Annotated in this window: 48 protein-coding genes and 11 pseudogenes (2 of these 59 running past the window's edge); 26 read left to right on the top strand and 33 right to left on the bottom strand. The window is 56.4% G+C overall.

What is annotated here, in order from left to right; translation table 11 throughout:
• A protein-coding gene (locus ACZ5A6_RS24410) for a helix-turn-helix domain-containing protein (protein WP_162714280.1) crosses the window boundary here: on the top strand, positions 1-195 show its 3' end. Its footprint begins 195 nt before the window's first position; 195 of the gene's 390 nt are visible here — the last part of the coding sequence; its start codon lies beyond the left edge, outside the window; the stop codon is at positions 193-195.
• Here ACZ5A6_RS24410 and ACZ5A6_RS24405 read toward each other — a convergent pair.
• Positions 183-428: pseudogene (locus tag ACZ5A6_RS24405) on the bottom strand (transposase domain-containing protein); the annotation flags it as partial. The gene ACZ5A6_RS24410 and the pseudogene ACZ5A6_RS24405 overlap by 13 nt on opposite strands.
• Before the next feature lie 44 nt (positions 429-472).
• Between ACZ5A6_RS24405 and ACZ5A6_RS24400 the strand changes: the two are divergent.
• The gene (locus tag ACZ5A6_RS24400; protein WP_065659364.1) at positions 473-1,600 is read left to right on the top strand and encodes an IS110 family RNA-guided transposase; all 1,128 of its coding nucleotides are present in this window, start codon (positions 473-475) and stop codon (positions 1,598-1,600) included.
• A gap of 288 nt (positions 1,601-1,888) precedes the next feature.
• Here the strand turns inward: ACZ5A6_RS24400 and ACZ5A6_RS24395 are convergent.
• From ACZ5A6_RS24395 to tnpA (ACZ5A6_RS24385), 3 genes and pseudogenes are all read right to left on the bottom strand, one after another.
• Positions 1,889-3,340 (bottom strand): annotated as a pseudogene (locus ACZ5A6_RS24395) (IS66-like element IS66 family transposase); the annotation flags it as partial.
• 45 nt (positions 3,341-3,385) lie between these two features.
• Complete coding sequence (gene tnpB, locus ACZ5A6_RS24390; RefSeq protein WP_080855903.1) at positions 3,386-3,733, bottom strand: IS66 family insertion sequence element accessory protein TnpB; 348 nt, start codon at positions 3,731-3,733, stop codon at positions 3,386-3,388.
• A complete protein-coding gene (tnpA, locus tag ACZ5A6_RS24385; protein WP_080855904.1) occupies positions 3,730-4,137 on the bottom strand; it encodes an IS66-like element accessory protein TnpA in 408 nt (135 codons plus the stop codon). Before tnpA (ACZ5A6_RS24385) ends, tnpB (ACZ5A6_RS24390) begins: the two co-directional genes overlap by 4 nt.
• 91 nt (positions 4,138-4,228) lie before the next feature.
• Here tnpA (ACZ5A6_RS24385) and ACZ5A6_RS24380 point away from each other — a divergent pair, with 91 nt between their 5' ends.
• Positions 4,229-4,474 carry a helix-turn-helix domain-containing protein gene (locus tag ACZ5A6_RS24380; RefSeq protein WP_112402804.1) on the top strand — a complete coding sequence of 82 codons (246 nt, stop codon included), beginning with the start codon at positions 4,229-4,231 and terminating at the stop codon, positions 4,472-4,474.
• Between the two features lie 258 nt (positions 4,475-4,732).
• Positions 4,733-5,871 (top strand): IS3 family transposase gene (locus ACZ5A6_RS24375; RefSeq protein WP_464111598.1). Its coding sequence is split into 2 segments (ribosomal slippage): positions 4,733-4,991 and positions 4,991-5,871, totalling 1,140 coding nucleotides; the frame shifts between segments, so codons are not numbered across the junction.
• A 145-nt stretch (positions 5,872-6,016) separates the two neighbouring features.
• On the opposite strand, the gene ACZ5A6_RS24370 is transcribed toward ACZ5A6_RS24375, so the two are convergent.
• Entirely contained in the window at positions 6,017-6,403 is a 387-nt protein-coding gene (locus tag ACZ5A6_RS24370; RefSeq protein ID WP_112402813.1) for a winged helix-turn-helix transcriptional regulator, read from the bottom strand.
• 87 nt (positions 6,404-6,490) lie between these two features.
• Between ACZ5A6_RS24370 and ACZ5A6_RS24365 the strand changes: the two genes are divergently transcribed.
• From ACZ5A6_RS24365 to ACZ5A6_RS24355, 3 genes are all read left to right on the top strand, one after another.
• Positions 6,491-7,348, top strand: coding sequence for an NmrA family NAD(P)-binding protein (locus ACZ5A6_RS24365; protein WP_112402802.1), 858 nt, complete (start codon positions 6,491-6,493; stop codon positions 7,346-7,348).
• 629 nt (positions 7,349-7,977) lie between these two features.
• A complete protein-coding gene (locus ACZ5A6_RS24360; RefSeq protein WP_112402801.1) occupies positions 7,978-8,466 on the top strand; it encodes an L-2-amino-thiazoline-4-carboxylic acid hydrolase in 489 nt (162 codons plus the stop codon).
• Positions 8,463-9,719, top strand: coding sequence for a M20 family metallo-hydrolase (locus ACZ5A6_RS24355; RefSeq protein WP_112402800.1), 1,257 nt, complete (start codon positions 8,463-8,465; stop codon positions 9,717-9,719). The genes ACZ5A6_RS24360 and ACZ5A6_RS24355 overlap by 4 nt, the downstream gene beginning before the upstream one ends.
• A 292-nt stretch (positions 9,720-10,011) precedes the next feature.
• Here ACZ5A6_RS24355 and ACZ5A6_RS24350 read toward each other — a convergent pair whose 3' ends face one another.
• From ACZ5A6_RS24350 to ACZ5A6_RS24340, 3 genes are all read right to left on the bottom strand, one after another.
• Positions 10,012-10,659, bottom strand: a complete 648-nt coding sequence (locus ACZ5A6_RS24350; protein WP_112402799.1) for a L,D-transpeptidase — start codon at positions 10,657-10,659, stop codon at positions 10,012-10,014.
• A 95-nt stretch (positions 10,660-10,754) separates the two neighbouring features.
• Positions 10,755-12,602, bottom strand: a complete 1,848-nt coding sequence (dsbD, locus tag ACZ5A6_RS24345; protein ID WP_112402798.1) for a protein-disulfide reductase DsbD — start codon at positions 12,600-12,602, stop codon at positions 10,755-10,757.
• Between the two features lie 147 nt (positions 12,603-12,749).
• Complete coding sequence (locus ACZ5A6_RS24340; RefSeq protein WP_112402797.1) at positions 12,750-13,385, bottom strand: DsbA family protein; 636 nt, start codon at positions 13,383-13,385, stop codon at positions 12,750-12,752.
• A 133-nt stretch (positions 13,386-13,518) separates the two neighbouring features.
• On the opposite strand from ACZ5A6_RS24340, the gene ACZ5A6_RS24335 reads away from it, so the two are divergent.
• Both ACZ5A6_RS24335 and ACZ5A6_RS24330 read left to right on the top strand, forming a co-directional pair.
• Complete coding sequence (locus ACZ5A6_RS24335) at positions 13,519-14,184, top strand: response regulator (RefSeq protein ID WP_112402796.1); 666 nt, start codon at positions 13,519-13,521, stop codon at positions 14,182-14,184.
• A complete protein-coding gene (locus ACZ5A6_RS24330) occupies positions 14,181-15,536 on the top strand; it encodes an ATP-binding protein (protein ID WP_112402795.1) in 1,356 nt (451 codons plus the stop codon). Before ACZ5A6_RS24335 ends, ACZ5A6_RS24330 begins: the two co-directional genes overlap by 4 nt.
• A 189-nt stretch (positions 15,537-15,725) precedes the next feature.
• Here the strand turns inward: ACZ5A6_RS24330 and ACZ5A6_RS24325 are convergent, their stop codons facing one another.
• Both ACZ5A6_RS24325 and ACZ5A6_RS24320 read right to left on the bottom strand, forming a co-directional pair.
• Entirely contained in the window at positions 15,726-16,466 is a 741-nt protein-coding gene (locus ACZ5A6_RS24325) for an anti-sigma factor family protein (protein WP_464111563.1), read from the bottom strand.
• Positions 16,463-17,005 carry an RNA polymerase sigma factor gene (locus ACZ5A6_RS24320; protein ID WP_112402812.1) on the bottom strand — a complete coding sequence of 181 codons (543 nt, stop codon included), beginning with the start codon at positions 17,003-17,005 and terminating at the stop codon, positions 16,463-16,465. Before ACZ5A6_RS24320 ends, ACZ5A6_RS24325 begins: the two co-directional genes overlap by 4 nt.
• 112 nt (positions 17,006-17,117) lie before the next feature.
• Between ACZ5A6_RS24320 and ACZ5A6_RS24315 the strand changes: the two genes are divergently transcribed.
• Positions 17,118-18,515, top strand: a complete 1,398-nt coding sequence (locus ACZ5A6_RS24315) for a S8 family serine peptidase (RefSeq protein ID WP_464111562.1) — start codon at positions 17,118-17,120, stop codon at positions 18,513-18,515.
• A gap of 63 nt (positions 18,516-18,578) precedes the next feature.
• On the opposite strand, the gene ACZ5A6_RS24310 is transcribed toward ACZ5A6_RS24315, so the two are convergent.
• Positions 18,579-18,836 carry a hypothetical protein gene (locus ACZ5A6_RS24310; protein WP_464111561.1) on the bottom strand — a complete coding sequence of 86 codons (258 nt, stop codon included), beginning with the start codon at positions 18,834-18,836 and terminating at the stop codon, positions 18,579-18,581.
• Between the two features lie 227 nt (positions 18,837-19,063).
• Here ACZ5A6_RS24310 and ACZ5A6_RS24305 point away from each other — a divergent pair, with 227 nt between their 5' ends.
• The 6 genes and pseudogenes from ACZ5A6_RS24305 to ACZ5A6_RS24280 all read left to right on the top strand — a co-directional run bounded on the left by ACZ5A6_RS24305 (position 19,064) and on the right by ACZ5A6_RS24280 (position 26,070).
• Complete coding sequence (locus ACZ5A6_RS24305) at positions 19,064-20,539, top strand: SLC13 family permease (RefSeq protein ID WP_464111560.1); 1,476 nt, start codon at positions 19,064-19,066, stop codon at positions 20,537-20,539.
• Between the two features lie 146 nt (positions 20,540-20,685).
• Positions 20,686-21,861: a glycerate kinase family protein gene (locus ACZ5A6_RS24300; RefSeq protein WP_112402792.1), complete on the top strand. Its 1,176-nt coding sequence runs from the start codon at positions 20,686-20,688 to the stop codon at positions 21,859-21,861.
• Between the two features lie 904 nt (positions 21,862-22,765).
• The gene (locus tag ACZ5A6_RS24295) at positions 22,766-23,116 is read left to right on the top strand and encodes a transposase (protein ID WP_464111559.1); all 351 of its coding nucleotides are present in this window, start codon (positions 22,766-22,768) and stop codon (positions 23,114-23,116) included.
• Positions 23,113-23,457: an IS66 family insertion sequence element accessory protein TnpB gene (gene tnpB, locus ACZ5A6_RS24290; RefSeq protein ID WP_464111558.1), complete on the top strand. Its 345-nt coding sequence runs from the start codon at positions 23,113-23,115 to the stop codon at positions 23,455-23,457. The genes ACZ5A6_RS24295 and tnpB (ACZ5A6_RS24290) overlap by 4 nt, the downstream gene beginning before the upstream one ends.
• 74 nt (positions 23,458-23,531) lie before the next feature.
• Positions 23,532-25,120 (top strand): annotated as a pseudogene (gene tnpC / locus ACZ5A6_RS24285) (IS66 family transposase).
• Positions 25,121-25,506: 386 nt separating this feature from the next.
• Positions 25,507-26,070, top strand: a complete 564-nt coding sequence (locus ACZ5A6_RS24280; RefSeq protein ID WP_112402788.1) for a hypothetical protein — start codon at positions 25,507-25,509, stop codon at positions 26,068-26,070.
• A 23-nt stretch (positions 26,071-26,093) separates the two neighbouring features.
• Here ACZ5A6_RS24280 and ACZ5A6_RS24275 read toward each other — a convergent pair whose 3' ends face one another.
• From ACZ5A6_RS24275 to ACZ5A6_RS24265, 3 genes and pseudogenes are all read right to left on the bottom strand, one after another.
• Positions 26,094-26,804 (bottom strand): response regulator transcription factor, encoded by a 711-nt coding sequence (locus ACZ5A6_RS24275; protein ID WP_112402787.1) that lies wholly within the window; start codon positions 26,802-26,804, stop codon positions 26,094-26,096.
• Positions 26,801-28,429 carry a sensor histidine kinase gene (locus ACZ5A6_RS24270; protein WP_112402786.1) on the bottom strand — a complete coding sequence of 543 codons (1,629 nt, stop codon included), beginning with the start codon at positions 28,427-28,429 and terminating at the stop codon, positions 26,801-26,803. The genes ACZ5A6_RS24275 and ACZ5A6_RS24270 overlap by 4 nt, the downstream gene beginning before the upstream one ends.
• A gap of 443 nt (positions 28,430-28,872) precedes the next feature.
• Positions 28,873-29,046, bottom strand: a pseudogene (locus ACZ5A6_RS24265) (PIN domain-containing protein); the annotation flags it as partial.
• 3 nt (positions 29,047-29,049) lie between these two features.
• Here ACZ5A6_RS24265 and ACZ5A6_RS24260 point away from each other — a divergent pair.
• Positions 29,050-29,425 (top strand): annotated as a pseudogene (locus ACZ5A6_RS24260) (DDE-type integrase/transposase/recombinase); the annotation flags it as partial.
• A 60-nt stretch (positions 29,426-29,485) separates the two neighbouring features.
• Here ACZ5A6_RS24260 and ACZ5A6_RS24255 read toward each other — a convergent pair.
• The 3 genes from ACZ5A6_RS24255 to ACZ5A6_RS24245 form a co-directional block, all read right to left on the bottom strand.
• Positions 29,486-30,985, bottom strand: a complete 1,500-nt coding sequence (locus tag ACZ5A6_RS24255) for a tripartite tricarboxylate transporter permease (protein ID WP_162714155.1) — start codon at positions 30,983-30,985, stop codon at positions 29,486-29,488.
• 38 nt (positions 30,986-31,023) lie between these two features.
• Positions 31,024-31,503, bottom strand: coding sequence for a tripartite tricarboxylate transporter TctB family protein (locus ACZ5A6_RS24250; RefSeq protein WP_112402784.1), 480 nt, complete (start codon positions 31,501-31,503; stop codon positions 31,024-31,026).
• A gap of 63 nt (positions 31,504-31,566) precedes the next feature.
• Complete coding sequence (locus ACZ5A6_RS24245; protein WP_042615818.1) at positions 31,567-32,547, bottom strand: Bug family tripartite tricarboxylate transporter substrate binding protein; 981 nt, start codon at positions 32,545-32,547, stop codon at positions 31,567-31,569.
• 239 nt (positions 32,548-32,786) lie between these two features.
• Here ACZ5A6_RS24245 and ACZ5A6_RS24240 point away from each other — a divergent pair, with 239 nt between their 5' ends.
• Entirely contained in the window at positions 32,787-33,812 is a 1,026-nt protein-coding gene (locus ACZ5A6_RS24240; RefSeq protein WP_112402809.1) for a LacI family DNA-binding transcriptional regulator, read from the top strand.
• Positions 33,813-33,824: 12 nt separating this feature from the next.
• Here ACZ5A6_RS24240 and ACZ5A6_RS24235 read toward each other — a convergent pair whose 3' ends face one another.
• On the bottom strand, positions 33,825-34,997 hold the full coding sequence (locus ACZ5A6_RS24235; protein WP_464111557.1) for an L-talarate/galactarate dehydratase: 1,173 nt from the start codon (positions 34,995-34,997) through the stop codon (positions 33,825-33,827).
• Positions 34,998-35,043: 46 nt separating this feature from the next.
• Here ACZ5A6_RS24235 and ACZ5A6_RS24230 point away from each other — a divergent pair, with 46 nt between their 5' ends.
• Positions 35,044-36,015 (top strand): LysR family transcriptional regulator, encoded by a 972-nt coding sequence (locus ACZ5A6_RS24230; RefSeq protein WP_464111556.1) that lies wholly within the window; start codon positions 35,044-35,046, stop codon positions 36,013-36,015.
• A 661-nt stretch (positions 36,016-36,676) separates the two neighbouring features.
• Here the strand turns inward: ACZ5A6_RS24230 and ACZ5A6_RS24225 are convergent.
• Both ACZ5A6_RS24225 and ACZ5A6_RS24220 read right to left on the bottom strand, forming a co-directional pair.
• Entirely contained in the window at positions 36,677-37,192 is a 516-nt protein-coding gene (locus ACZ5A6_RS24225) for a hypothetical protein (protein WP_464111555.1), read from the bottom strand.
• An 11-nt stretch (positions 37,193-37,203) separates the two neighbouring features.
• Positions 37,204-37,671: a hypothetical protein gene (locus ACZ5A6_RS24220; protein WP_464111554.1), complete on the bottom strand. Its 468-nt coding sequence runs from the start codon at positions 37,669-37,671 to the stop codon at positions 37,204-37,206.
• A gap of 276 nt (positions 37,672-37,947) precedes the next feature.
• On the opposite strand from ACZ5A6_RS24220, the pseudogene ACZ5A6_RS24215 reads away from it, so the two are divergent.
• Positions 37,948-38,355 (top strand): annotated as a pseudogene (locus ACZ5A6_RS24215) (helix-turn-helix domain-containing protein); the annotation flags it as partial.
• Between the two features lie 224 nt (positions 38,356-38,579).
• On the opposite strand, the gene ACZ5A6_RS24210 reads toward ACZ5A6_RS24215, so the two are convergent.
• Entirely contained in the window at positions 38,580-39,104 is a 525-nt protein-coding gene (locus ACZ5A6_RS24210; RefSeq protein ID WP_112402782.1) for a response regulator transcription factor, read from the bottom strand.
• Positions 39,101-40,351 carry an ATP-binding protein gene (locus tag ACZ5A6_RS24205; protein ID WP_162714153.1) on the bottom strand — a complete coding sequence of 417 codons (1,251 nt, stop codon included), beginning with the start codon at positions 40,349-40,351 and terminating at the stop codon, positions 39,101-39,103. The genes ACZ5A6_RS24210 and ACZ5A6_RS24205 overlap by 4 nt, the downstream gene beginning before the upstream one ends.
• A gap of 727 nt (positions 40,352-41,078) precedes the next feature.
• Between ACZ5A6_RS24205 and ACZ5A6_RS24200 the strand changes: the two genes are divergently transcribed.
• The 3 genes and pseudogenes from ACZ5A6_RS24200 to ACZ5A6_RS24190 form a co-directional block, all read left to right on the top strand.
• Positions 41,079-42,473, top strand: a complete 1,395-nt coding sequence (locus ACZ5A6_RS24200; protein WP_112402780.1) for a cytochrome ubiquinol oxidase subunit I — start codon at positions 41,079-41,081, stop codon at positions 42,471-42,473.
• A 1-nt stretch (position 42,474) separates the two neighbouring features.
• The gene (gene cydB, locus ACZ5A6_RS24195) at positions 42,475-43,482 is read left to right on the top strand and encodes a cytochrome d ubiquinol oxidase subunit II (RefSeq protein ID WP_112402779.1); all 1,008 of its coding nucleotides are present in this window, start codon (positions 42,475-42,477) and stop codon (positions 43,480-43,482) included.
• Positions 43,483-44,080: 598 nt separating this feature from the next.
• Positions 44,081-44,506, top strand: a pseudogene (locus ACZ5A6_RS24190) (tyrosine-type recombinase/integrase); the annotation flags it as partial.
• Between the two features lie 111 nt (positions 44,507-44,617).
• On the opposite strand, the pseudogene ACZ5A6_RS24185 reads toward ACZ5A6_RS24190, so the two are convergent.
• The 11 genes and pseudogenes from ACZ5A6_RS24185 to ACZ5A6_RS24135 all read right to left on the bottom strand — a co-directional run.
• A pseudogene (locus ACZ5A6_RS24185) lies at positions 44,618-44,869 on the bottom strand (IS110 family RNA-guided transposase); the annotation flags it as partial.
• A gap of 126 nt (positions 44,870-44,995) precedes the next feature.
• A complete protein-coding gene (locus tag ACZ5A6_RS24180; RefSeq protein ID WP_464111597.1) occupies positions 44,996-45,187 on the bottom strand; it encodes a hypothetical protein in 192 nt (63 codons plus the stop codon).
• Positions 45,174-45,266 (bottom strand): annotated as a pseudogene (locus ACZ5A6_RS24175) (hypothetical protein); the annotation flags it as partial. The pseudogene ACZ5A6_RS24175 and the gene ACZ5A6_RS24180, both read right to left, overlap by 14 nt.
• Positions 45,247-45,678 carry an IS66-like element accessory protein TnpA gene (gene tnpA, locus ACZ5A6_RS24170; RefSeq protein ID WP_104827070.1) on the bottom strand — a complete coding sequence of 144 codons (432 nt, stop codon included), beginning with the start codon at positions 45,676-45,678 and terminating at the stop codon, positions 45,247-45,249. The gene tnpA (ACZ5A6_RS24170) and the pseudogene ACZ5A6_RS24175, both read right to left, overlap by 20 nt.
• 40 nt (positions 45,679-45,718) lie before the next feature.
• A pseudogene (locus tag ACZ5A6_RS24165) lies at positions 45,719-47,365 on the bottom strand (GMC family oxidoreductase).
• A gap of 36 nt (positions 47,366-47,401) precedes the next feature.
• Positions 47,402-48,874: an alpha-L-arabinofuranosidase C-terminal domain-containing protein gene (locus ACZ5A6_RS24160; RefSeq protein WP_464111553.1), complete on the bottom strand. Its 1,473-nt coding sequence runs from the start codon at positions 48,872-48,874 to the stop codon at positions 47,402-47,404.
• Between the two features lie 254 nt (positions 48,875-49,128).
• Complete coding sequence (locus tag ACZ5A6_RS24155) at positions 49,129-49,713, bottom strand: plasmid pRiA4b ORF-3 family protein (RefSeq protein WP_464111552.1); 585 nt, start codon at positions 49,711-49,713, stop codon at positions 49,129-49,131.
• Positions 49,713-51,369, bottom strand: a pseudogene (gene tnpC / locus ACZ5A6_RS24150) (IS66 family transposase). Before tnpC (ACZ5A6_RS24150) ends, ACZ5A6_RS24155 begins: the two are co-directional and overlap by 1 nt.
• A gap of 79 nt (positions 51,370-51,448) precedes the next feature.
• A complete protein-coding gene (tnpB, locus tag ACZ5A6_RS24145) occupies positions 51,449-51,796 on the bottom strand; it encodes an IS66 family insertion sequence element accessory protein TnpB (RefSeq protein ID WP_046119556.1) in 348 nt (115 codons plus the stop codon).
• Positions 51,793-52,134 (bottom strand): IS66-like element accessory protein TnpA, encoded by a 342-nt coding sequence (tnpA, locus tag ACZ5A6_RS24140; protein WP_112402774.1) that lies wholly within the window; start codon positions 52,132-52,134, stop codon positions 51,793-51,795. The genes tnpB (ACZ5A6_RS24145) and tnpA (ACZ5A6_RS24140) overlap by 4 nt, the downstream gene beginning before the upstream one ends.
• Before the next feature lie 187 nt (positions 52,135-52,321).
• Positions 52,322-53,347 carry a LacI family DNA-binding transcriptional regulator gene (locus tag ACZ5A6_RS24135; RefSeq protein ID WP_112402773.1) on the bottom strand — a complete coding sequence of 342 codons (1,026 nt, stop codon included), beginning with the start codon at positions 53,345-53,347 and terminating at the stop codon, positions 52,322-52,324.
• 124 nt (positions 53,348-53,471) lie between these two features.
• On the opposite strand from ACZ5A6_RS24135, the gene ACZ5A6_RS24130 reads away from it, so the two are divergent.
• The 3 genes from ACZ5A6_RS24130 to ACZ5A6_RS24120 form a co-directional block, all read left to right on the top strand.
• Complete coding sequence (locus ACZ5A6_RS24130; protein ID WP_162714151.1) at positions 53,472-54,749, top strand: ABC transporter substrate-binding protein; 1,278 nt, start codon at positions 53,472-53,474, stop codon at positions 54,747-54,749.
• A gap of 95 nt (positions 54,750-54,844) precedes the next feature.
• On the top strand, positions 54,845-55,723 hold the full coding sequence (locus ACZ5A6_RS24125) for a carbohydrate ABC transporter permease (RefSeq protein ID WP_464111551.1): 879 nt from the start codon (positions 54,845-54,847) through the stop codon (positions 55,721-55,723).
• On the top strand, positions 55,723-56,570 hold the 5' portion of the coding sequence (locus ACZ5A6_RS24120; protein WP_112402770.1) for a carbohydrate ABC transporter permease. 7 nt of this gene lie beyond the right edge of the window; only the first 848 of its 855 coding nucleotides appear in the window; its start codon is at positions 55,723-55,725; its stop codon lies beyond the right edge, outside the window. Before ACZ5A6_RS24125 ends, ACZ5A6_RS24120 begins: the two co-directional genes overlap by 1 nt.

The following is a 56,570-nucleotide window of genomic DNA, read 5'->3' as shown; positions in this document are numbered from 1 at the left end:
CGCCAGCTCGTCATGTTTCTCAGGCGTCCAGGTGATCAGGCACAATTTAGTGAGCCTTTGAAACTTCAGTCAAAAAGCGGCCGCTTCTCCGATCTGCATGCTTGGATAAGTGATAACCTGGCTCACGATCTGTCGGTGCCAGTCCTTGCGAGAAAGGGTAAGCCTCCGGTGAAGGCCACAGGTCAGGCAGCTTGAGCGTTGACGGTCGGCGGCGTCCAATTCCACGGAAGCAACTGCTCCAGCCTGATAATCGGCGTGTCGGCGATGCGGGCAAGAACGTCGGCCAGCCACGCCTGCGGATCGATGTCGTTGAGCTTTGCCGTCATGATCAACGTGGCCATGAAGGCTGCACGATCCGCGCCGCGGTCTGATCCGGCGAAGAGCCAGATGATATGACCGTCCTTGGCGGGGGCAGCGATCCCTCGCAAGATGTTTTAGCGCCAGAGGGGCGCTAAAACGGAAGGGAACGATCATGGAAAAGATGACAGCATATGTCGGCCTTGACGTCCATAAGGATACCATCGCCGTTGCGGTAGCCGAGGCCGAACGAAATGGCGAAGTCCGATCGTGGGGCACGATTGCGAATACACCAACTTCAGTCGACAAGTTGCTCAACAAGCTTCGTGGCAAATATGCCGAGCTGGAGTTCGCTCATGAAGCCGGCCCGACCGGTTATGGGCTCTACAGAACGCTGCATGCCAAGGGTGCGAAATGTATCGTTGTCGCTCCATCGATGACTCCCAAGAAGCCCAGCGACCGGATAAAGAATGACACCCGCGATGCATCTATGTTGGCGCGATTGCTTCGTGCAGGTGAGCTGACTGCGGTGTGGGTACCGGACGAGGTGCATGAAGCGATGCGAGATCTTGCGAGGGCACGACAGACTGCCTCCTACGATGTTCGAAAAGCGCGACAGCGAATCCAGAGCTTTCTGCTACGTCAGGGAAGACAGTTCGGCGCGAAAAGCTGGACCTATCGGCACAGGGTCTGGCTATCCGACCAAAGCTTTGATCACATCGCTCAACAGATTGCCTTCCAGAGTTATCTCAATGCACATGAGCAAGCTGAAAGCCGCCGGAAAGAACTCGACGAACAGATCGTCGAACTGATACCGCATTGGTCATTGGCCCCTATTGTCGAGGCGCTTCAGGCGCTGAAGGGTATTGGGGTCGTAGTGGCAGTGGCGTTAGTCGCGGAGATAGGCGACTTCATGCGCTTCGCTAATCCTCGTCAGCTGATGGCATATCTCGGCCTGGTGCCAGGAGAACGGTCAAGTGGTAAATCGCTTCGGCCGCGCGGAATTACCAAGAGCGGAAACATAACGTTACGCTCACTTCTGTTCGAAGCAGCTTGGTGTTACCGCAACAGGCCGAAAGTCGGGCAGTGGTGCTGGACGCGAATGCCCGAGACCCAACAGGTCATCAAAGATATAGCCTGGAAGGCTCAGGTCCGATTACATGGCAGGTATCGCAAACTAATCTCCAACGGGAAGCGAAGCCAAGTTGCGGTGACGGCAGTCGCGCGTGAACTACTCGGGTTCATTTGGGCAGTATGCCAACATGTTCAGCCTAGCGAGCTGAAACCAGACCTGGAAAAATGAAGCGACGAACATAGAGATATAAATCTGCCCGGCATGGTCAGGGCATCGGGTGCGGTATGGAGAATCCTCAGGCAAGTTGGAGGGGCGATCATCGATCCCCGCAGCCAGAACGAGGCAGCCCACGACGCATGGTCACAACTGGGATAACCAAACCCCAGAATGAGAGTTTGAGCGACCGTCGATAATTCTTACCCGGTGCTCTGTCCCTGCTGGGCTCCATACATTTTGGCTACGCGCAAGCGGGCGGCGATTTCGCATACCCTTTATTGTTGACGGACGGTCATGAGAGGACTTCCTACCGAGTGCGAAGCCTCGCAGGGCTCGCTCCGCGGCGTTGTTCGTGAGGCAAATCCGGCCATCCTCCAGGAATGACGTGAAGCCATCCCAACGCTTGAGCATGTAATCGATCGCCTCGGCGACCGGAGAACTGCGCGACAGTTTTGCACGCTCGGTTTGAAGCCAGGCCTGCAGATTGTCGACGAGCGGCAGGCTTTCCTTGCGGCGACGTTCCAGGCGTTGATCGGCCGTAAGCCCGTTGATCTCCCGCTCGATATCGAACAGGCCGTCGATCCGTTTGACGGCTTCGAGCGCCATAGGCGAGATCGGCGCGGCGTTCTTTCCACGCTTGGCGTTCGCATTAATGTCTGCGAGCACGAAGAACTTGCGACGCGCGTGTGCCCAACAAAACGCCTGTCTTAGCGGATTTGGATCGCGATCACCCTTGAACAGCGGATTGTAGCCGCCATAGGCGTCCGCCTGCAGAATACCGGTGAAGGTCTTCAGGTGGCGTTCCGGATGCTCCTGCCGTCGATCGCGCGAGGCATAGTAAAGGGCTGCCGGCGGTGAGAGGCCTCCGAACGGCCGATCATCCCGGACATAGGTCCAAATGCGGCCCGTATCTGTCTTTCCCTTGGCCAGGATTGGCACGGTCGTGTCGTCGCCGTGCAGACGTTCGGCGGCAAGGACATGCGCTTCGATCAGAGAATGAAGTGGCTTCAACGCCGCGGCGCAAGCTCCGACCTGATCTGCAAGCGTCGATAAACTAAGGTCGACGCCCTCGCGAGCATAGCGTTCGCTTTGACGATTGAGCGGCTGGTGCTGGGCAAACTTCTCGAACAGGATCATCGCCAGCAGGTTTGGCCCGGCAAAGCCGCGTGGCGTTACATGGAAGGGTGCTGGTGGCTGCGTGATCTTCTCGCACTCGCGACAGGTAAACTTCTCCCGCACCGTCTGGATGACCTTCCACTGGCGCGGGATGACCTCCAGGGTCTCGGTGATGTCCTCGCCAAGCTTCGACAATTTGGCCGATCCGCAGCAGGCGCAATTGGCGGGAGCGGCGATGACGATGCGCTCGCGTGGCAGATGTTCGGGAAAGGGCTTGCGTGACGGACGCCTGCGCTCGAAGGCTTTGACGGTTGAAGCTTTGGCTGCGATCTCCGCCACCAGTTCATCTTCACCGGCGTCCGTTTCCAACTCCTCGAGCTGCAGTTCCAACTGCTCCAGGAGCCGCGCCTTGCGCTCGGACCGGCTGCCGTAGAGTTCACGGCGAACCTTGTCGATCTCCAGCTTCAGCCGTGCGATCAGCGCCTCGGAATGCGATACGAGTGCCTTTGCACTGGCGGCTTCTGCCTTGGCGGTTGCCGCTTCTGCTTCGGCTGCAACACGTCGAGCGCGTTCCTGGGCCAGCAATGCGAGGGCACTGGCAAGGTCGTCCGGAAGCTCTTCGGTCGCGTCGCTCATGACAGGATGGAATCATATTTGACCCCATCATTCCAGTGTTTTTGCTCATCCGACCGACGTCGGCCGCCAGGTCTTTTGCGGCATACGCCAGTCGATGCCCTCCAGCAGATAACCGAGCTGCGCAGGTGTGATCACCACCGTGCCATCGGCCGCCGATGGCCAGATGAAGCGTCCTCGCTCAAGCTTCTTCGTGAACAGGCAAGCTCCCTGGCCGTCATGCCAGATCACCTTGATCAGGCCACCGCCGCGGCCGCGGAATACGAACAAGTGCCCACACATCGGGTCACGCTTCAGCGCCTCCTGCACCATCAACGACAGACCGGGGAAGCCCTTGCGCATGTCCGTATAGCCCGTGGCCAGCCAGACCTTCACACCACTCGGAACCGGGATCATCGCAGACCCAATACGCAATCGAGAATCCGGCCAAGCGCGTCCGTGTCGATGTCGCTTTCCACGCGGACGCGTCGGCCCCGACCTAGTTCGATTGTTACATCACTGCGCTTCCGACGAGGATGGAATTTGGTGGGTGGTTCCGGCTGAGCGGGGGAGACTGTCGAAGCGGCCTCGGACACGATCACCGGCACCAAAGCCGCAGTGTCAGATCTTGGCTCCTCGATCCGACAAAGCTCTTTGCGCCAACGGAACAACTGGCTGACATGGATCCCGGCCGCGCGGGCAATCTCCGAGATGACCGCGTCTGGCTCAAAGCACGCAGCGACGAGCCGCTCTTTATCTTCGCGTGACCAGCGCCGACGGCGCTCTACGGAGGTGATCACCTCAATTGCATGCTTCGTCATATGACTACTCCTAGTGTTACCACTAGGACTGGCAGTCAGAAGGCCGTCATCGCAAGACGGCCTTCACCGTGGGCTTACGAGAAAGGTTGGGATGAGTGAAAGGACGTTCATGAGGCAGTACCGTGCGCAATTGGATCATACACCCAGCAAAGCTGTTGAAAAGCTTCGACTTGAGGCGTCGCGCGAACTTATAATAGACACCCGTCGCTCCATCAAGGAAGTAGCTCGGCAATGCGGTTATACCACCGAAGAAACCTTTATTCGGCGGTTCTCCAACACCTTCGGAACGAGCCCCGGTCAATATCGGATGCATTTCGGGATGCGCCAGGACAAATAACACCGCAAACGTAACAAACTGAAATTGGAGCTGTTGCTCGTGCAATCCCCGTATGATCATAATTTTTGAATACCATGAGACGAGTCTTTGCTCTGGCAAGGAATTACCAAATCCTTGTGAGGGTTACCACGCAAAGATGATGCCCTTGTTCAACGGTTTTCCACATTGCGACACAGAGCTGGCTCGGGAAATCTGCACAGCGAGGATAAGTGGAATTTCTGCCTGACTTCGGCTTAGATGCCGGGAACAGGAGATACCATGACGAGACGACCGCGCCGGAACCACAGCCCGGCTTTCAAGGCAAAAGTGGCGCTCGCCGCCATCCGGGGCGAGCAGACGCTGGTGGAATTGTCCCAGCAGTTCGACGTGCATGCCAACCAGATCAAACAGTGGAAAGGTCAGCTCCTTGAGGGGGCGACAGGCGTTTTCGGCGATGAAGCGAAGACGGAACCGGCGGGTCCAACCGTCGATGTCAAAACGCTGCACGCCAAGATCGGCGAACTGACACTGGAGAACGATTTTTTATCCGGTGCGCTCGGCAAGGCGGGATTGCTGGGCGGAAAGAAATGATCGACCGCCAGCATAAACTATCCGTCGTACGCCAGGCCAAGCTTCTCGGCTTCAGCCGTGGCAGTGTCTATTATCTGCCTCGTCCAGTGCCTGACGGCGATCTTGCCCTGATGCGCCGGATCGACCAATTGCATCTCGACTACCCGTTTGCCGGAAGTCGAATGTTGCAAGGGCTCTTGAGGGGAGAAGGGCTGGAAGCTGGGCGGTTGCACATCGCCACACTGATGAAGAAGATGGGCATCGAAGCTATCTACCGCCGCCCGAACACATCCAAACCGGCGCAAGGTCACAAAATCTATCCCTATCTTCTGCGCAAGCTGGCGGTCACCCGGCCCAACCAAGTCTGGGCGATGGACCTGACATGTATTCCGATGGCTCGCGGCTTTGTCTATCTCTGCGCCGTCGTGGACTGGTTCAGCCGGAGGGTTCTGTCGTGGCGGTTGTCGATCACGATGGAGGCAGCCTTCTGCATCGAAGCAGTCGAGGAAGCGCTGGCCCGTTATGGCAAACCGGACATATTCAATACCGACCAGGGCTCGCAATTTACCTCGGTGGACTTCACGGCGGTGCTGAAGAAAGCAGAGATTGCCATCTCGATGGATGGCAAGGGTGCGTGGCGAGACAACGTGTTCGTCGAACGGCTCTGGCGTTCAATCAAATACGAGGAAGTCTACCCCCATGCCCACAAGACCGTATCTGAGGCCCGCGTCGGCATCGGTCGATATCTAGCCTTTTACAATAGCCGACGCCCACATTCTTCCCTTGACCGGCAGACACCGGATCAGGCCTACTTCAACGCGCTGGCACCAATGATGGTGGCGGCATAACCGAGGCGGAAATCCACTTAACGAAACGCCCGAAACTGTTCAGATAAACCGAGCCACCTCTCCGCCAGCAATCTGGGCCGCAACTACAGCTATGCAGATGAAGAATGGCTCCTTCGCCAATCGATCCGCAACCACATGCCGGGTTTCACTCTTCAGCTTCGTGGCTAAGCTCTCCACGCTGCTGCTTTGTGGGTGAAATTTTGGCGCGATCGAAAATCTTGTCCGGAAGCGCATCACCCCAGTCCTTCATGGCATAGAGGATATCGTGCAACGACGTCCCGAGTTCGGTCAGCTCGTAGACCACGCGCGGCGGAGTTTCGGCGTACGCCATCCGCGTCACCAGACCATGTTCTTCAAATCGCCGGAGGCGATGGGTCAGCGTGTGCGCGCTGATCCCGGGGAGCATGCCGCGCAATTCGGTAAAGCGGCGAGGACCACTCAATAGCTCACGGATTATTAAGGTAGCCCAGGGACCATCTAGAAGAAGCAGAAATCGCTCAACGCCACAGCACGGCATTTTTTTTGCACCCATCGACTTTTCTTTCATTAGTGCATTTGACGTAACTGATGCACATAATGCACCAATAAACTCCAGTCAGCAACGATAACGGAGTAAGCGATGTCTTTCATCATTCACGGCGCGACAGGAGCCCAAGGCGGTCCCCTTTTTGACCTCCTCCTCTCTAAAGGCGAACCCGTATTTGCCGCGGTTCGCGATCCAGCTAATTCACAGGGGACGCCGTGTGTCACTGTCGACTACAGTTCCGTGGAGTCACTTGTGTCTGCATATATGGATGCGAATGGAATCTTCTTCCATCTGCCCCAGGCTCCTGAACCTTTGCGCATCGAATATGCGCGAAACTTCCTGGAAGCGATTAAGATAGCAAAGCCCAAACGTGTGGTGATTTCGACCAGCGGGGCCGTGATTGATCGGCCCGGATCAACTGTTCAGGTTCCTGAAGACAGTGCCATGGGAATGCTCATTCGCGGCATCGGCAGCACCAACATATCTCATGCTATCGTGGCGCCCCGCCTTTACCTAGAAAATCTGCTTTTGCCCATGGTGGTCGACGGGGTGAAACAAGACGGCGTTCTACTATATCCGATCCGCGCGGATCTCCCTGTTTCCTGGAGCTCCCATCTCGATATCGCCGAGGTCGCCGAAAGGTTGTTAATGGACCATACGGTAACGGGTATCGTCGGGGTGGGACACATGCCCGGAATGAAAGGTCCTGCACTGGCCGATGGCTTCTCGGAGCGGTTCAACAAGCAAGTCCAGTTCGAAGCACAATCGCCGGAAGAATTCCGAAAATTGCTGGAGCCGATGTTAGGTCCTGCGGCTGCCAATGTTGCGGCTTTCTATCAAGCGCTCTCAACGCTGGATGAAAATGTGATTGCTGAAGACACGAGCGCGCAACAACTCCTCGGCCTCACACCTCGAAGTGTTGGAGAATGGCTGGACGACGTTTCCGCTTGACTGCTTTCGGCGTCACAACTCAAAGGGTCGTCTCGGCAAAGGCCGGGACGACGTAAATCGCGCCTGCGTCGGTCGAAGACCTTTCGGCGAGTTGCGGAGACCGACGCTGGTTCTTCCGGCGTGGCGTTATGGTTCTCATTTCCCTTTGCTAGCAAAATCTTAGCTTAGCTCAGTACCGTATGGGTCGCTAGACAACCATTCTCGAGTGTGGCGAACTGCGAGAAACCGAAATTCTGGCATGGTCCTCCCCTCTGAACGAGAGAAAGTTCTTGCACTCTGATGTGGTGACCAATGTTAAAGATTGGAGCCGAAATATCTGATTGGACTATTGTGCACGCTGATTATATCGTATTGGCGCAAGACCCGCGATATTGCCCGCATCACGCAAACAAATTTAAGGGTTGAGGCTGGCGAAAAGGCCACTGGTAAGCCACCAGCAAAGCCGAAATTGCGGCTATTGGCAAAGCCGGCTCGACCAAGTAGCCAAGGCATTTGTTCGCGGTCGGCGTCGCAAGGTATGAATCAATTCGCGCTCTACACAAGGCGCGTTCTTAAGTCGTAGCGGAGGTTTCCGCCCGTTCAGGAGAGCAATCGTGACGAGTAGAGAAGGCCAACCATCCCTGTCTGCGATGCATGGCGAAATCGGCATCCTCGCCCGTCGCAGGATCGAGGCCGGGATCATCGCACCGATCTATGAAGAGATGCGCAATCAGATCGGTGAGAAGAAGGCGCAATCCATTCTCGACACCGCCATCCGAAAGGCGGCAATAAAAGCGGGCGCGGATTTTGCCGAAAAGACGCCCGGAGGCACGACGTTGCGCACCTTCCAGGAGTTGCAGGACCTCTGGACGCAAGACGATGCGCTCGTGATCGAGGTGACAAAAGCGACCGAACAGGAATTTCATTACAATGTAAAACGCTGTCGCTATGCAGAGACCTACCAGGAGATGGGCATTGGCCATATCGGCCACCTCCTTTCGTGCAACCGCGACGGTGTTTTCTGTGTCGGCTACGATCCGCGTATCACGCTGGAGCGCACGCAGACAGTCATGGAAGGTGCCTCACATTGCGATTTTAGGTATCGTTTCCACGACACCGCGCAGGAGACCGTCGAATGACGAATGCCGGGAGACCATCCGACATGCCGTCTCACCTTTCGCTCGATGTTGACAGACTATGGTCCGATCTTCTCTCGACCGCCCGCATCGGTGCGCATGGCAAGACCGGCATGAACCGACTAGCGCTGAGCGCGTCTGACGGAGAAGTTCGTGACTGGTTCAAAGCTGAATGCCAGTCGCTTGGTTGCACTGTTGAGGTCGACAGCATCGGCAACATGTTCGCGATCTTGCCTGGCTCAGAAACGGGCCTGGCCACCATTGCCGTTGGCAGTCATCTCGACACCCAGCCCGCGGGCGGGCGCTTTGACGGCATTCTCGGTGTGCTGGCCGGAGTGGAGGTTCTGCGGGCGCTTTATGTCTCGGGTCGAAAGTTGAGGCATCCTTTCACCGTCGTCAACTGGACCAACGAGGAGGGGTCCAGGTTCTCACCAGCAATGATGGGGTCAGGCGTCTTCTGTGGAGTACACGATATCGGGACCATTCATGCCCTAGTCGATAAAGAGGGCGTGACAGTGGGCGAGGCGCTGGACAAGACCGGTTATCGCGGCGAGCATGTTCCGGGCCACCTTCCAATGGCGGCTTATTTGGAATTGCATATCGAGCAAGGGCCGGTACTGGAGGCCGATGGAAGCGCGGTTGGTATTGTCAGCGGCGTGCAAGGGCTTCGTTGGTTGGATGTCCGCGTTCGTGGCACGGAGGCACATGCCGGCGCATTCCCGATGACGTTGCGCGAGGATGCACTGGTTTCAGCAGCGAAGGTCGTGCTTGCCACGGAGGCTGTCGCGCTCAGAAATCCTCCTGGCGTCGCCACGGTGGGCTACATCGCTGCGGTGCCGAACTCACGCAACGTGGTGCCTGGGGAAGTTTGTCTCGAAATAGACCTGCGGCATCCCGAGGAAACCGGCCTTGCCGCAATGGGGGACGAGTTGTTAGCCGATATCGCGCGACTTGTGCCGCAAGCGGAAGTCTCGGTAGTTTGGCGTAAGTCTCCTGTCCGGTTTGACGCGCGGTTAAGCGAGATAATCCGGGAGGAGGCGGAGAGCCTCGGACTTTCGGCGCTGCATATGGTTTCGGGTGCCGGTCACGATGCGGCTCATCTGGCAGGCAAGGTGCCCACGGCAATGATTTTCATTCCTTCGCGAGATGGCTTGTCACATAACGAACGCGAATACTCCTCGCCACTGCAATGCAGAGACGGCGCGAACCTCTTGTTACGGAGCGTCCTTCGGATCGACGAAATCCCAGATAGCTGATCAAGATCAGACCTGCATGATGCGTTGCATAACCAATTCCGATAGCAATTGGCCTCTGCATAGATGGAGCCGTCGCGATCGGGATATGTCCGCAGACGATTGCCTTATAAAATCTGTTCTCCCTGGAAGAACCTGTTAAATTCCGTAATCGGGGCTTTTAGCTTCGATTCTCCAGTCGAGAATACGCGCTATTGTCTGCACGACCGGCCGGTGGCCACCGTAACCACTCACACGCATCCAGTCCGCCGACAAAGTTCATTCTAGTCGTCAACGATGAAGCAGCTTCGTCTTGTTATATCACGACGACCTTGCTTCCCGCCGGAACGCGGTGATAGAGATCGATTACGTCCTGATTTATCATCCGGATGCATCCTGACGAAACCGCTTGACCTATGCTGTCCGGCTGGTTGGTGCCATGAATGCGGTACAACGTGTCTTTCCCATCCTTAACAAGATAGAGTGCGCGCGCACCAAGTGGATTGGCGGGACCACCTTCCATACCACCGCTCCACTGCGCATATCTGTCAGGTTGACGCTCAATCATATTGGGTGTTGGCGTCCAGCGAGGCCATTCACGCTTAAAACCGATCGTGGCACTGCCGTTGAATTCCAGTCCCTCCCGGCCGACGCCGACACCATAACGCATCGCCTTGCCGCCCTCCTGAACGAGGTATACGAAGCGCTGCCCGGTATCGACAACAATCGTTCCCGGCTTTTCGCCAGTCTGATAATCGACCTGTTGGCGAATATTCCTGGGGTTGATCTTCGACGTGTCGATTGCTGCAACAGGGAACAGGCCATCCGTTTGCGCCGCATAACTGGCCCTCACCATCGGCTTTTGATGGTGCGCAGGCCGGACGGTTGGTCTCGGAGCCGTAGTGGCGCAGCCTGCCACGGCAACGCCTAGAAGTACGACAGAAAAAACTGTGCTTTTATTCATGGAGAACTCTCGAACGGTTGCTGCACATCCGGAGCGGTGTGCCAATTGAGCGGGGATTGAGGAAAACGGCGGTATTTCGCGCGCGTCGAAGGTATTTATCGGGGGTTTCCGGTCGCAATTGCAGAAGCTTGCAGTGTGGCGCTGGTGACCTCGCCGATCAGACGTGTTCCAATTTTTTCCCGTCCTTGCGGATCGACGAAGATCATGGTTGGCGGCCCAAAAACCTGCAGGTCCTTCATCACCTGACGTTGCCCGGTGGTATTGTCACTGACATCGAGCTTGATCAGATTAAAGCGGGTAAGATGAGCCTCAACAGCCGGATCAGACAAAACGCTCCGCTCGATTATCGAGCATGTAACGCACCAGTCGGCGGTCACATAAATAAGAACCGGCTTGCCCTGCCCGGCAGCGACCGCTGCATCAAGTTCAGCCAGCGTGTCTGCTGTCCGAAAAGCCAGCGTTCGGGTGTCGTCTTGCTTGACCGCACGCTGCGCCACCAGATTGCCAAGCGGACGGAAGGGATCGGTGCCCCCACTGGCTGCGCCAACGGCAAGGAAAATACCGTAGAGTGCGGCCGAAATACCCGCAGCTTTGGCCACGCGCTGCCTTGCGGTCGCATCGGGGCCAAGCACATCGAAAGCGCCGAGCCACGCCCCCAGACCGATAGCCAATACAGCCCAAAGCGCCAGCGCCGCCTCTGCCACAATCAAACGCGAAACCATCAGGATAGCGGTGGCCAGAAAGACAAAGCCGAATGCCTGCCGAACGGCAGTCATCCATGGACCGGCTTTTGGCAAGGCCCGCGGGCCAAGCGTGCCGAACGCAATCAGTGGGATGCCTTTTCCAAGACCAAGGGCGAAAAGCGACGCCGCCCCAAGCCTGACATCACCTGTCTGGGCGATGTAGAGCAACGCACCCGCCAGCGGTGCAGTAACGCACGGGCCGACAATGAGCGCGGAGGTAAATCCCATCAATCCTGCGGAGGCCACCGAACCACGACGTCTATTGCCGGGTCTGCCGATCAGGTTGACCAGGGCAGACGGCAATTGAAGCTCGAACACGCCGAACATGGAAACCGCCAGCAAGACGAAAAGGAGTGAAACGGTACCGACCACAAACGGCGATTGAAGCGCCATTTGCAGGTTTTGGCCCGACCAGGCTGCGACGACGCCAAGCAGACCGAAAGCCGTTGCCATGGCAGCGACATAAGCAAGCGAAAGAGTGAAGCCCCGCAAGGGCGTAACAGATTCTCCCTGCCGCGCGATTGTCCCCGCAAGGATCGGATACATTGGAAACACGCAAGGTGTGAAGGCCAGCAGGAAACCGAATAGCAAAAAGCTGCCAAGCACTATCGGCACGCCGCCGTCTTTGAGGAGCAAACTGACTATCGTGCCATTATCCGTTGCAACGGCGATCACACTTTCCGAAGCAACGGTGCCCGGAGTGGACCATTCATTGGCAAGGGACGCAGCGGCACGGTCTTGCGGATCAGCGATGGCAAGCGTCTTCATATCGACGTAACGGGTCAGTGGCGGATAGCAGATCCTGTCTTCCTGACAACCCTGATACTGAACCTCGACAGGGTCAGAGGATCCTACAAGGGGCAATACTGCGGCAACCTTCCCGTAAAAAACAGCAGTTACACCGAAGGTCGGGTCGTTTTTGGTCTGGCCATCACCCTCAAGCAAGGGGGCCGGAAGATCCATCCCCGCCTGCGTAAAGCCGAATTTGTCCTGATAGAGATAATGACCCGGTGCTATTATCCATTCGAGCATGATGCGGCCGTCGCCCCGCGCGGTGGCCGAGAGTTCGAACGCCTTGTCGGGCGAAAGCGGGGCGGCAATCGTTGTCGGTGCTTGTGCTAAAGCAGACGGGACGAGAATAATGCTCAATATTGCCAGGGTAATGGCGATGAAGGCAGACCAGACGGCTTTTCCAGGCAAAGACAGGCACTCCAGGCTTCATGCAATCGTTGCGTCAGCTGTTATGCCGCAACTTGAGGCAGGCTTGACCAGCCGCGTTCAATGACCGTAATATTGATTGTTCCGGTAAAGGATACGGCGGTCATAGCGGGTGAAGGCGTAATCGCCCTACCGCGCCGCGGTCTGCTTGGCCCGTGCGTCGGCGATAACTTGCTTGAAACCAGCATAATCCAGCGTTGACGTGCGAAACGAGCCGATCAGAAAAGACGGGGTTCCCGTAAGCCCGATCGCATCCGCCTGGGCCATGTTGCGTTTGATGAGCGCATCGATGTCTGCCCGGTGCGATGTCAAATCCGCATCGAGACGCTTCATGTCGATCCCGGCGGACTGAAGCTTCTTGCGCATCTGGTCTCTGGTCAGGCCGGAGCCGGGAATAGTCATCAGCGCATCATGGGCGACTTCATATTTCTTTTGATATTTCGCGGCAATCGCCAGCTCCGCCCCGTCGATGGAGGTTGGGCGGATCACTGGCCAGTCCTTGTAGACGTGACGAATATTGCCGTCTTCCTTGATGATCTGTTGCAGGACAGGCGCTATCTTTTTGCAGTAGGGGCAATTGTAGTCCGTGAAATTCACGATCGTCAGATCACCTTTTGGATTGCCGCCGACGGGTGCCGCCGGATCGTTGAGTATCATCTCCTTGGAGACAGCCTCCTGACCGAAAGCGACGCGACCTGCAACCAAGTTTGCGAAAACAGCACCGCCTATGGAAAGGATTGCGTTTCGGCGAGACAAGAGCGACATGGAGAGTTCCTTTCATGGGCAAAGCGCCTGGCAACTGAGCGTTAGCTGCATGGCAATTCCTCCCGCCACCTTAAGGCTGGCTTAAGGTCGGCACTGACACATAGCACTTTGTTTGCAGATCGGACGTAACAGAATGAGGATCCTTGTGGTCGAGGACGACGCGGTGTTGATGAACGGCCTGCAAGTCGGGCTTGGCCTTGCGGGCTTTACCGTCGATGCGGTTTCGCGTTGTGGGGATGCAATATTGGCACTGCGTATGTCGACCTTTGATGCAGTCGTTCTGGACTTGATGCTGCCGGACGGATCAGGTCTTGATGTGCTGGCTGATTTGCGTGACCGTCAGGCCAAGGTGCCGGTGCTGTTGCTGACGGCGCGCGATGCTATAGCCGATCGTATTGCAGGCCTTGACGCGGGCGCCGACGATTATCTCGGAAAACCATTCGATCTGGACGAAGTTGCGGCGCGACTGCGAGCCCTGATCAGACGGACTACCGGACATGCAAGCGCCCACCTTCAATGGCGCAAACTTGTTCTCGATCCCTCCAGCATGGCTGTGACGCGCGATGGAGAGCCATTGCGCCTTTCGCGCCGGGAGTTCTCCATCCTGCACGCTCTCATCGAACGGCAGGGTCAGATTCACTCCAGATCGCAGCTTGAGGATCGGCTATATGGCTGGCAGGAGGATGTCGAAAGCAACACCATTGAGGTTCATATCCACAATCTGCGGGCCAAACTTGGCCAGGGCGTTATCGAGACCGTACGCGGGGTCGGCTATCGTCTGCAGGACATTCGCACATGACCTCAATCCGCACCCGTCTGTTTTTCATCCTGCTGATCACCACCGGCATTGTCTGGTTGTCAGCGATTGCCTGGATCTATTACAGCACCCGTTCAGAAGTGGAACGCGTGCTGGATGCGAGGCTGACAGAAGCGGCGCGCATGGTCAGTTCGCTCATCACAAGCCAAGAGATAAACCCCGCAAAAAAGACCGATATTCCATCGAAAATTGCGATCATGCACACACCCTATGAGCGGCAGCTTTCCTGCCAGATCTGGGCGCTGGATGGCACGCTGATCGGGCGCTCCGACGCAGCCCCCGGGCAACCACTAACAGAAAACAGGTCGGGCTTCTCGGAAACACTGGTCGACGGAGAAACCTGGCGGGTTTACGCGGTTGTGAACGAGGCATTGGGAATGCGTGTTCTGGTCGGTGACAACATGCGCGTCCGCAACCGCCTTGTAACAGATGTTATTCAAGGCTTGGCCCTGCCTGCACTATTGATCCTTCCTGTGCTGGCCGGCTTGATATGGCTGAGCGTCCGCAAGGGGCTGGCCCCGCTAAGTTCCATGGCCGAAAAGCTGGGGACCCGCCCCGCATCCGATCTCAGCGCCTTGCCGGATGATAATAGCCCCTCAGAGATCAAGCCGGTGATCCGTTCCCTCAACGGCCTGTTCGCGCGTGTCACGGCGGCGCGGGAGCACGAGCGCGATTTCACAGCGTTTGCGGCACATGAACTGCGCACCCCTATCGCTGGTTTAAGGACCCAGGCGCAGATAGCGCTTGGCAGCGATAACGAAGACATCCGCAAGAATGCTCTACGGCAGATTGTCGTTGGCGTGGACCGGACAGCGCGCCTCGTGCGGCAACTCACAGACCTTACCAATGCTGAAAGCGGACAGGCCGGCAGTCAGGATGACAAGGTCAACCTTGGTGAAATCCTGAAGGCGCTTGCAGCCGACATAAAGCAGCACTACCCGACTGCGGCTGTGATCGATATCTCGCCGCAGCTTTTTGCGGTCACCATCGTCATGGATGTGTCGCTTTTTATGCTTTGCGCGCGGAATCTGCTTGAGAATGCCGTGTTGCATTCGCTCGCTGACCAATCCGTTCAGTGTGGGGTGTGGACCGCTCAAGGTGTCGTCGGTGTCTTCATCGACGATTCAGGACCCGGGATCCCCGAGGAAGAATTCTCCAAAGTCTGTGATCGTTTCTTTCGGGGACGCAATAAGACGACGATGGGAAGTGGGCTGGGTCTCGCGATCGCCTATCTCGCTGCGGAACGCCTAGACGTAGAGATCACTCTTCAAAATAGAACTGAAGGCGGTCTTCGGGCTGGATTACGATTTAGGTCCGTGACTAGGGTGCCGTAACCGTGGAACCTGCTTCGTCACATGCAAATTTTGATCAGCGACTAATGGAGAAGTTGCGCCGTATTTACAAAAACTCCTCCAGGTTACGTACAACATGCGGGGCAGAGCCGACATCATTGACGAGGGGTTTGTTGATGTCGTGCATCATTGTTGATTTCTGCACATGAAAAGGCTCCCGAAACATCTAATTCATTTTGCTAAAGCTCTTTTTTCCTCGTCATTGCTTAGCGGTTCGCCCGCATTGACTGAAGCTAGATAAGCGTCCATCGTTTCCTGTGACGAGGCCGCCACATAGCCTGCGGAGCGTGGTGACGTGAGAGCAACACGTGTTACCCAGGCACCATTCATCCGACAGGCGACCGTCCCTGTTACTTCCGTCTTGCGCCTCAGTTCGTACTCACGGCATAGTTCGCCTTGGCCGTCGAAGAAGCTAGACACGATGTGCAGCGTTTCAGTTTCGCCAAGCACTACATCACTGCCTGAAGGCTGTCGGCTCAGTGCAGCAATTAAGGAGTCTTTAGAAGACGGAACGACATAAAGGCCACTTTGACCGGCAACAAAACCGCCAACACCTGTGATCACGGCAAGAATTGAGGCCGCTAGCGGAATCAGCCAAGTCCGACCTGAGCGTTGGCGTTTCTTGATGAAATTGCCTGAAACGACTTTGCTTTGTTCCACTTCAGATGCGTTCTTGCGGGCGGCTTCGACCATGCGGTGGACAGATGCGGCCAATGCATCGGGGACGTGTTCGTTAATCAACGGCTTCATCGCATCCGCGACTGCCAGCCGTGTATCCAGAAAAACGGCAAGTCGTTCCGCGAGGGCCTCGTCGGTCTCGAGCGCTGCTTCCACCCGGCGGCTCGTTGCGTCATCGAGTTCACCATCGGCGAAAGCCATCAGTGTTTCGTCGTCAAAATGTTTCATATTCATGCCACGCCGCCTTTCCTATCGGACGAACGTTTTTCGCCAAGGTTTATTCCCGTTAGTTCCGCAAGATTTTTGCGTGCGCGGGCCAGCCGGCTCATGACCGTGCCGATAGGAATGGAAAGAACATCAGCTGTGTCGCGGTAGCTCAACTCCTCGACGCAGACCAACACCAGCACTTCGCGTTGCTCAACTGGCAGTTTCTGGAGGGCTGTGGCAACCTCCATCAGTTCCATGCGTGCATGGGTGGCTGCCTCGCCGGAAGGGACCGACACATCGTGGGCTTTTTCGATGTCCTCCTGGGGGCCAGCGGTGCGGAGCCTGCGAAGATGGTCGATCCACAGGTTGCGGAGAATGCGGAACATCCAGGCATCGAAGCGGGTATCGGCGGCAAAACTGTCGGCAGCCATGATCGCCCGCTCGCAGGCGGACTGCACGAGATCATCAGCCAATTCGCGCGAATGGCAGAGCGAAATCGCAAACCGTCGCATGTTGGGCAGAAAATCCACCAACCGCTGAGCTACCGTAGGAGTGTCATTCATCATGCCGTTGTTTGGCACGGTTTGGAATATTTTGTCGAGACAAACGTCTACCTGAGGTGACATTAATACCCGTGTCCGAACAATTCGGCCCCAGTTTTCAACGAAAGATAGCGACGTGTCAAAAATCATTTCACTGCGGTTCAGGCTCACCATTGTGATCCTCATTGCCTCAAGCGTGGTAACAGCGCTGCCGCTGATGCAATCGGCTCACATGCTGCGTGGGGTGTCTGCCGCAATTGCCGATGACGACGACGATGGCGGCGATGATGATGATGGCGGCGCTAACAGTTCATCGGGAGGCCAGAATGGCGGCAGCGATGACGGCCGTCGTTCAGGCGGAAACTTAGGGTCCTTTTTGAGATGGCCGTTCCAGCGGACAGAGCGCAACCCACCTCGACGTGCGGTATCTGTTCCAGATCGCGCGCCAGACGAAATCGTTACGCTGGGCCTCAACGAAAATTCTATCCTAGAACTGACGCAGGCTGGCTTTGCAGTCAAACAGCGGACGACAATTGCACTCACGGGCAGCGAGTTGGTCAAACTGACGATACCGCGGGGGATGACACTCGATGCTGCCCGGCAGGTCGCTGTGACCGCGGACCCCTCCGCATCGGTCGATTTCAACCATTTCTATCAGCCAGAACAGCAGGAGCCGCCGTCATGCACCGGTACCAGCTGTGAACTTGTCAGGCACGTGGTTGGCTGGCCTTCTGGAAGGGGGCAAACTCAAGCGACAAGCTGTTCTGCACCAATGCCGATCGGCCTGATCGATACGGCTATCAACGCCGGACATCCTTCTCTTTCCAAAGCCAGGATCGAGGTGGTGCAGCTGGAAGATGGTGCGAAGCCGACATCAGGTGAGCAGCACGGTACGGCCGTCGCGGCCCTTCTGGTCGGAGCAGCAGACAGCCGGGCACCTGGCCTTCTCCCTGCAGCTACTCTGGTGGCAATCGATGCTTTCCAGCACTATCGCAAGGCGACCGATATCGCGGACATATACGATCTTGTCAGGGCGCTTGACGTGATGTCGACGCGAAACATCCGGATTGTCAACCTAAGCCTGAGCGGCCCGCCCAACATATTGTTTGAGCAAGTTGTGCGCGCCACAATTTCAAAAGGCACAATTCTAATTGCCGCAGCGGGCAATGACGGTCCAAACGCCAAACCCGTCTATCCCGCAGCCTACCCCGAGGTCATCGCTGTCACTGCCGTGGACAGAAATATGAAGCCCTACCGGCGCGCCGTTCGTGGCGATCATATCGATATCGCCGCACCCGGCGTCGGCGTCTGGACGGCTGCATCTGTTTCCGGCGGCAGACAGAAGACTGGCACCTCTTTCGCCGCGCCCTTCGTAACGGCTGCTGCGTCTTTGCTTCTCGGAGCAAATCCCCGAATGGATCCTGACGACGTGGCCGACGCCCTGACGCGTTCTGCCAGCGACATGGGCGCACCTGGCAAGGATACGATCTTCGGCTGGGGTTTGCTGAACGCACGGGCGCTGTGCCACAGCTGAGAGCGCAAATGAAATGCCCGGCACGAGGCCGGGCATCATTGTCAGACTTCGATGCCGATGGCATCAATCGTCATCGTCATCGTCATCGTCATCATTGTCGTTGTCGCGTGGATCACCGCGAAACCTTGACCATCCATCGTCCCCACCACGATACCGGCCGATAGACCTACGGTCATCATCATCATGATCGACCAGAATGAGTTGCGAGGATGCAGCCAACTGCGGTGGCAGATATGGCATGGCGTTCGCTGCAGGCACCGTGACCGTCAGGGTGGTGGCGGCTAGCAGCGCCTTGGCGCTGCTGGCAAGAAACCGGTTCATCGCTATTCTCCTTCATCTTTGTATCTGTTGCGATGGATGAACGCTGCAGAGGCCAGCTTATTCCGCTGAGGGCCGCTTTTTTTCCGCCTGAGATCGGGCCTTTCAAAAAATGGAGTCGGGCGGGAATATTCTCCATCACGGAACGTTCACAATGGGACCGCGGGATTTGGTACTCCCGTTCTGGCATTTGCCCCCTGGTGAGGGCGTAACCCGAAGGAGAACAACCGGTGGCACATCTGATGTCTTTGCCCGCGGCAAATCCGCAAAATGAGCAGACTGACGGCACGGTTCCCGAGGCACATGTATCCGTGCAAAAACTTAGGCGAGTGGTCGCGGCATTGTTAGTAGTCTTCGCGGGCATACTGATCTTTCTTGCCACAGATGGCCTCACGACGCCGATGCAGGCGACACTCTTTATCTTCGTCTGCGCAATCACGGCCTGGACGATCCTTGAACTGCCGGAGACCCCTGTTGCGTTGGCTGGAGCCCTTGCCCTTGCGATTGTGGGGGCCATTCCGGAGGAACTGGTCTATCGGTCGCTGGGCAATGACATCATCTGGCTTCTTCTATCGGCATTTGTGATTGCAGGTGTGCTGCGCCATGTTGGTCTTATCGAACAGATAACCGCACGCCTGATGCCGCGAATGCGCAGTATAGGTTCGATGTTCTGGATGCTAACGCTTCTGACATTCGCCACCACGTTCATTATCCCATCCACATCCGCCAGGGCCGCCATTCTCATGCCGGTTTATCTTGGGCTGTCTGCCGCTATCGATAATGTGAGGATTTCGCGAGCTCTCAGTCTGCTCTTTCCGTCGGTGATCCTTCTTTCGGCAGGCGCTTCTCTCATCGGCGCAGGCGCGCATCTCGTCGCTGCAGGTTTCCTTTCCAATCTTACCGGGAGCCGTCCCGATTTTATCGACTGGCTGGTGCTGGCAGGTCCTTTTTCGCTGGTCATCTGCCTTATAACTTGCGCGATCCTGCTTCAGGTGTTTCTGACAAAAGAGGAGCGCGATATAACGATAAACAGCAGCCCGGCCCTGAAGCGTCCTGTTGCTTTTTCGCGTCAGCAGATAGCGGTCGCCGGCGTGGTCTGCTGCACCATTGTTTTGTTTGCCACGCAATCCCTTCATGGCATCGGCATGGCGCTCGTCGGCGTAGCCGCAATGCTTGTCCTTTGCGTCCCCAAGCTCTCTGGCACAAACCTGAAGGACGCGTTGAAAACGGTCGAGTGGAACCTGCTCTTATTCATGGCGGGCACTCTGGTCATCGGCGAAGCGCTGATCGACACAGGGACGGCCCAAATGCTGGCGGACAGGCTGGTGAATGTCTTTCGGCAGGGAATGGTTTCCTCCCCGGTTCTCATCATCGCATTTGCCGCGATCGTCGCCACCTTTTCCCACTTGGTGATAACGTCGCGTACGGCACGGGTTACGGTTCTCATTCCGGCTTTCGCCCTGCCCCTGTCGGCGCTGGGCGTCAATCCAGCTGCCCTCGTCATGGTCGTGACGCTCGCAAGCGGGTTCTGCCAAACGACCATGGTATCGGCGAAACCGGTGGCGATGTTCGGGGGTATCGAGCCTGCTGCCTTCACTCAGGCTGATCTGCGAAAGCTCGGCTATTATGTGGCACCGCCCTTCATCATTCTTCTCATTTTACTCGCAACGATCCTCTGGCCCAACCAAGGAACTCCGATGAAATAGTCATCTTAGTCAATCAGTTAAGAACCCAAAACGGCCGCATAATGCGGCCCTTTTTATTTAGCCGAATAAATATCTTCAGGCGCGGAATAAGTGTCCAGCCACCACGTTCCTCCCGTGTCACTCATCTGTCACGAAAGGAACATCCCATGCCATTCCGCGTCGTCGTAGCCCCATCGGGTTTCAAGGAAAGCCTATCCGCAGAACAGGCTGCCGACTGCATCGAAAAAGGCGTGCTGCGCGCTTTCCCAGACGCGGTTGTCATCAAGGCACCCATGGCTGACGGCGGTGAAGGGTTTACCCGCGCGCTAGTCGGTGCCACCAAAGGCACAATCCATCCTGCCATTGTAACTGGCCCACTCGGGCAGCCTGTCGCTACCTTTGTCGGGCTGCTTGGCGGAAGCGCCGATTCTACCGCAGTGATCGAAATGGCCGCCGCGGCCGGCCTCAGTCTCGTTCCGCGTGAATGCCGTAACCCATGCCTAACGACAAGTTACGGCGTTGGTGAACTGGTTCGCGTCGCACTCGATCTTGGCGCGAAGCGGATTCTCTTAGGCTGTGGCGACAGCGGTATTAACGATGGCGGTGCTGGCATGGCACAGGCGTTGGGTGTCCGGCTGACGGACGCCGAAGGCAAAGAACTCGACCGTGGTGGTGCCGCATTGGTGAACCTGAAGTGCGTTGACATCAGTGGCCGCGACCCGCGCCTGTCCCAGGTTCGTATCGACGCTGCCGTGAACTGGCATAACCAGCTTCTCGGCGAGCGCGGTGTGGCTCGCGTTTTCGGCCCGCAGAAGGGGGCAACACCGGAACAGGTCGAGCAATTGGCTGCGGCCATGGAAACCTATGCGACCTGCATCGAAAATGCCACCGGTTACGATGTTGGCTCGGCTCCGGGGGCTGGCGCATCTGGCGGATTGGGTGCTGCCGTTCTCGGTCTGCTCTGCGGCAAGCTTCACCCGCGCTATGATATCGTCATGCAATATCTGGAGATTGACGAATACATCCGCCACGCCGACCTTGTCATCACCGCGGAAGGTAGTCTGGACGGCCAGACGCCATTTGGTAAGGTTCCGGCCGAGGTTGCCCGCCGCGCCAAGCAGGCAGGCGTTCCGGTGGTCGCGCTGGCAGGTACGATCGGCAAGGGTGTGAGGCTCAATCTCAATTGCGGCATAGACGCATTTGCCTCGATCTTGACCCGCCCATGCACGCTGGAGGATGCGATTTCTTCGGCCCCAAAACTTCTTGCCCGCGCCGCAGAAGATGCTGTGAGGATGATCATGATTGGGGCTAACCTGAGATTGCCCATGGCTAAAGCCAGTTAACAAGTGTACGTGGCGAGTGGGTTCAGTCCAACTCAATGAATTTCTGTGCCAGTCTTACCAGTGAGCGCGGCAGCATGCATGCTCCAGATCTCAGCTGCGCTCTTACAACCTGCAATGATCACTTGGGATGTTGAGTGGTTCAATGCGTGTTTTGGTGTTTTCTCCGAAGCTTTCGGCCGGCTCGTCATTCATACTCAGCCTTGATGCAAACCACTTCGAAGGGGTTTGCCTCGAATCTGAACAGGTGTTACGCAACCGCCGCCGCGTAGGATAGCTTCCATGTCACGTGTTCGCAAAGCATTGATAGCGCGTCCTTTCTGGCGCACCAACAGGTCGCGGGCCTATTGAGCATCAGACCAGCTTGTTGCTCAACGGATTTAACCGCAACCAACCGCATCATGGGGCGCGGCACTGCTTCCGTGGTAGCCTCCGCATCAACTGCATCTGTTTTGCCGCATTTGACACAGTGTAACATAGGCAGGCGTCATGATCTTCACCTAGCTTAGAAAGCCCAGGCCAAAATAATGGTAAGCGCCTCCTGCCTCGATACCAACCGAGATGCCGGAACCTTGGCGATATACTCACAACCTCACTTCGCCGGAGCCGACGTGTAATGACGACATTCCCGACACCACCCGTCCGATGCACCTTAAAAACGCTCGTCGCCAAATCAAGCCCTATCGTAGCAATCGGCTCCATGGACGGCTCTCCTCATAGGAGCGTTTCAAAACGATCACACTTAGCTCCACGGGGTGCATCCACCACATCACCCCTATGACATAGGGGTAAGCGGGAAGCTGACCCCATCTGGCGTAGTTAGATCGTACGGCTGTATTGCAGATAGACGATTCACAAACTGTGAGCTTCTATGTCTGCGCCTAGCTCTGGAACCAGAAACTTTCATATGATCGAGGCTGTCCCTGAGCGCTTGGAAGGCGCTCCAAGGCAGTTCCGCCGACGTTGGTCGGATGAATTCAAAGAACATGCTGTTGCAGAGGCGATGGAACCGGGTGCCAGTGTTTCAGCGATCGCACATCGCATCGGAATTCATCCATCGCAGCTATTTGGCTGGCGTCGCGATGCTCGGGAGCGACAGCGATCCGCGTCGTCCGGAGCCGCTGTTTGCACGCAAGCCGGTTCTGGTGGCTCAAATTCGGTGGTTGATGTTGTCATCGGCGATGTTGTTATCCGGGCCGGACCCGATGTTGACGCAGCGCACCTGCAACGGGTGATCCGGGCGGTACTTTCAGCATGATCCCGTCAGGCGTCAAAGTCTTCCTCGCGAGCCATCCAATCGACTTTCGTAAGGGGCCTGATAGCTTGCTGTCGCTAGTGCGCGATGCTGGCAGCGATCCGTTCAACGGAGCGCTCTATGTCTTCCGGGCGAAACGAGCAGACCGGATCAAGATTGTCTGGTGGGATGGCTCATGCGTTTGCCTTTATGCAAAGCGGTTGGAGAAGGCGCAATTTTGCTGGCCGCGCATTGGTCACAACCGGGTCCAGCTCAACAATGCCCAGCTTCTGGCTTTGGTAGATGGAATGGACTGGAAACGCGTTCGATCAACAGCGATCAAGCCACCCGAGATTGTTGGGTAAAAGCCCTGCGACGAATTGAATCATGCACCTAAAACTTCGGGCGGATCACAGCGAAATATGCTCTGATCATACCCATGACGCGACCCGAGATAGAGCTCCCGGATGATGTAGAGGCACTCAAGGCCATGGTTCTTGCCATGACTGAGAAGGCCGCTCGCGTCGAGGCTTTGGAAAAGCAGGTCGACGATCTCGAGGCCCGAAATGCTCATGCCGATGAGCGCATCGAGCGGCTGACACAGATCCTGAAAGCTTTTGACCGCGCGCGCTTCGGGCGGCGTTCAGAGAAACTTGCAGCGGCCAGTGTCGATGACGAGCAGCATACTTTTGTCTTTGAGGAGATCGAGACCGGCATTGCGGCGATCAGGGCCAAGGTTACGAGTGGCATCAACAAAGATGGCAAACGTCCACCGAGGCCACGCAAGGGCTTTGCGCCGCATCTGGAGCGTATCGAGGTGATGATCGAGCCGGAAGACTTGCCGGAGATGTGGGCAAGACAAAAATTCTGATCGGAGAAGACATATCCGAACGATTGGATGTCGTTGCAGCGATGTTCCGTGTCATTGTCACGCGCCGTCCCAAATACGCTTTTAAGAACGAAGACGGCGTGATCCAGGCCGCGGCCCCGACACATATCATTGAGGCGGGCATTCCAACAGAAGCGCTTCTGGCTCAGATCGCCGTGTCCAAATATGCCGATGGGCTACCACTCTATCGGCAGGAAGCGATTTACGCCCGCGACAAGGTCGAACTTGACCGCAGGCTCATGGCTCAATGGATGGGAAAGCTGGGGTTCGAGCTCGACATCCTCGCCGATTATATCCTCAACGAAATCAAGAAGGCGGAACGAATATTTGCCGACGAGACGACCCTGCCGACGCTTGCGCCCGGGTCGGGGTCGGCAAAAACCGCATGGCTATGGGCGTATGCCAGGGATGACCGACCGTTCGGAGGCAACGGTCCGCCGATGGTGGCCTATCGCTTCGAAGACAGTCGGGCGACCGATTGCGTGGCACGGCACCTCAGCGGCTATCGCGGGATTCTGCAGGTTGACGGGTACGGGGCCTACAGCAAGCTTGTCCGCAAGGACGGCGGCAACGACGGCGTTACTCTGGCTGGCTGCTGGGCACATAGCCGCCGCAAGTTCTATGAATTGCATGTCGCCAAGAGCTCCAAGGTCGCCACAGAGACGGTCGAGCGCATGGCAGAGCTCTGGGAAATAGAGGACACAGTCCGTGGTCAAAGCCCTGAGGCGCGTGTCGCAGCCCGACAAGAACGCGCGGCAGAGATCGTCCGAGATCTGTTCGCTCTCCGGCAGACGACCCTGCCGCGCGTGCCGACTAAATCCAAACTCGCTGAAGCTCTACGGTACTCGATCAAGCGTCGTGACGTCTTCGAACGCTTCCTGACCGACGGCCGTGTCGAGATCGACTCCAACATAGTCGAGCGAGCGATCAGACCGCAGGCGATTACAAGAAAAAATAGCCTCTTCGCTGGCAGTGATGGTGGCGGCAGGACATGGGCGACAATCGCGACGCTACTGCAGACTGCAAAGATGAATTCTGTCGATCCCCAGGCCTGGCTGACGCAGACGCTCGAGCGCCTTGCAAATGGCTGGCCTAGCAGCGAAATCCATACCCTTATGCCGTGGAGCTACAGGGCCTGAACGGCCTAAGCTTGCCGCTTACAATTCTTGCATATTGCGCCGAGTTTTACATTCCCAAACAGCCAACGTAGCTACTCAACCTAGTTGACCAGTGATGTGCGGGAAGCGCTCGCTGCTTCCCTGGCGTACCCATGCATGACGGCCCCAATCTGATAATCCGCAACTATCCCAACGCAAAATCTCAAGTTCATGCTGACCCGCAACGCCTGCTAAGCTTAGCGTTCGCGGTTATGATAGCCTAACTGCCATTATGCTTGATGTGTGGTCTAGTGCTGTGAACGTAATCTTCTATCCATCATCTGTTCATGAAGCAGCCACGCCAGCTTCAGAGAGGACATCCATATTCCTGTTGTCGCTCACAACGAGCAATCAAACAGGAGACACATATGCGCTGGATAGCCAAGGCGACTGCCATAACGGGAACTGCCCTGCTTATGACCGCCGGCGTCGTGAACGCCGTCGAAATCCATAACGGGGCCATCAGCGAGGCTGAGGTCCTTCAGACACAAAAGGCATGGGGCGAGGCTCTGGTGGCCATTTCCCGAGAATACGAAGAAAAGGGTGCAAAGCCCGCCCATGACATGGCGGCGAAGGTAATCGATGCGGCCTACGGCTACCAGTTGGGTCCGGTGCTTTTCAAACCGACCTTGACGCAGGAACCTCAAACATTCCGTACCGATCGTGAAGGCGCCCTTGCGTATTTCGTAGGTCAAAACCCGAAATACCCTACCGATACGGGCTTTGCGCTGAAGGGATGGCGTGAAGTCGACGTCAAGAATGCTGCCATTCTTCTGGATGGCGAATACGCGACGACCTTGGGCAAGGTATCCTTCACCGACAAGGACGGTAAGGTGACGACCGTCGACAAGTCGTGGACGTTCAAGAAGGATGATGAGGGAACGATCCGTATCGTTCAGCATCACTCCTCACTGCCTTACGCCGTCAAGTAATATCGGCCTGAAGCAGGAAGCGACTACCGATCTGTTTCAAGACGGTAGCCGATGCCCCGAACAGTTGTGATGCAGGATCGACCCTCCGACGAGCGGTCGATCTTTGCACGCAACCGACGCACATAGACATCGACGACATTTGTCAGCGGGTCCTCGCCAGCACCCCAGATATTCGCCAAAATCCGTTCCCGGCTGAGAACGCGTCCTGGTGCCGACAAGAAGAGCTCAAGGAGTGCAAGTTCCTTTGCTGTCAACAAAATTTCGTCGCCCTCCACGGTAACCCGCATGGACTCCCGGTCCAGTTCCAGCAGTCCGACGGACAAAATCTTTGGCCCAAGCGGGCGCAGATCGATGGGGCGGCGCATGAGCGCTTCTATACGTGCCAGCAGTTCTTCGAACGAAAATGGCTTGACCAGATAGTCGTCAGCGCCCATGCGCAATCCCGAGATGCGATCATTCACCGACCCAAGTGCGGTCAACATCAAGATCGGTGCGGATATCCCGCTGGCGCGGAGCGTCTGGCAGACATCGGAACCGTTGATGATCGGCAGCATGAGATCGAGCAAAATGGCACCGTTCGCGCCTGTGGAGCGCCATTCCTGCCATAACTCGTGAGCGCGTTCGATACCGGTCGGGCCATCGCGTGCGACGGTGACGCTGTAGCCCTCCGCGCGTAATCCGCGCTCCAGAAAATCTGCCACCCTCGGATCGTCTTCTATGATGAGTATGTTCACTTCTTCGTCTCCACGACGGGTTCAAGAACGGCAGCGTTTCTGAACAATGGCAACCGAAGCATGGCCGTCGTCCCTTCGTCACTATCGCTGGAAAGGGTGATCGTTCCCTCATGTGCCGATATCAGATGTTTGGCGATGGACAACCCGAGACCCGTGCCTTCCGGGCGATGAAGCCTTGCATTGTTGCCGCGGAAATTTCGGTCGAAAACGTGGTCGATGGCGTCAGGCTCGATGCCTATTCCGTGGTCGCGAACGATCAGTTCCCAGGTTTTGCCGACAACGCTGGACGCAACTTCGACGTGACCATCGTGGGGTGAATAGCGGATGGCATTATCCAACAGGATAGCGATGACCTGCCTCAAACGAAAAGCGTCGCCGGCCACAATCGTCTCCGCATCCTCGATATCCGTCGTGACCGTGACACTGCGCTGATTGGCCAAGGCGGCGGCACTCAACAGCGCTTCCTCAAGCGGACCTGCAATATCAATCGGCTCCCTGTTCAGCGCCAACGTCTCATCTTCGCCACGCGACATCATCAGGAGGTCGTCGATCAGGCTTCCCATCTGGCTCGCCGCCTGGCCTATGCGCGCGAGCGATCCGCGATAGTCGTCATCCGCCTTTTGCCCGCGCAACGCAATCTCCGCTTCACCCCGGATTGCTGTCGTCGGTGTGCGCAACTCGTGGCTGATATCGGCCAGCAAACTGCGCCGACGACCTTCAGACGCACGCAATCGCGACAAGGCATTCTCAAGGGCAGACGTTCGCTCTCTGACCTGTTGCTCGAGCACGGTGCGGTGGTTGGCTTCTTCATTTCGTCTTAGCAAAAGCTCGGACGCCATTCGGTTGATGCTGGCAGCAAATCGGCCGAATTCGTCGGTGGTCGTCACGGGGATACGATGTTGGAGCCGACCGGCTTCATAAGCCCTTGCCCCTTCCGACATTTGCTGGAGCGGGCGACGGATGGCATTGGCGATGGCGTAAGCCAATCCCATGCCAATGACGGCGATGATGAACGTCAAGACCGCAAGTACGCGATTCAGCTGCAGGAGAGCGGCATCCGCATTGGCGCGCGTGATGTTGAGTTGCGACCGTTCCTTGGCGATGGTGTTGTTGAGGACTTCGCGAAGATCCCGCCCGGCTCCCTGATCGAAAACTTTCTCGATGGAGGCCCAGGCCGTTCGCACATCATCTGCTCCCGTATGAGACCTGATGTCTTCGATGGCAGGTTTCAGTGCAATGACACTTCCGGAGATCAGCTGCAAGGCTTCATCGCGCGCATCGTCATCATCGGCGGGTGCACCGGCCAGATGATCCATCCTACGCGTTTCTTGGCTGATACGCTGAAGCTGTTCGATGGTCGCAGCCATATGATTGCGCAGAATTTCGCCGTCGCTTGGAGCATGATCTGCGCCAATCAGCGCCCGCAAAGACCACGCGCGCAGCCGCTGTTTGGTTGCCGACAGCTCCAGCAGACCGGAAAGAATATCTCCCGCATATCGTCCGCGAACGACCTGCTGTTCTGCCTCTGTGGCGATGTGTCTGTTAAGTAGACCTTGGGACACGATAAGAATAGCCAGAACTGCAAACGCCGAGACCAGTCTTATCGTGAAGTCAAACCGCCTCATCCTCACTCTCCCATTAGGCAAACGTTACGCGCCTGCATCTCACCCTATAAAAGCGTTGGCTGATCGCTGAGTTAGCGATCCACCTAGAATGGACTTTGCGGTTTTTATCTGACTGAGCAAGCCTCACTGCTGTCAAAGCGCAAAGGGCCTCGCCGAACGCCAGACTTTGGACAATCTCATGAGGAGCGTCTGGAAAACTGAACGTGATATGACGCAAAAATCCTAAGCGGCCACATCCAAATCGACGAACCTGAATGCATCAGCTTTATCACGTGGATGGATTCCATTAGAAACCAACCACGAACCGAAACATGTATCGCCAGGCTCTAAGGATAAAGGTGATGGGTATTTGCATCGAAGATTGTCTGACCGAAAACGATGCGAACATTCGTGGCGTCAAGCTCTTGATGAGAATCGAACCAGTGACCTGCAATTCTAAAGGCTTAGGCGGCCCAGGGATTGATAACTCTCAATCCGGCTACTTCAAATGGGCTTGTATCTCGCGTTGCGACCGCGAGATGGTTTTCTGCAGCCGTAGCAGCAATGTATCCATCAGCCTTCCCGATCGCCTTTCCGGATGTTCGGGCGCTGGCCATCAGGTCCGCGTATAATTGGGAGGTACCCACCGCAATGCCAAGACGGCAAAGCGTTTGATGCACAAGCTCCTGAAAGCGCAAGGCCGCGCGCCGAGTATAAGATAACCGACAAGTCGCGGTCGTAGAATGCAGCGAAGCGGGCAAATTTGGCTGGCGTCGACCACCGTTGTCAGGGGACTGAACAATCGAGCGGGGGGCTCCCATCAACCCGTCTGAATACGGGAGAGGATCATGAAGCGCTTCAAGTCAGCTCGACAGCTTCAGCGTTTCGTTTCTAACCACGACTAGATCACCAACCTCTCAACGTTCCCGCCATGATATTCCATCTGCGCAACACCGCGATCTGCGATCAGCAGCCACGCTAGCATTGCGGCAAGTCGGACGCCTTCACGCCGCGTAAGCCAGAACCTCACGCGCTTAGAATGGTGTCACGGATTTAAGCTTACAGTGCCAAAATCAGTTATTCTGTGAAAGCCTCCTCACGTTTCCGGCGGATACTCGGTGCCAGCACGAGTGCTAGCACCACGACGGCGAACACCAGCAATGATAGGCTGAGGGGGCTACGCAGAAAGATTGACGGATCGCCCTGGCTAATGAGCATCGCGCGGCGCAGGTTCTCTTCCAGCATTGGCCCGAGAATGAACCCAAGCAAAAGCGGCGCGGGCTCGAAGCGCATCTTCGTGAGCGCGAAACCAACAATGCTGAAGCCTGCCATGACGAAGACGTCGAAGACGCTGTTGTTGATGCTGTAGGCACCGATGCAGCAGAAGGCGATGATCGCCGGAAACAGCAAATGGTAGGGTACGGTCAGCATGCGCACCCAAAGTCCGATAAGCGGGAGGTTGAGGATCACGAGCATCAGATTGCCCGACCACATTGAGACGATCATGCCCCAGAACAGTTCCGGCTCGTCGGAAATGACGTTTGGTCCGGGTGTGATACCCTGGATGATCATCGCCCCCACCATCAGTGCCATGACTGGATTGCCGGGAATACCGAGTGTCAGCATCGGAATAAATGACGTCTGCGCCCCGGCATTGTTCGCTGATTCCGGTGCGGCAACGCCCTCTATGGCTCCCTTGCCGAATTCGGCCCGGTTCGGGGATATCCGCTTTTCCATCGCATAGGCGGCGAACGAGGCAAGCATCGCCCCGCCCCCCGGCAATACACCGAGGAACGAGCCAAGCGCAGTGCCGCGCAGAACAGGCGCGATGATCCGCTTCAAATCCTCTTTCGTCAGCATCAGGCCGGTCACCTTCTTGACTCCGACCGAACGCTCTTGCTCGTTCTCCAGATTGCGCAGGATCTCGCATATCCCGAATATGCCCATGCTGACTGCGACGAAGTTTAAACCATCGTAGAGTTCCGGGACGTCGAACACATAACGGGGCGTACCACTTTCGACATCCGTCCCGATCGTCCCTAGCACAAGTCCGAAAACTATCATCGCAAACGCCTTCAGCAACGATCCGCTGGCAAGCGCCACCGATGCCACAAGGCCGAGGACCATGAGCGAGAAATATTCCGCCGGCCCAAAATTAAGTGCCACCGCGGCAAGTGGCGGGGCTGCGACGGCGAGCAGGATGGTCGCCACCGTTCCCGCGAAGAAGGAACCGAGAGCCGCTGTCGCAAGCGCCGCGCCCGCTCGGCCATTGCGCGCCATCTGGTAACCGTCGATCGCGGTGACGACGGATGAGCTCTCACCCGGCAGGTTGATGAGAATGGCTGTGGTCGAGCCTCCATACTGGGCCCCATAGAAGATGCCGGCCAGCATGATGAGTGCGGATTCCGGCGGCAGACCGAAGGTGATAGGTAAAAGCATGGCGATGGTCGCGGTCGGTCCCAGCCCCGGCAGAACGCCGATCGCGGTGCCCAAAAGGCAGCCAACAAAGCCGTAGAACAGGTTCATCGGCATGAATGCTGTCGAGGCACCCAGCCAGAGGTTAGAGAAGATATCCATAAGCAATCCAATCCGGTTTCGTCGGCTGGCTGCGAGCGTTAAGTGAGGTCGCCGATGAATGGCACCCACGGTCCGAAGGCGCTAACAGGAAGCGACAGAAGTTTCGTGAACACCAGCACAGAACAGACGGCCAGAAAGAGGCCGAGCAGGATCGAATGACGCCAGTTGGCATAACGGCTCGCCGCCCCTACCCCGGCTATTAGCAGCACGATGGTGGGAGCGAGACCGAGACCGGACAATAGCAGCCCGAAGCCCACCGGCGCTGCGATTACCAAGCTGTACGCCTTCCAGTTCCACACATCCGGCTCGCTGTCTTCAGCATCAACCATAAGCGACTGAACGATGATCATCGCGCCGATCGCCAACAGAATGAGGCTCAGCATCGTCGGAAAATAGCCTGGACCCATGCGAAAGGAGTCTCCGACTTCCAGTTCCCGACCGAACCATAAAAAAAGCAGTCCGACACAGATCATTGTCACACCGCCAACAAAGTCGCGGCCATTTCTAATTTTCAGCATGGCATGATACTCGCGTGTGAAAGACGTGCCGGCCGACGACTAGTCCCCAGCCGACGGATTGCCTTACTGCAGCGGCACGTTGGCCGCCTTGATTACGTCGGCCCACTTTGCTGTTTCCTTGTCGATGAAGACTTGGAATTCGGCAGACGTATTGCCAACCGGCGTCACGCCCATCGCCTTGAGCTTTTCCTGCATTGCCGGCTCGGCGATGATCGCCTGCACTTCCTTGCTAAGCTTTTCGACGATTTCCGGTGGCGTGCCGGGAGGCGCGAAGAGGCCGTGCCACGAGGTCGCGTCGAAGCCGGGAATGACGCTCGCCATGGTTGGTACGTCGGGCAGGAGAGCGGCCTTTTCCAGGCTGGTGACGGCCAACGCCTTGACCTTGCCGGCCTTCACCTGCTGGGCAGCCGTGGGAATGTTGTCGAACATCATATCAACGTGTCCCGCGACGACATCGAGGATGGCCTGGCTGCTGCCCTTGTAGGGTACATGAGTGATCTTGATGTCGGCCTTCGTCGCTAGCAACTCGCCCGCCAGGTGGATCGACGTGCCCACGCCCGAAGATGCGTATGTGTGCTTACCCGGCTCCGTCTTCAGGAACGCAATCAGTTCCTCGACATTGTTGGCCTTGATCTTGTCGGGGTTGACGACCAGAACGTTGGGCAGGCTGGCGATAAGAGAAATTGGCGCGAAGCCCTTTTCCTTGTCATAAGGCAGTTTTTTGTAAAGAGTCTGGTTGATGGCATTCGAGCTCACCGTGCCCATGCCTATGGTATAGCCATCGGGCTTGGAACGGGCGAGATCGCCAAGACCGATGTTCCCACCAGCGCCCGGCTTGTTTTCAACGATGAAACGCTGTCCCAGCCGCTTGTCGAGTTCTTCCGCGACGAGGCGGCCGAAAGTGTCCGTATTGCCACCCGCCGCGAATGGAACGACCACGGTTACGGTCTTGGTTGGATAGTCCTGCGCATGGCTCGGCTGGAGGCCGGATGCACATATTACGGCCATAGCGGCCGCAAACGTCGTTAAACGTTTGAGGTTCATTGTAATTCCTCCACTTGTCCGGCGTCTGGCCGGCCCCATTAGACCACTCCCGGCATCCTCCTACCGGTAAAATGGAAGCGCTTTCATTCTACTGTGAAAATCCTCGGCTGCAACCTTGATGCGCGAAATAATTGTAACTGTAATTCAATATGTTAGTGATTTTAACGGCATTTCAATAATCGGATCCCTTGATTACGACAGGAATGAAAGCGTAACTCATTTTAACAGGAGCGATGATCATGTCTGACTATGACAAGCGAAGGCACATCACGACCAGTGGCCCGGTAACGCTCGCTGATATCGCCAAACTCGCTGGCGTCTCGCCCGTTACCGTATCGCGCGCCATTAATACCCCGGCACTGGTCAAACCGCGAACCTTGGAAGCGATCGAGAAGGTCATCGCTCGAACAGGGTATGTGCCGAACCTTCTGGCTGGCGGCCTTGCCTCCAGAAAGACCCGACTGATCGCAGCAATTGTTCCGTCGGTCGCCAGCACTATTTTTGCCGAAACCATTGAAGGCCTTAATGCCGAACTGGTCTCCGCCGGTTACCAACTTCTACTCGGTTTATCCGGGTACGATGCCAAACGTGAGTTGGAGCTCACCCGCGCCATCCTTGCCCGGCGTCCCGACGGCATTATCCTGACCGGCATCACCCATCTTAAAGAAACCCGAGCCATGCTCACAGGTGCTGGCCTCCCGATCGTCGAAATTTGGGATTCAACACCCTCGCCACTCGATACCGCGGTCGGATTTTCACACGATGGCGTCGGCGCAATGGCCGCCGAGCATCTACTCATCCGTGGCTATGATCGCTATGCACAGATCGGCGCCAACGACCCACGTGCAGTCCAACGTCGCGATGGCTTCGTCAATCGCCTCAAGGGCATTGCAAATGTCGAGCTTCCGGAGCTGGAAATGAGCTCCCCGTCGACCTTCCGTGATGGACGCCTTGCGATGGCGCAACTCCTCACTCGCGGCGAAGATACGCTGGGCGTCTTTTGCTCGTCGGATGTGGTTGCCCATGGCGCCCTTGCAGAAGCGCACGCACGAGGATGCCGCATGCCCGATAAGCTAGCCATTATCGGCTTCGGTGACTTCGACTTCGCACCCCATACACATCCGCCGCTCACCACAATACGGATCGACCGCCGCGATATCGGCACCCAGGCGGCACGGTCTATCCTCCGAAAAATTGAAGGTGACCCAAATGTCGAAACGATGATTACCATCGACTTCCACATCGTCGCCCGAGGAACAGCCTGAAGTACGTTTAGCTCATGGTCGCTTGCCGAACTCTGCCACTCCACGCGTCCACTGTCCGGCCTGTTGCGACAGCGTGATACCCAGACCCGGCCGGTTCGGCACCAGCATCCTGCCGTCTTTGATTTCCAAACGCTCGTTGAACAAAGGATCAAGCCAATCGAAATGCTCTACCCAGGGCTCAAGCTCATAAGCGGCGGCAAGATGCAGGTGGATTTCCATTGCAAAATGCGGGGCTAGCTGCAGCTTTTTCGCTTCTGCAAGCGCACAGATTTTCAGAAACTGCGTGATGCCGCCGACGCGCGGCGCGTCTGGCTGAATGAAGTCAACGGAATTGTTTTGAATGAGGGCCACATGCTCCAGCACGCTCGCCAGCATTTCGCCGGTTGCAATCGGCGTATCAAGCTGGGCTGCGAGCGCGGCATGTCCCTCGATATCGTAGGCATCCAGCGGCTCTTCGATCCACGTCAGATGATAAGGCTCCATCAGCCGCCCAAAGCGCATTGCAGTTGGACGATCCCATTGCTGGTTTGCATCGACCATCATCGCCGAGCGGTCGCCAATTTGCTCGTGAACCGCCGCAACACGCTTGAGGTCAACATTGATGTCTGGCTGCCCGACCTTGATCTTGATGCCGCCAATGCCTGCCGCAATTGACTGCTCGACATTGTCGAGAACTTCTTCGATTGGCGAGGAAAGAAACCCGCCTGATGTGTTGTAGCACCGGACGCTGTCACGATGGGCTCCAAGCAGCTTTGCAAGCGGCAGACCAGCGCGTTTTGCTTTGAGGTCCCAAAGCGCGATGTCGAAGGCTGCGATCGCCTGCACTGCAAGTCCGCTACGCCCAACGGACGCACCAGCCCAGCACAACTTGTTCCAAAGCTTCCCAATATCGTTCGGATCTTCGCCGATGAGAACATGGGCTATTTCCTTGGCGTGTTCGTATTGACCTGGCCCGCCCGCGCGCTTGGAATAGCTAAAGCCAATGCCGCTGTGGCCATCTTTGGTCTCGATCTCCGCAAACAGGAACGCCACCTCGGTAAGGGGCTTCTGCCGCCCGGTCAAAACCTTCGCGTCGCTGATCGGCGTCTTCAGCGGCAAGAAGATCGACGAAAGCCTGATCCAGGCAATGCTGTCGGCATTCATCACATTTGGGGATAGGTTCGTTGGTGCCTGTTGTGCGTTCATGTCTCTACCCTATTTTAGCCTTCGCCCTCCACAGAGTGCGCTTCTCTTGACCAATATCCGCCCGATCGATTTAAGTCCAAATCGAATATTGACGGATATCGATACAGGAATTGAATTGATGCTGGATATGGGACAGGTCAGATCCTTCGTTATGGTGGCATCCGAACTGAATTTCAGCCAAGCGGCACGGCGTCTGAACATGACCCAGCCGCCCCTTAGCCGTCAGATCAGACTGCTCGAACAAGAGCTGGATGTTGCACTTTTTGAGCGGACCAGTCGACGTGTCACGCTCACGGCTGCGGGGCATGCCTTTCTCGTTGAAGCTCAAAAACTTCTAGCTCAGGGTGATGCAGCGAAGACAGCTGCTCGCCGTGCCTCCCGCGGCAGCGCAGGCTCGATCCGTATCGCCTTCGTCGGAGCAGCGACCTACGGCTTCCTGCCAAACTTCATCAGCGCAGCGCGAGCACTTGCGCCCCGCATCGAGCTCGAACTGGTGCAGATGGAAACTGCGGAACAGCTGCAGGCGATCAATCAGGGGGATATCGACATGGGCCTATCGCGCCCGCTTTCCGGCGCACATCATCTGGAAAGTCTCAGCGTTGTGCGTGAACTCATGATGTTAGCCATACCAAGAGCGCACCCGCTTGCGGCGAGGCGCAGGCCTGGACTGGACGACTTGAACAACATGCCGATAATTATGTTCTCACCTCAAGCGCGCTATTTGCACGATAAGGTCACCGCATTGATGGCAGAACATGGCATCATGCCTCGCATCGTCCAGAGCATCACCCATTCTCAGGCCATCCTGTCTCTGGTCAGCGCCGGTATAGGCCTCGCGATCGTGCCTGCGGCAACCCGCAACGCCTGTTTTGACAATGTCGTATTCCGCCCGCTCGACCTCAGGCAGCAATGCGTTGCAGAGCTGCATGCCATCTGGAGCCCTGAGAATACCAATCCGGCCTTACCCGAGATCCGCGACGTTATCGCAGGCTCTGCAGTCAGCGACCTCTCCGCCTGAACCGACGCCCTTGTCAGGCCGTAATTGATCTCACTGGACTGCCAGCAACCACGTCATGATGATATGAGGGTCAATTAAGAAGCATCTAGGCTTGCGCCGAGAGATGAATTGGGTTGGTCCGGCCAAACCGGGACTTCTGGCGGGGTGGTTGGAACTGAGCACGAATGCGAACGCAATGACCGCCCATTCCTCGTCGCTTAATTCATGACGGCGCATACCAATCTCCTTCCAAAGAGATTGAATCACACAACATAAACAAGATGAACCCGGTTTATGGGGACACGGCCTAGCTGAGCATCCGCGTCATTGTCACAGAATTTCTGGCTGCAGCCATTGCCAGGGCACCAGATCAGGCTGCCGTGGAAAATGCTCAGTTCAAGACAGGCTTTGAAGGAATTGAGATGGCTGTGTTGAAGCGGAACTGGGCCGTTGGGCGCAGAAAAACATTGAGACCACCAAGATGTAGTTCGTGTATTTCCACGACTGTCCGGTCGAAATGAGGTGCAGCTCAAGAACTTCCTCAACGTCATATTCCCCAGGCAGTCGCCTCACGACCCGGTTCGCCGCACTAGTTTGCGTCTCTTAAAACGCTACTCTTAAGCGCTGAATGCGAGCCTCATCTAGTCGTATGCGGAAAACCCGCCGCTATACATCAACGCGTCTAGTCAGTAATTTTCGCTAATACTCTTCCGGCTCTGTCCTGCACGATGGTATCAGGTGATACCAGCTGTGAACCCTTGCGATCTTGAGCCGAGGTTATCAACCAAACATTCGAATAGGATTCCCGGAAGTCCCGCGGATTGTAGCGTATATGGCTCGTCGCCACATAAGGGTGCTCCCCGCGTGTTGCCATTTTTGAAAGAACAGCATTTCTAACCTCATAAAGCTTTCGCTCTCGGTCGAGGCTAAGATTCGCATCCTCAAGATCCAAACCATCGATACGGACGGTCAAGCCTATTGGCGGGTCGAGAACCCACCAGTCGGAATCGACGAACCCATCGGTATAGACATTGCCGGTCGAAGCACGGAGCGAAGTACCTTTGGGCAAGGTGATACCATCCACGACATTGCCATCATCAAGCGTACATTTGCTGAAAGCAGCTATGCCACCATCAGGCTTGAGATCAAACTCTACGGGTTGCGTCGCATCGCACCGCCAGCCGGCCTGCATCGTCATGCCGTGGCCGGTTATCCGCATGTTCTCTGAATTATAGCCCACAATTTCGAAGTTTTCGCTGGTTTAATCGAGAGATAACGTGCTACCTCGACGGCATCGATATCTGCTATGCGCACGGGGTTCGGGAACACGGCTCGATTGAAGGAATCCCTCTGATCCGCAACGGCCAATTCGAGTTTCGTGCCAACGGGCATGTCGATCTGACCTAGGCGCATCGCCTCCGACAGTTCCGGGCGATAGATTGCCGCTCTCTCCCGTTCATAAGTCCTCATTTGGAGATAGAAGTCCAAAAACTGCCACAAGGTTAGAAGTGCAAACGCGGTGTTAAGCGCGTAAGGCAGGATCGCAGGGCGGCACCAGCGACCTGTGGCAAATCGAACCATCAGCCGTAACGTCCACACGGACCAGAACAGCGTCGCGGCGAGGCAAAAGGCAAGAAGAAGAAGAACTTCGGCGGGGGGCAGCGCAACGGGGATCATGGAACGTTCTCTGGCATCTACATCACCGCGACGTCAATAGACTAGACCTGCTGTCGAGATCTGCACGCTCGACCCGCCAACACCACTCGAAAGCATCGCCCGGCGCGGCGGCTGTGATCCAGACGCGTTCCACAAGATCTTCTTTCGGAATGTCGGCTTAACGCCTAATGCCGGAGCCCAGGGTACGGCAGCGCTGGTCGAAGACGAGGGTGCGTTTGCCGACCACCGGACCAAAGACCTGAATCGCTATTTCCCAGACGGCCAGATCTCGCGAAAGAGGTAGCCCGGTATCTCGTTCTCTACCATCATCGACCCGAAGGTCAGTCGCAGTTCTCATCGCTCCTGGAATTCAAATCATCCGACGGCCGCTTTATCAGCCTTCTGTCGTGGATCAGGGGAAATCTCGACAGGTGCCTCACTGTTGAAACCCTTGCCGAAAAAGCGGGCGTCAGCTCGAGACACTTCGTCAGGATATTCAAATTAGAAACGGGTTCGACGCCATCGAAGGCTGTCGAAAAGCTAAGACTTGAATTCACGCGAGACCGCGTTCAAACATCCAGCGAGCGGATTGAAGATATTGCAGAAAAGACTGGGTTTGGTGATGCCGAGAGAATGAGACGCGCATTCATTCGGGCAGCCGGCAAGCCACTCCAATCGATACGACGGGAGGCCCTAATACGCTAATGTCAATTTTTAGTGTTGATGATCCGCAGTGAGACTGTTCTGCACGTGAAGATTATCCAATCTTCGGCCCTCTGCGTAGGACGAGAGAAACGTCGATGTGGATGGCAAGTTCTCACTCGAAAGTTTTGCTGCAATAGTCACGTCGCCGCCAAATTTTCAGGATAGCTGCTTTCTTCTCCTTTTGGTCATACGAATGCTTGAAGCTTCGTATTGCTCTCAGCGCGTTATGGCGTGTGTCTTTTATCTAATTTTCTCGCCAAGGTGCGTCGATGCAGCCCCAATCGTCGGGCAGCCTCAGATATGTTGAATTCAGTTGCGATCAGCGTTTGATGGATTTTTTCCCATTCCAGGCTTTTCAAAGACAGCTGCCTTTCACTTATGGGTACATCGACCTCACCCTTGGTTTTGTGGAATGCCCGCTCTATTTCATCCATCGGGGATGGTTTTGGTAGGTAATGACACGCCCCCAGCTTGATTGCCTCAATCGCTGTCGCGATGCTTGCAAAGCCGGTCAGTACCACCGCCCTGACGTGTGGCTGTCGCCTGACAAGCTCTTCAACGCAAGCTAACCCGGACTCACCAGATAATTTGAGGTCAACAATTGCGAAATCAGGCAGGGCGAAATCAAGGAGTTGCGACATTTCCGCCAAGCAGGCGGCATGGCGAACCCTATACCCCTTCCGCTCGAAGGACCGCTTCAAAGTTTTCGCCAGTGCCACGTCATCCTCTACAATCAACAGTTCGTTCATCTTAACCTTTCCAGACTGTTGATCGGAATACTGATCGTGACATTCGCCCCACCAAACGCGCCGTTTCGCGCTTCAATAAATCCCCCGAGGGCCTGCGCAACTCTGGACGCAAGGAAAAGACCCATGCCTCTGGTGGTACCGTCCTTCGTGGTGGCAAAAGGCTTTCCCACGTCCGAGAGGATTTGGGTTGTAAAACCAGGTCCAGCGTCACTTACTGAAATTGTCAGGTTACGATCGACCTCGCTTGCTGCAACACCGATCCATTTGGAAGACACGTCGTAGGCATTGTCCAAAAGCGTTCGGACGACTGTGCGCAAAGCCTTATCGCAAACGACCTTTTGATCCGGGCGCAAAAGATTGGCATAGTCGAGCTTTGCATCTCGTTTGGAAGATTGCCATTCCTGCACGATGTCGTCGACGAAATCTTTGAGATTTTCATTGACGATTCCATTTGCTTGTGGGGTCCCGGACGAAGAGAGGATTGCCGTAACGGCATTCCGGCATCGCTTAATCTGAGCGCGCATATCATCAATGTCCTGACGCAGATCCGGGTGTTTATCAACGTCTGGCATTTTTTCCCAGTCGGACAGAACAACTTCCATGGTCATCAATGGAGTTCCAAGATCATGGGCAGCGCTCGAAGCCAACAAACCCATCTGCACGATCTGCTCTTCTTCGACCGCACGCAGATGGAGTGTCGAGATCAACCGATCCTTTGCAACGGCATTTCTGTGAATTTTGCTGATAAAGACGGCGACCAGAACCGCAGCGATCACGTGAGATAGGAACATGCCTTGAAGATGCAGATCGTAAAAGCCACTTCCGTGCAGATGGGGTAAATCGAGTGGCCTGTAAAAGAAGACAAGAGAGACGTAAAATAACGTTGTGAGCGCGACCAGAAACCAGATGCTCAAGTCCTTCAAGAGAACAGAGGCAACGATGACCTGAACAAGAAAAAGCGAAACGAAGGGATTGTTTACCCCGCCAGAGAGGTACAAAAGGAAAAACAGCCCAACAGTATCGATGACGAACGCGCGGAGGATTGAAGCTTCCGGCAGATGACTATCGCGACGCAGCCGAAGCCAGGTGATCGCATTGATGATGCCAAGAACGACCACGATCGCCAACATCTGTGCGATGGGAAGGTCGATCTCTAGCACAGACGCTGCCAGCAAGATCGCGATCAACTGAATTGTAATAGCCACCCACCGCAAGGTAACGATCAGACTCAAATTGGTGTCGATCAAGAAATCATCATTATCAACGTGCTGGCTGTTATATGGCATAGCTCTTGACCGTTCATGAGTGAGACAGCGCCGTTCATGTCGGGCGTACCCTACCCGAATAGAGACAAAAAGAAGATATTACTCTGCGACACAATGCCCTCGGACAAATTGTCCAAGCGCAGGATCTTGCAGCTTAGTCCCGGAGTTGAGTTCCAGAATACCGATAGCTGCCCATGAGAAGTGTGAGCGGACTTTGCACCAAATCCGCGTCGCCTCCGACAAGCCGTCTCTCCGCCCGATAGGACAAAATGCCCAGTGTCCAATTCACGCGACTTAAGTATTCTCCCCATACACCAGCAGATGTCCGCTAAGGCTCGCGGTCATTTCACCAAAATTCCGCAAGGGGGGATAATGATCAAGAGCGACGGACAACTTCTAGTGGTCGCAATTGGGGTAGCAATAGTCCTCATTATAGCGCTTGGGCTGTTCTCCTGGAAGGTAATTCCCCACATCGGTCAGCCTGACCAACGGGCGAAAGTTACCCTCCAATAAGCTTCCTCGTACTGGTCGTGACGGCAACGTTCAGCGAACATAAGCGCGCGGTTCTTTCATCCGAAACGAACGGCTGAGAGGTTGGCGCCTTCCGAGACATTTTGTCCTAGGACATTATGCCGATTGGCCAGGGCGTGTCTCAATTGTCTAAATCATCGCACGCAAATAATGCCTTAGATAACGCTGAGAAATACACATGACCGCCGAGCTCCTCGCCCGACTGCAATTCGCTTTCACCGTTTCGTTCCATATTATTTTCCCGTCATTCTCGATCGGGCTCGCAAGCTTTCTGGCCGTCCTGAACGCCCAATGGCTGCGCACAGGCGATGAGACCTATCTTATCCTGTTCAACCACTGGAAAAAAATCTTCGCCGTCGCCTTTGCCATGGGAGTCGTCTCTGGGATTGTCATGTCCTATCAGTTCGGAACGAACTGGTCGGTTTTTTCTGACCGGGCCGGACCCGTTATAGGGCCATTGATGGCCTATGAAGTGCTGACGGCTTTCTTCCTCGAGGCCGGATTTCTCGGAATTATGCTGTTTGGGCGCAAGAGGGTTGGTAATGGGCTGCACATGTTTGCAACCGCGATGGTCGCAATTGGAACGCTGATCTCCGCCACCTGGATTTTGTCTGTCAACAGCTGGATGCAAACGCCGACAGGCTACTCGATTGCGCCGAACGGGCAATTCATGCCTGACGACTGGTGGGCCATCATCTTCAACCCTTCATTTTCCTATCGTCTGGTTCACATGACGCTTGCAGCTTTTTTAACGACAGCGCTAGTGGTTGGGGCGGCCGGAGCATTTCATCTGCGGCGTGAGCCAACAAACATGGCCACCCGTCGCATGTTTTCCATGGCGATGTGGATGCTTGCCCTTGTGGCCCCCATACAAATATTTGCCGGGGATCTACACGGCCTCAACACGCTGGAGCATCAACCAGCAAAGATTATGGCCATGGAAGGCCATTTCGAAAGTCACCCCAACGGCGCTCCCTTGATCCTGTTTGGAATTCCAAACCAGGAGGAGCAAAGAATGGACCATATGATCGCCATCCCCAAGCTCTCAAGTCTGATTCTCAAACATTCTCTGAATGCACCCCTTGATGGGCTGGAAACAATCCCGCGTGAAGATCAACCACCTGTTGCCGTCGTCTTCTGGTCTTTCAGGGTCATGGTGGCACTTGGATTTGCGATGCTCGCGCTTGGCCTGCTTTCGCTGTGGGCCAGGTGGAAGGGCGTTCTTTACAATTCCTGTTGGCTGCATACTGTCGCAATCGTGATGGGACCTGCAGGATTCCTGGCCGTTCTTGCAGGCTGGATCACGACAGAAGTGGGCCGACAGCCCTTTACGATCTACGGCCTGATGCGGACATCGGAGAGCCACTCGGGCCTTGAGGTGCACGCCGTAGCGGTCTCACTTATCGCGTTTATCATCGTCTACTTCTTCGTCTTCGGCGCCGGGACCTTCTACCTTCTACGCATGATAGGGAAAACACCAGGTACGCCAAGGCTCGGCCTGCGAGACGGCCCGATCAGAACGGCGGGCATCACACCTGGCCTGACCGAGAACCCTAAAAATCGTGAGGACTGACATGTTCGGTTTAGAACTATCAACGATATGGGCCGGCATCATCGCCTTCGCAGTTTTGACCTATGTCATATTGGACGGTTTTGATCTTGGCGTAGGAATACTCTTTCCCTTCTCGCGCGATGAACAAGAGCGTGACCTGATGATGAATTCGGTTGCGCCAATCTGGGACGGCAACGAAACCTGGCTTGTTCTTGGAGGCGGCGGCCTTTTTGCAGTTTTCCCGCTTGCCTATGCCGTTATCATGCCGGCTGTCTATATTCCCGTTATCGGGATGCTGCTCGCGCTGGTCTTTCGTGGTGTTTCCTTCGAATACAGATGGCGAACCTCTCGTTGGAGACGGTTGTGGGATCATGCATTTTTCGGGGGATCCCTTGCTGCTGGGTTTTGTCAGGGCCTCATTCTCGGCGCCCTTGTTCAGGGCATTGACGTTCAGGAGCGCGCCTACGTCGGCGGAACCTGGGACTGGCTGACGCCATTTTCCATGCTGGTGGGACTGGCTGTGCCGACGGGCTATGCATTGCTGGGCGCATCGTGGCTGCATATGAAGCTGGCGGGTGTGTTACAGGAAAGAATGCGCAAACTGGCCAGAAGATTCGGGTTGGCGACCTTGGCCTTCATGTTGGCAGTCAGCTTCTCGACACCCTATGAAAGCACGACCTACCTTCAAAGGTGGTTTAGCTGGCCAATGAACCTGTGGACAATCGTTGTTCCTATGCTTGTCGTCACGTTGGTCTGGGGCGCGGAACGCGGCCTCACGTTACGCAGAGACATCTCGCCGTTTCTCTGCTCGCTTGGTCTGTTCGTGGTTGCTTTCATCGGTCTCGGTATCAGCTTTTGGCCATACATAGTACCTCCGTCCGTGACCATTGCCGAGGCCGCCGCGCCGGATAAAAGCCTGCAGTTTACGCTTGTCGGAACACTTGTTTTGATCCCAATCATCCTCACCTATACGGCCTATACCTATTGGGTTTTCCGAGGAAAGATCGATCCCGAAGAGGGGTACCACTGATGACCTGGCTTCATCGCCTCGCATGGTTTGTCCTTTTGTGGCTTGGAGGGTTGGCGGCGGTCTCACTGCTTGCGCTGACGATAAGAGCAATGATCGCCTAGCCGGTTGAGGAATGCCACGACGCAATCACGGCTCTGTTCCCGACGATGTTTCGAAATTCGCCCGCTATTCGACGTCGTCATTGTGTTGCGTGTCTGGCCAAACCTCTTAACTGTCGCGTCAGAAATCGAACCGGGCGGCTGGCTTGATCGGGTCTCGAGCTTTCTGGGAACAGCGTCTTACGCACTCTACGTGCTGCACATTTCACTGCTTGCGTGGACGGTAGTTCCGTGCCCCGTGTCGGCGACGCAGGCTGGACAATCCCGGCTGGCCTGACCTTTATAGTGGCAGGGTCTTTATCTCATATGCTTTGACCGTATACTTCGACCAACCCCTCCAAACACGAATGAAGAAGCGCCTGAAAACCAGCTCCGTGAGCAACGTTCTTCAAGCGCCTTGAATCTAAGGTATTTTGGCTTACGCCGCGCCAGCGAAGTCACCTATCGGCAAAAGAGCAGGATCAAGCGTAGGATCGTTTGGATTTTTGCTATCGGCCGGGTGCCCGCTTTGGCCGGAAACCGTGATGTTGTTGAGGAAGCTGCTTGAGCGGCAGCCGCGGGCACCAGACCAGCGGCTGTTCGTCAACCGCTACGGAGAGCCGCTCACCGCCTCGGGCGTCCGGTTCAAGCTTGCCGCCTATGTGAAGGCGGCAGCTGAAACCATGCCGTCGCTGCAAATGAAGCACGTAACGCCGCACAGCTTCCGTCACGCCACCGCCGTCCACCTTGTATCGGCGGGCGTCGACATCACGGTCATACGCAGTTGGCTTGGCCACGTGAGCCTCGACACCACCAACCACTACGCGAAAGCGAATCTAGATACAAAGCGAAAGGCACTGGAATTGGTCGATGTTCCGACGAAGGCAGGTCATCAGCCATCATGGAAGCGGGATACGAGCCTCCTCGCCTGGCTCGATACGCTCTAAAATAATGCGAAGGAATTTTGCGCGAAAAGGCCGACAATTGGGCGGCCCACGTGGGTTCCTTCGCATTATGGTCACCTGATGATTAGTGAAGTAATGCTCACCTGACCATTACTTGACGAACGGCCGTACATATTGCGCCGCGATCAGCTTCACTTCGTGGCCAAGCCTAACCATCTCACGTGCCCAGTAATGCGCGCTGCCGCAGGCCTCCATCACCACCAACGCCGGTGGGTGTTCCGCCATGAACTTGGAAAAGTTCTGCCGTGACAGCTTCTTTCGAAACCTGACTTGCCCGCTCATCGAAGCACCGTGCAGTTGAAAGACATTCTTTGCCAAATCCACGCCAATCATCGTATCGTTCATAACGGTTGCCGTCCTTTCCGCTAAGTGGTCACAACACCACATCTTGGCACATTGCGATGCCGTCTCGGGAGGGCGGCAACCACCCCATCTGAACCGCCCCTGCGCGTCAATCGCTATTCGCCATCCTCAGCCGGCGACCTGATACTGCCGCACCGGATGGCGGATCATCGCATCGATATCGATGCCGTCGAGAATCCAGTGGAGCTGTTCTGTCGTCAGCACAACGACCGGCACCTCGCGGCGGACGACGGCGATTGCAAAAGGCAAAAACCGCAGGAGCAAAGGGATCCAGCGCCATCGTCTCCTGGACCAGGACAGCGAGGCTGTTGATGCCGGCCCGAAAGTCGATCGGCTCGCGATGCAGGTAAACCTTGAGATCAGCGCCAAGTCTGAACATGACCCAGCGCTCCGATGATTGCCGTCAATGCATCTACGTCACCGCATTCCAACGTCAGCTTCACGCCGTTCGGCAGTGACGCGCTCACCTTCGCTGGAGAGGGCAGCGGCCGGTTCCTCTCTGCTTTCCGAGGCAGCTCTTCACCAAACTCAAACTCGTCGCTGGCCGCGGTGATTTGCACCGGAATAAAAGACGATGTCGAAGACGGCGGCGACGCAAGCGGCTGGGTGTGCTTCCGTATCCATTTCCAAACGAGGTTCGCGTTGACCCCGTGTTCGCGCGCGAGTTTCGATACCGATGCGCCAGGTTCAAGGCAGGCCGCAATAAGGCGGTCTTTCGAACTTTGATCGAAACGGCGTCTCCCATTCCGACCGACCAGCCGCACGGCAAGTTTTTGACCTTCTTCCATCACTTGGTGTCCACCTATTTTGGTGGACACCTCATGCCAAAGCTCACTCAATTGCAGAAGGTGCGGGGAAAATCGCGCTTACAGTACGTCGATTCGAGCCAATCAACTCTGCTGCCTTGCTGCCAATCGCCATTGCAGGCGCATTGGTGTTGCCGGACACAATTGCTGGCATGATCGAGCAGTCGATGACTCTGAGCTGCCTCACTCCGTAAACTCGAAGTTCATGATCTACAACGGAAGCCCCATCTCCCGTGAAACCCATCGGGGCCGTGCCGACAGGGTGATAGTTTGTCTTTACAGTGCTCGCGCAGAAGCTTGTCAGCTCCTCCAGCCCGACCGTACCTGCCCCAGGTAGAAGCTCCTCCTTCAGCTTTGATCCGAACGGTTCTGCCTTGAGCAATCTTCTGGCGTGTTCGAGCGATGCCAGCGTCAGCCGGAGGTCGTCAGGATGTCCGAAGAAATTGCAGTCGACCACGGGAGCATCGTCAGGATTGGCAGACCGAAGCCTGACGGAACCACGTGCTTTGGGCCGGAGCAAGCACGACGAAGGGTGACGCCCCACGTTGGCTTGGCGGCGGATACATCGCGGTCGAGGTAAACGATCGGGGCGCAGTACAACTGGATCGTCGGCCGCTCGCCGCCATCAGGGTCGTAGAAGAGGCACGCCTCGATCCCCGTCGTGGTAACGGGACCCGAATTGAACATCAGATATTGGAGGCCGTTCCGTATCATCGGCCAACCTCGATCCTCCCCGAAATAGCCTGATTTGTTTTTTGAGGACGCGATCACCGGCACCTCGTGGTGGTCCTGCAGATTCTGTCCCACTGGCAAGTCGGCGACCACGGTGATTCCATGGCCTTTGAAGCTCGGCGCCAGGACCGATGCCGCTCAGCATCAGGAGCTTGGCTGTGTTGTAGGCACCCGCAGCGATGAGCACCTCATGCTCGGCGTGGGCGACGTGAGCCGTGCCGAATCGTCGGTAGGAGACGCCGACCGCCCTGCCGTTTTCGATCAGGATCCGATCGCATTGAGCTTGGGTGACGATCGTCAGGCGCTTGTCCTTTTCCAAAGGGTCGAGGAACGCGGCCTTCGCATCCGAGCGCCGTCGAAACCGTCCCCACTGGCCGTAAGCATGCTGCATGATGCCAACGCCATTTTGAGACGCGCCGTTGAAGTCTATGTTTAGTGGATGTCCCAATGCCTGAGCAGCGCGAAGAAAGTCGTAAGTTGTGTCGCTTACATGTTTCGGGAATGATACGGGGAGCTCCCCTCGGACGCCGTGAAAGCGGTCGTTGAAGACCTCGTTCTGCTCAATCCCCGTGAAATGCGGCAACAGATCCTCATAGCTCCAGGCACCATCAGCCCGAAGCTTGGATGACCAATCGTCGTAATCTTCCCGCTGGCCGCGCATATAGACCATCGCGTTCACCGAGCTCCCGCCGCCAAGGACCTTGGCGACGGGTACGATCGGGGTGCGCCCGCCGAGTTGCGGCTGGGCCGTCGTCTGATGCATTTCCAGGAAGGTGTCGCTGGCGAGATACTTCATGTAGCCCGCAGGCATGGCCATGACTGCATTGGTCTTAGCCCGGCCGCGCTCGAGCAATAGCACACGCTTGCCGTAATCCCTGACCAGTCGCATTGCCGCAACCGAGCCCGCGGAACCCCCGCCCACGATGATGTAATCGTACATTTCGCTCTCCCTACCTGGTCGGCAACGATGTTCGCGTCAGCGTGATACGGAGATAACCACGATCGAATGCGGAGGTATCGTCAGACTGCCATCGTGGATTCTCACACGCTCCTCCCGGGGTGCGACACGAGCCGGGTTTTCAATGTCATTGAAAGCGTCGGGCGAGTCGCCATCGAGAATGTGCACTGTGAACTCGCCGTCAAGCTGCAGACCGTCGAGCTGCAGACTGCAAGCCGCCGCAGCCTCCGGATGACGGTTGGTGAGAATCGCGGTGATACCCGCATCGTCCCCGCTTACGATCGCATCGACAGCGGGCACGCTCTGCGGCCCGTTTTCAAGCTCCGTAGACTTGACGACAGCCGCGATGACGTCCTTCCGCAGATGCTGGGCATACATCGCCATCGTGTGGAAAGTCGTGCGACGCACGAGACCGTTCGGATGCACAAACAGCGGTCCCCGCGTGTTGACTGTCGGAGCGACGTTCGCCATGGTCACGATGTCAGCATGTCTCAGGCACGCATTGAGGAAGCCTGCCGAGAAGATCGCGTCTGCCATCGTGTAAGTCGAGGCGATGTCATTCAGATCTCGGGCGTCAATCTTCCATTGCTCATTGCCATCCGGATGATGCCAGCCTCGCAGATTCCACTCATCGAATGCGATCTTGATCTTGCCCGTGAAGCCGGCCACGTCGATCACGCTACGCGTCTGCATGATCATCTTCTCCGGCGAGGTCGTTTGCATTACTGCAGTCAGGTAGTCTGCCGGTTCGTTGACCTGATGAATAAGATCCCAGTACCCGTGGATCGAGATGAGGTCGAGATAGCCCCCTGCCGAACGCAGCAGAGATAGCGTCCAGTCGAGGTCGGGCACGGCCGCGGCGGACAGAATGATGTCCTCGTCGACACCACGCATCATTTTCGCTGACTCCGCAACGTAGGGTCCCCACTCCGCAATGGTCTTGGCGCCGATCTGCCAGTCGCCGTAGCTTTCATTGCCGATGCCCCAATATTTGACGGCGTAGGGCGCCGCCGCTCCGTTGGCCACGCGCATCCTGGCATAGCAAGTGTCGAGCTTGCCGTTGCAGTACTCGACCCAGTTGCTCATTTCTTCCGAACTACCGTTCCCGCCGTTCGTGCAGATATAAGGTTCGCAACCGACCGCCTCGCACCACTTGAGAAACTCGTCGGTTCCAAAGGTGTTCGGTTCGACGACCCGCCATGCCTTGTTATAGCTCGGCACTCGGTCCGCCCCCACCGCTTCATACCAATGATGGTCGGAAACATAGTTGCCGCCGGGCCATCGCATGATGGGCGCCTTCAGCTCGCGCATCGCCTCGATCACGTCGGTTCGGAAGCCGTTCTCGTCCGACAGCGGCGACCCAGGTTCGTAGATCCCTCCATAGATCTGCGTGTGGAAATGTTCGATGAAGTGCCCAAGGATCATCCGATCCCATTCCTGCCGCCCAAATGCCGAGCTGGCGATGATGCTTGCCGAGACGTTGCTGCCCACTGTGTTTCCGTCCTTTTCACTGTTTGCGGTAGATCGCCGCCAGCCGCGCGGAAGGGTGATGTGAAGAGTTCCGGCGGCCGCCGAAGCACGGCCGTCGCGGCATTCTCCTTACATCTTCTCCCGCACCATTCGGAAGCTGACGCGCGTTAGCACGATTGCTATCACGTGTTAGCTGACGATAAAAGAGGGTGTTCTAAAGATTTAATTCAATGAAAGATGATTTACTGCGTAGGCATTCGCCGAGGACCGCAGGTTCAGCCTTTCTTTCGCGATCGGCGCTTCCACTTTGCGGCTAGAGCCTCGACGTTTTTGCGGAGATTGGCGGCGTCAACATCGCCCGGATCGTAGTGTGCGTGGCCCGACCATTCGACAAGTTCGTGGTGACGCGCATGGTTGGTGTCCGCAATGGCTTCGCGGAACTCTTGATAGCCCCAGGGACCGCCGACATCCTCCGGTGGACACCGTCCGACAACATCGAGAAGGAATGGATCGTCGAAGCCGGCCGTCGCTGGAAAGATCTTTTCGATTTTCACGGTGTGCGTCCAGCCGTCGCCGAAGTCATAGAGAAACTTGAATGACTTCGCACCGATATCTTCGATGGCAGCAAGAAGCGTTTCCTTGCGTGCATCGATGGGACCACCAAAGCCGCCATCAGGCAGGCCGAACCCGATGTCACGGATCCTGAACTCATACAGATGGCTGTTGGTCCAGCCGAAAGCCTCCTGAAGGACCTCATGAAGCCGGTCAAGCCGAATGCGGAATGGCACGACAACGCGCCGCATCACCAAGGGATCAACGTCCTCGAGCGTGATCTTCAAGCGACCGAGAGGACCTGCCATCAGGCCGCCTGCCTCAGTGGCGATGTTGCGGTTTTCCGCCAATTCCAGGGGAGAAGCTCATCGATCCGGCTGGCTGGATGATCGGCGATGCGGGCGAGAACATCAGCAAGCCACGCCTGTGGGTCAATGCGGTTCATTTTCGCGGTGACGATCAGGCTGTACATGGTGCCGCCCTTTGTCCTCCGCGATCGGAACCGGCAAATAGCCAGGCCTTTCGTCCGAGCGCCACACCGCGCAGAGATCGCTCCGCGCAATTGTTCGACAGGCAGATACGGCCGTCGTCGAGGAAGCGGGTGAAGGATTCCCAACGGTTCAGCATGTAGTCAAACGCCTTTGCCAAGTCACTGTCGCGCGGCAACCTGGCGCGGTGTTCTCGTATCCATATTTCCATGTCGCCGATCAGCGGTTTTGATAACTGCTGGCGGATTGCTTTCCTCTCATCGGAAGTGCGGCCATTGATCTGGCGTTCGATGTCGAACAACGCGTCGATCCGCTGCACCATGTTCAAGGCGACCGGCGAGATGACGGCGGCACTTTTACCCTGCGCTTTTCGGCGCGCGTTGGTCTCCAGATCGGCTTGCGCAAAGAATGGTCGCCTCGCATGCGCCCAACACGCCGCCTCATGAATCGGGCCCGGACTTCGATCAGGAAGATAAAGCTGGCCATAGCCCGTATAGGCATCCGCCTGAAGGATGCCGCTATAATTGGCCAGATGCGCCTGCGGATGTTCGCCGGCACGGTCCCGGGAATAATAAAACATCGCCGACGGAGGTGCCGTTCCGCCAAACGGAGCATCGTCCTTGACGTAGCTCCATATCCGACCGGTGACGGTCTTGCCGAGAGCGAGAACGGCACGGTCGTGTCATCACCGTGGATCCGTTCAGACGCGAACGTGTGGCTTTCAATCCGCCGCACCAGCGGATCAAGGACCTGGCAGCACGCGCCAATCGCGTCTGCTGCTGTCGACAGGCTGATTGGCACGCCTTCCAGGGCAAAACGTTCGACTTGGCGATTGAGGGGAATGTGCTGGCCGAACTTGTCGCAGAGCATCATCGCCAAAAGGCTCGGACCAGCCCATCCCCTCGGGATGACATGGAAGGGTGCAGGTGCCTGACTGATCTTCTCACAGTCGCGGCAGGTGAACTTTTCCCGCACCGTCTGAATGACCTTCCAGCTCCGCGGTACGCTCTCCATCGTTTCGGTGATGTCTTCGCCGAGCTTGCGAAGCCGTTCACCGCCACAGCAGCTGCAGGCAACCGGGCCTGGCACCACGACACGCTCTCGCGGCAGATGTTCCGGGAATGGCTTCTTGACCGGCCGCTTGCGCGTAAAGCCGGTGACCGCAATCGCAGCCGCCGCAGCAACGGCCATCTCGGCAGCAAGCTCATCTTCGGTCGCCGTCGCTTCGGCGTCCTCAAGCATCAGCTCCATCTGCGTAATCAGCCGCGCCGTCCGTTCCGACTTCTGACCGCGCAGTTCCCGTTGCAGCTTTTCGATATAGACTTTCTGGCGAAGAATGATGGCCTGATCGTCGGCCTCCTTGGTCTTGGCGACAGCCAATTCGGCCAAAGCAGCAGCACGCTCCGCCCGCGCTGTCGCCAGCTCTGCCTCCAGGGCAGCGGCATGATTACGGTAATTTTCCGAGCCGCTTTCCATGCTCGAAGTCAATCACAAAACCACTGATTTGCATAGGTTTTCTTGATGCCAATGGCGGCAAATCCCGCCCAAAAAGACACTATCCAGCGCTCGTCGGCCGCCATGTCTGCTGCGGGTTTCGCCAGTCAATCCCCTCAAGCAAATAGGACATCTGGCCAGCCGTCAGCGCAATCGCTCCACCCTCCGTCGCCGGCCAAATGAAACGGCCGCGCTCGAGCCGCTTTGCGTATAGCGAAAGCCCAATTCCGTCATGCCAAAGAGCCTTGATCAGCCGGCCGCTTTTCCCGCGGAAGACAAAAACGTCACCCTTGAACGGGTCTCGACCCAGACCTTCCTGCACGATCAGAGCCAGGCCCTGCATTCCCTTGCGCATATCGCAATGGCCGCTCGCAATCCAAACCCGCACGCTCGAACTGATCGGGATCATTTGAGCGCACGCATCACTGCTGCGGCAAGATCACAAGGCGCGCCGGACGCAATCCTCACATTGATACCGTTCGCAAAGTCCACAACGATGGTTGCCGCACAACCATCGCCGTTGCCAGGAACGTCCAGGACAGTCGCCGGCACGAAAGCGGGCCCATCTTTCACAGACAGCGCTTGGCGCCGCCACGTGTAGAGCAGCCCCGTCGAAACATCAAAACGACGCGCTACCTCCGAGACATTTGCCCCCGGAGCAAATGCTGCCTCCAGAATTTCCAGCCGTTCGTCCGGTGACCAACGACGACGCCTTTCTTGACCCGTCAGCAAAATGGCCTGTGCCATAGTTCCTCATTGCGCTCTTAAGTCCACTCTCAAGAGCGCAAAATCACGATATCGCCAAAAACTCGCAAGGCGGTCCACGCCGGAGGGATACTTTACTGCCGACCAAAAAGCGTCGCAGGGCCCGGCAAGCCTTGCACGAGCCATGCTCCGATGCAGGCCAGGAATGATTGTGATCTAAGGCGAAGCCTTATGCCTCTTGGGTCGACCTTCGGACCTTGAGCTGCGTCTTTACGACGACGTTCCGCTCGCTCGGCTGACGTCCAGACATCAATTCCACAAGCATTTCCGCAGCGAGCTTTCCGCAAAGGTACGGCTCGCTCGTAACTGTAGTTAAGGACGGCCGACAGAAGGACGCCGCAGTGATGTCGTCTACACTGGCAACAGCAATGTCGCCCGGGATCGCCAACCCGCTGTCCAGAATCGCTGCCATGGCTCCGATCGCAACCGCATCGCTGCTCGCAAACACAGCGTCAGGACGAGGCGCGGCATCGAGCAGTTCCTTCATTTTCACGTAGCCGCTCTCCATGCTGAAGTTGGCATGGAGGATCGCGCTTGGGTCGAAATTAAGTCCAGCCTGCTGCAAAGCCAAGCGGTAGCCCGCGATGCGTTGATCGACTACATTCACGCCGGAGGCAGCGTAGCCGATGTGAGCAATCCTCCGTCGCCCGATGGAGATCAGATGCTGGGTGGCGTCGAAGCCGATCTGATGATCGTCCGCCGACACCGAATACTCTCCCCACCCCCCATGCGTGCCCATCAAGACGACCGGATGACCGGACTCCACCAGTTTGATGAGCGACTGGCTGTTCGAATCTGGATTCTCGACGATGATCCCGTCGATGCGGCCAGACTCCATGAGCTCTTCAAGCGGGTCTCCAGAGTCGCCCCGGTCGGCACTTTCCACCAGCACCCGATACCCGCCTGCCCTTGTTGCATTCATGATGCCGTTCAGAAGCGGCAGGAGATAAGGATCCACCTCGAGCAGTGCCAAGTCGCGAATCAGAAGCCCGATCGTCTGCGTTTTGCCACTCGCCAGACTTCGACCCACTACATTAGGCTTATAGTTCAGCTCCTCCGCTGCATGTCGGATCCGCGCGACAGTCTCATCGCTAATACGGGCCGTCTTCGCCCGCCCCGATAAAACAAGCGAAACGGCAGCTCGCGATACCTGTGCTAATTGCGCTACGTCGTTGGCAGTCGGCTTGGTTTTCATACAATTCCTATAGTGCGCCTCTGCGGTCTTGACAAGCGATCTGACGCGATGCTAACACGTGTTAGCCGTGATGATGAAGCGCGTTAGCAAGCTCGACGGCATTTATTTTCCTGGAGGAGGAAAAATGAACACAACCAAGACTTTCAAGGTTGCTGCGGCAACTGCGCTTTTGACGGCAGGTCTGAGCATCGCATCTGCAGCCCGTGCCGAAACCTATCATTGGTTCAGGGCTGTGCCAGAACGGGAAGGGACATCTCAGGCAATCAAGGCCCTGATCGCCAAATACAAGGAAACGCATCCTGACTTCGATATCCAGATCGAGTGGGCCACGGATCGTCCCTCGTATCTTCAGAAACTCAAGATTCTCGCCACAAGCGATGAACTTCCGGACCTCTTCGACTCCGACGCCGAGCCATACTTTGCGCAGCTCGCCGCAAACGGCATGGTCGCGAACATCGGCAACATTTTCGACGAGCTCAAGATCACGGACAAGTTCTTCCCGCTCGCGCTGGACTACGAACGCCTCGACGATGGCTCTCTGTTCCTGATCCCGTGGCAGTCGAACACCGAATATTTTTGGTATCATCCATCGGCCTTCGAGAAGGTCGGGGTCGAGGTTCCGAAGACACTCGACGATTTCAAGAAGGCGTGCGAGACACTGGCTAAGTCCAGCAAGGTGTCAATCTCAATCGACGGCAAAGATTACTGGCCTGTCTTTCGCTATCTGTCGCTGCCTGCATTCCGCGAGACGGGCAATCAGTTCCTCACGGACTTGAAGAACGGCAAAGCCTCGATGACGGATCCGGTCGGCGTCGAGTCCGCGAAATTCCTGCAGGATGTCGGCAAGAACTGCTTTCAGCAGGGTTGGACGACTGCGGACTATACGACCGCGCTGAACCTCTTCCTGAGCGGTGACGCGGCTATTCATTATGTCGGCACTTGGGAGCTTCCATCGATGCTCGACGAAAAGGGCAACCTGAAGAATGATATCAAATATTTCAAGATGCCCGTCATCGATGGGAAGATGGCGACCAAGCCGATGGATTTCTATGCCCACGCTGGTATCGGCACGGCCATCAAGGCTGGGTCCGATACGGACGAGATGAAGGATTTTCTGAAGTTCTTTGCGGAAAACTTCGGAGACATGATGATGTACGATTATCATGTCCTGCCATCGCTGAAGCCAACGATCAAACCGGAGCTGCCCCAAATCTACAAGGACATCCTTGATGATGTGTCCAAGGTAGGCACCTACACGCATGTCTGGGACGTGAAGCTCGATCCGAACACCGTCGATGTGCTCTATCGACAAAGCCAGTTGCTGGTCCTCGGCCAGACCTCTCCCGAACAGTTCGGGAAGGAAATCGATGAGGCAGTCAAGCAGTATAACGCCGGAAAGTAAGCAGCGCCCGTAGCAAGCTCTCTCTCCCCTTGCACTGGCGCGCGGCCTTCCGTGTAGACTGGGAGGCCGCAAATGCGCGCTCATTGGGACCTATCATGAATCTTAAGAATCGAAATCTGACCGCCTGGCTGTTCGTGTTGCCAGCCTTGTTGATTTTCGTCGGCCTGGTGATCATTCCAATCGGGTGGTCATTATCTCTCAGCACCTTCCGGTGGAACGGCATCAGCCGAGCAACCTTTGTCGGCTTCGACAACTACATCCAGATGGCAGGGGACAGGGTATTCCGGCAAGCTTTCATAAACTCGCTGATTTTCTCTCTTGGCGGCGCGATCGTGCAGCTATTTTTCGGGATGGCGATGGCCGTGGTGCTTTTGAGCTTGCCAGCTTTCCGTAATCTCACGAGAGCTGTCTTCTTCATTCCCAGTATCATTTCGTCAGTCGCGATTTCACAGATCTTCGCGCAGCTATTGGCTGTCAATCCGGAGGGGATCATCAACGGGCTACTGGGGCTGTTTGGCCTGAGTTCGTATAAGACCGCCTTCCTTGGGGATCCCAACCTTTCCCTGGCGATCGTCACCCTCGTGGACGCCTACAAATTCTGCGCGATCTATATGGCGATCTACTACGCCGCTCTCGCCTCGATTGATGGCGAGCTAATCGACGCGGCACACATCGATGGTGCGAATTGGTTGCAAACCCTTTATCAAATCAGGATCCCGGTCATTCGTGGGACGGTGATCGCAACCATTGTGCTGGTGATAAGCGGCACGCTCAAGGGCTTCGACATCTCGTTTATCATGACCAATGGTGGGCCAGGTGTATCGAGCGAACTCGTCTCCACGTACCTTTATAAGACACTCTTCAACTCTTCAAACTTCGGCTACGGCAGCGCCATTGCAGTCTTCCTGGCGGTTGAATGCCTCGCTGCAGTCCTGATCATCCAGTCTGTTTTTGGTGCGGAGGAAAAGCGCTGATGTCCAGCTCGCAACGCGTTCCTCGTTTCGGTGGTGTTGTGGCCGCCTTTCCGTTCATGGCGGCCAGTTTCTTCCTTGTGATCCAGCTCTTCCCGCTGATCTGGATCATCATGTCTTCTCTGAAGTCGCCGGCAGAAATCGCGACAGGTCCGACCTACACCCTTCCCAGCCATCTGGATTTCGAAAACTACGCTCGCGCCTTCATGACCTCGGGCTTGCTCCGATACATAGTCAACAGCGCGATCGCGGCGGCCTTGACAATCGGGCTGACGATCGTGCTCGCGGCGCCTGCCGCATTTGCGATCGAGAAGCTGCGCTTCCCCGGCGCGCGGTTCGTCCTGGGGTTTTTCCTCCTCGGTCTCATGGTGCCGATCTTCGTATCGCTGCTTCCCATCTTCCAAGTATTCGGGTGGCTGGGGCTGCGTCGGACTTTCTGGTCGGTCGTCCTTCCGCAGGTGGCCTTCAACCTCCCGATGGCGATCTACATTTACACGGGGTTCATGCGGAACATCCCAGATGCGCTCATAGAAGCCGCCACGATCGACGGGGCCAGCCCAGCCCGCGTCTTCTGGCAGATAATCGTCCCGCTTTCTATGAACGCAACGATCACCATCGCCGTATTCAACTTCATGTTCGTGTGGAACGAGTTCGTCTTCGCGAACACGTTCCTGACGACCGCGAAACTCAAGACGCTTCCGATCGGGCTTTTCGATTTCGTTGGGCAGTACGGGAAACAGGATCTTGGTGCGACCTATGCCGCAATTGTCGTCTCGGTGATCCCGACGCTGTTTCTGTATGCGTTCCTCAATCGGCGTGTCGTTGAAGGAATGTCCGCGGGTGCGCTCAA

Source organism: Agrobacterium sp. 6Ca8, from assembly GCF_055382765.1.
This window is presented reverse-complemented; position numbering and strand designations above follow the sequence as displayed.

Bases quoted from the DNA above. Each gene is read 5' to 3' on its own strand.
- ACZ5A6_RS24250 (WP_112402784.1), bottom strand. From the start codon at position 31,503: ATGCTGAAAATTAGAAATGGCCGCGACTTTGTTGGCGGTGTGACAATG.
- ACZ5A6_RS24245 (WP_042615818.1), bottom strand. From the start codon at position 32,547: ATGAACCTCAAACGTTTAACGACGTTTGCGGCCGCTATGGCCGTAATA.
- tnpB (WP_080855903.1), bottom strand. From the start codon at position 3,733: ATGATCCCGGTTCCGAGTGGTGTGAAGGTCTGGCTGGCCACGGGCTAT.
- ACZ5A6_RS24295 (WP_464111559.1), top strand. From the start codon at position 22,766: ATGATCGAGGCTGTCCCTGAGCGCTTGGAAGGCGCTCCAAGGCAGTTC.
- ACZ5A6_RS24200 (WP_112402780.1), top strand. From the start codon at position 41,079: ATGACCGCCGAGCTCCTCGCCCGACTGCAATTCGCTTTCACCGTTTCG.
- ACZ5A6_RS24130 (WP_162714151.1), top strand. From the start codon at position 53,472: ATGAACACAACCAAGACTTTCAAGGTTGCTGCGGCAACTGCGCTTTTG.
- ACZ5A6_RS24210 (WP_112402782.1), bottom strand. From the start codon at position 39,104: ATGAACGAACTGTTGATTGTAGAGGATGACGTGGCACTGGCGAAAACT.
- ACZ5A6_RS24350 (WP_112402799.1), bottom strand. From the start codon at position 10,659: ATGAATAAAAGCACAGTTTTTTCTGTCGTACTTCTAGGCGTTGCCGTG.
- tnpA (WP_112402774.1), bottom strand. From the start codon at position 52,134: ATGGCACAGGCCATTTTGCTGACGGGTCAAGAAAGGCGTCGTCGTTGG.
- ACZ5A6_RS24340 (WP_112402797.1), bottom strand. From the start codon at position 13,385: ATGTCGCTCTTGTCTCGCCGAAACGCAATCCTTTCCATAGGCGGTGCT.
- ACZ5A6_RS24370 (WP_112402813.1), bottom strand. From the start codon at position 6,403: ATGGGTGCAAAAAAAATGCCGTGCTGTGGCGTTGAGCGATTTCTGCTT.
- ACZ5A6_RS24300 (WP_112402792.1), top strand. From the start codon at position 20,686: ATGCCATTCCGCGTCGTCGTAGCCCCATCGGGTTTCAAGGAAAGCCTA.
- ACZ5A6_RS24255 (WP_162714155.1), bottom strand. From the start codon at position 30,985: ATGGATATCTTCTCTAACCTCTGGCTGGGTGCCTCGACAGCATTCATG.
- ACZ5A6_RS24240 (WP_112402809.1), top strand. From the start codon at position 32,787: ATGTCTGACTATGACAAGCGAAGGCACATCACGACCAGTGGCCCGGTA.
- ACZ5A6_RS24365 (WP_112402802.1), top strand. From the start codon at position 6,491: ATGTCTTTCATCATTCACGGCGCGACAGGAGCCCAAGGCGGTCCCCTT.
- ACZ5A6_RS24270 (WP_112402786.1), bottom strand. From the start codon at position 28,429: ATGAGGCGGTTTGACTTCACGATAAGACTGGTCTCGGCGTTTGCAGTT.
- ACZ5A6_RS24125 (WP_464111551.1), top strand. From the start codon at position 54,845: ATGAATCTTAAGAATCGAAATCTGACCGCCTGGCTGTTCGTGTTGCCA.
- ACZ5A6_RS24320 (WP_112402812.1), bottom strand. From the start codon at position 17,005: ATGATGAATGACACTCCTACGGTAGCTCAGCGGTTGGTGGATTTTCTG.
- tnpB (WP_046119556.1), bottom strand. From the start codon at position 51,796: ATGATCCCGATCAGTTCGAGCGTGCGGGTTTGGATTGCGAGCGGCCAT.
- ACZ5A6_RS24355 (WP_112402800.1), top strand. From the start codon at position 8,463: ATGACGAATGCCGGGAGACCATCCGACATGCCGTCTCACCTTTCGCTC.
- ACZ5A6_RS24360 (WP_112402801.1), top strand. From the start codon at position 7,978: ATGCATGGCGAAATCGGCATCCTCGCCCGTCGCAGGATCGAGGCCGGG.
- tnpA (WP_080855904.1), bottom strand. From the start codon at position 4,137: ATGACGAAGCATGCAATTGAGGTGATCACCTCCGTAGAGCGCCGTCGG.
- ACZ5A6_RS24325 (WP_464111563.1), bottom strand. From the start codon at position 16,466: ATGAATATGAAACATTTTGACGACGAAACACTGATGGCTTTCGCCGAT.
- tnpB (WP_464111558.1), top strand. From the start codon at position 23,113: ATGATCCCGTCAGGCGTCAAAGTCTTCCTCGCGAGCCATCCAATCGAC.
- cydB (WP_112402779.1), top strand. From the start codon at position 42,475: ATGTTCGGTTTAGAACTATCAACGATATGGGCCGGCATCATCGCCTTC.
- ACZ5A6_RS24380 (WP_112402804.1), top strand. From the start codon at position 4,229: ATGAGTGAAAGGACGTTCATGAGGCAGTACCGTGCGCAATTGGATCAT.
- ACZ5A6_RS24335 (WP_112402796.1), top strand. From the start codon at position 13,519: ATGAGGATCCTTGTGGTCGAGGACGACGCGGTGTTGATGAACGGCCTG.
- ACZ5A6_RS24310 (WP_464111561.1), bottom strand. From the start codon at position 18,836: ATGAACCGGTTTCTTGCCAGCAGCGCCAAGGCGCTGCTAGCCGCCACC.
- ACZ5A6_RS24400 (WP_065659364.1), top strand. From the start codon at position 473: ATGGAAAAGATGACAGCATATGTCGGCCTTGACGTCCATAAGGATACC.
- ACZ5A6_RS24235 (WP_464111557.1), bottom strand. From the start codon at position 34,997: ATGAACGCACAACAGGCACCAACGAACCTATCCCCAAATGTGATGAAT.
- ACZ5A6_RS24225 (WP_464111555.1), bottom strand. From the start codon at position 37,192: ATGACGATGCAGGCCGGCTGGCGGTGCGATGCGACGCAACCCGTAGAG.
- ACZ5A6_RS24155 (WP_464111552.1), bottom strand. From the start codon at position 49,713: ATGGCAGGTCCTCTCGGTCGCTTGAAGATCACGCTCGAGGACGTTGAT.
- ACZ5A6_RS24135 (WP_112402773.1), bottom strand. From the start codon at position 53,347: ATGAAAACCAAGCCGACTGCCAACGACGTAGCGCAATTAGCACAGGTA.
- ACZ5A6_RS24280 (WP_112402788.1), top strand. From the start codon at position 25,507: ATGCGCTGGATAGCCAAGGCGACTGCCATAACGGGAACTGCCCTGCTT.
- ACZ5A6_RS24330 (WP_112402795.1), top strand. From the start codon at position 14,181: ATGACCTCAATCCGCACCCGTCTGTTTTTCATCCTGCTGATCACCACC.
- ACZ5A6_RS24220 (WP_464111554.1), bottom strand. From the start codon at position 37,671: ATGATCCCCGTTGCGCTGCCCCCCGCCGAAGTTCTTCTTCTTCTTGCC.